A 57,671-nucleotide genomic window follows, 5' to 3' on the forward strand; every position below is an offset into this window, starting at 1 on the left:
CGCGTTTGAGCGCGAGGTATGCCAGCAGCTCGGCGGCCTTGGCCCGAAAGTGCGGCGCGTCGTCGTCCAGGCCGAGTACGCGCACCGCACCCAACACCGTTACCTGCGCCTTCACCTCTGGCGTCGAGTTATCCGCAGGGTTTTCAAGATCTGTGGACAGGCGCTGGTCGTCTGCTCCGGATGGGCGGGGCGCGGGGTGGGCGGGGTCGCCGGTGTGGGTCTCGTGCAGCATCCGCAGCGCGTCGAGGGTGTTGTCGGCGCTGAGGGTGGCCATGGTGCGGGTCGCGGCTTCGAGCTCGCCTGCGAGCTGTGCGGCGCCGTCGGCTTCTACGTGCCAGGTCTTGGCGGTCGGCCACTGGCCGAGCAGCAGTGCCGTGGTGTCGAGGGTCGCCGCGACGGTGATCAGCGGGGTGAGCAGCCTGCCTTCACGGGAGTCGGGCGATGGGGCGTCGAGTAGGAGCAGCAGCGGTGGCACCGGTTCGGCGCTGGGGTGTTCGGCGTGTAGTGCCTGCAGGTCGGCGGCGTCGTAGTCGTAGAGGGCGCGGTTGCGGGCTAGGAGCATGGCCTGCACGGTGCTGCTGGCCTCGTACAGGTCGGCGGCGATGACCAGTCGCGGGCTGGCGGTGACGTCGAGGGCTTCGGTGCCGAGCAGGCTGGCCAGGGTGGTGGCGGTGGTGACGGTGACGGTCTGCTCGTCGGCTTCGACGCCGGCGGTCAGGGCTGTGATCAGTGCGGCGCGGGCTGCGCCGTGCGCGCCGGGTCCGCTCAGCGCGGTGCCGCCGGGACTCGTCGTGGGGTCGTCGGCATCCTGCACCTCGTCTACCCCGGCAGGTTGGGCGTCGATGCTGGTGTCGGTGTCGCGGCCGGTGCGGCGGGCCAGCCATGCCTTGATCTCGGTGATCAGTGACGGCAGGGGTGCCAGGTCGGCGTCGGGGCGGGCGGTGTGGGCGGGGTTGTGCAGGCCGGGTTCGTAGCGGCGCCTGCGGCGCATCAGCAGCAGTGCAGCAGCGGCGAGCAGCCCGAGTGCGGTCGCGGCGGGCAGGATCGATCCGTCGGGCAGGTGGATCCCGTCGAACACCGAGCCCTGCGCAGTCTGGTCGGCGCCGGCCGGCGCGGACGGCGACTGCGCTGTCGGTTCTGTCTGCTCGTCGATGACGCCGTCGGGGTCTTCGGGCAGGGCTGTGCCGGTCGGCTGTGGCATCGGGGTCTTCGCCTGGCTCGGTGCCGCCGGTGCCGGCGCGGCTGGCCCGGACATCGCTGGCGGGCTCGGTGTGATGCTGGGCGACGTCGGAGCGGGAGTCCTGGGTGCGGCGGTCGGTGGGGCTTCGGCAGGGCCGGGTGCCCGGGGGCTCGGCTCGGGCTGGCTGGGCGGTGGTGGCTGCTGGGCGGGCCGGCTGGCTGGGCGCGGCTGGGCGCCGGTCGGTGGTTTGGCGTCGTCGGGCAGTCGCAGGTCCCACCGTGGGTAGATCAGGTCGCAGTCACGCAAGGTACCGCCGACGCGCGGGAAGTGGCGGTGCCAGTTGAGTTTGCAGATCTCCGGCCAGCGGTCCGAGTCGCCGAGCCACTGCTTTGCGATCTTGGATAGCGTGTCGCCCTTGCGGACGATGACGGAATAGGTGTCGCCTTTGACGACGAAGCGGATCGTGTGGTCGCGGCCGGATGCCGCAACGGTGTGCGGCGAGGGCTGGGCAGGAGCTTGCTGCTGCGCCACCGGGGCCACCGCGACCTGCTCACCGACGCCGGACACGGCCGCCCGCACCGGAGTTCCGGAGGTGATGGCCGGTGCGGCTGCGGCGGGCGCGGCCGTCGCCGCGCCGGTGGGCCATGCCAGTACGCCGGCGACCAGGAGCGTGGCGAGTGTCCGCAGCGGCCCACCGCCCAGCGCGGGGCGGGGAGTGGAGCTGCGGCTGTAGGCGGCCTCGAGTACGACATGGGCTGTGAACCAGACCCAGGCCGCCCAGCCCGCCAGCGCAGCGGCGTCGAGGTGAACGTGGTCCGGGAGCGGCCCGGACAGTGTGTCGCCGAGCTCGGTGAGGGTGGGGACGTGGTCGGGAAGGGGCCATCCTGCCGTGGTCGCCAGCAGCCACGGGACGCCGGCGAGCAGCGCTGCCAAGGCGGTGATGCAACCGATGCGGGTCAGTGCCCGGGTGATGGTGGTCGGCATGGTTGGTCCTCCTTCAGGGCGCTGCCGTGAACGGGCTGGCGGAGGCGGTTTCGGTGATCGTCACGGAGCCGACCCCGAGGGTCGCCAGCAGTGGGATCCGCTGCCGGGTGGTCGCGGACACGGTGGCGGTGGCGGTGGCCGGGTCGATGCTGATGTCGCCGGTGGCGCCGGCCGAGGCGAGGTGGGCGCGGGCCGCGGCGGTGGCTGTCGCGGGTGCCAGGCGCAGCTGGCCGGTGTCGCGGTAGGTGGGCTCGTCGATGTGCTGCACGGCGGCGCGGGCGGCTTCGGAGGCGACCGCGTGCGTGGTGGCGCGGGCGGCCTGGACCTGGGCGATCGCGACGAGGGCGAGAGCGAGGATCGTGGCGAGGGTGCACATCAGGGCGGTCCACGCCGATACCGCGCCGCGGTCACTGGCTCCCGATCGTCTGGGGCGTTTCATGTTCGGCTGCGCAGGGTGTCGATGGGACTGGTGGCCGAGCTGTGGCTGGTGACGCTGCCGGGCAGCGTCACCGCGGCGAGGGTGCGGATGCTGACGGTGCAGGTCAGGCTCACGGTGACGGAACCCCCGGGTCGGAAGTCGGCGGTGTCGACCGTGACGGTGGCGCTGTCGCAGACGCTGCCGAGGTGGGCGCGTGCTGTCTGTTCTGCGGCTGCGGCTGCTGCTACGGTTGTTCGTTGCGCGGAGGCGGCGCGGGCTGCCGCGCCTGCGGCGGAGGTGACGTCGATGTGGACGGCACCGGCCCGGTAGGACACGAGCATCAGCAGCAGGCCGAGCAGAAGAATCGGCACGGCGAGGGCTAGTTCGACGGCGGTCGCGCCGTGATCTGGCCGGCTTGGCCGGTGACGCACGATTTGCCTCCTTCGGTTTCGTTGCGAGTCGCCTGACCATTTCGGTGTGCTGGCGCGCCTACGGGGACCAGCGCTCGGTGGGGGCGACGGCAGTGAAGCTGACCGGCAGTGACCCGAACGGCGTGCTGATCGTGGTGGTCACCGTCGCTGTCGTGGTCTGCTGACCGCGGTCGACGACGACCTGTACCTGCGCGGTGCCGGAGCGTTCGCGCATGGTCTGCGTGGCTGTGGCCTGGGCGGTGGCCGGGTCACCGTTGACGACCCGTGCGCTGTTCACCGCCTGCTGGGCAGCCGATCTGGCGGCATAAGACGCGTTCGCCCACGCGAATCCGTAGATGAGCGCGATCAACAGCAGGACCAGGATCGGCGCCGCGAGGGCAAACTCGGTCGACACCGCGCCCCGGTCGGCCGCCAGCTGCCGCCGTGTGGTCATCAGAAGAAGTCCCAGCTGTTGACGACTTCCATGACCTTCTGCCGGTAGATGGCCATGATGACCAGGACGAGGGCCGCGGCCAGGCCGACGCCGATGGCGTACTCCGTGGAGAACGCACCCTCGTCGGGGGCGCGTCGGATGTGGCGCAGTGTGGCACGCAGTCGGCGGATGGCGCGGTGGGTCATGGCGGTTGCCTCCTTATAGGGCGGTGAGGTTGGCCAGGGCCGCGCCGGCCAGGAACACGGCCAGCAGCGCGGCGAGGATCATCAGCGGGCCGGACATCTTCTCGGTGTCAGCCGCGGCCCGGGCCTCCAGGTCTGCGGCTTGCCGGGTGGACAGCGCGTCGGCGCGTACGGCGATGGCGTCGCGGATGCGGGTTCCTTCGTCGGCGGCCAGGCGCAGGCTGGTGGCAAGTTGTCGCAGCTCGATGACGCCGAGTTGGGTGCCGAGGTCGTCCAGGGGCTGCCATAGGGGCAGGTAGCCGAGCCGGGCGCGGTGCAGGGCGTCGCGGATGCGGTCGGCGGCCCAGCCCTGGGCGATGCCCGCGCCGTCGCGCATCGCCTGCTCGACGCCCGCGCCGGCGGCCAGCGCCGGGCCGATCAGGTCTAGGAGCGCGGTGAGGGTGTGGGTCATCTCCTCCCGGCGCTGACGGGCCAGGCCGCGTACGCGCCAGGTCGGGATCATGAACGCGATCAGCGCGCAGGCGGCGCACAGCCAGGCCGGCAGCAGCCAGCCGAGGCCGCCGCCGGTGGCGTTGAGCGCCATCGCCAGCGCGGCCGGCGTTGCCAGACCGGCCAGCGCGCAAGTGAGCTGGCGGGCCACGTGGCCGGTGGGGTCGATGCCACACACCCGCAGGTCGTCGAGCAGTTTCGGGGTGGGCCAGCCGCGCGCTTGCAGGCGGTCGAGAAGCATGTCCCGGCGGTTGCGCAGGCCGTCGTCGCGGCGGGCGAGGACGTGGGCCAGGGGCCGGGCGGGCGGGAACACGCCCCAGGCGATGACTGCCAGCCCGAGGCCGATCCCTGCGCCGATGCCGATGCCGGGGTTCACCGCGGGCCTCCTACCAAAATTCTGGGGAGATCGGGGGTGCGGGCCAGCCGATGCAGCCAGGCCAGACAGGCCCCGTATCCGACGCCGAGCGCGGCGAGCGCGGCCTGGCCGGTCGGGGTGCGGTAGGGGGCGAGGAAGTCACCTGCGAGCAGGGCGGCGCCTGCGGTGACAGTGATGACGACGGCGGTGACCAGCCGGGCGGCGGTCTTGTTGCGGGCGCGGGACGCGGCGATGCGGGCGCGGGCCGCGGCCTGGCGGCGGGCGACGGCCGCCACGGCCGACAGACTCGCGGCGACGTCGCGGGCACCGTGGTCGGCGGTGAACAGCAACACCGCCACCACCAGGTCCGCGGTCGGATCGGCGGTCTGGTCGGCGAATGTGCGCAGCGCCGTCGGCAGCGGCGTGCCGTGGCGCAGGTCGGCGGCCAGGGTCTGTAGCGGTGCGGCCAGTACGGTCGGGGCGGCAATAGCGGTCTGGGTGATGGCCTGCTCGACGCCGCGGGCGGCGCGCATCGTGCCGGCCAGGTCCTCAGCCCACGCCGCGACCGCCTCGATCCGGGCCACGGTCGTGGTGTGCTGCCGGTCGGGGCCAAGCACGCGCGGCAGGGTGACAGCACCGATGGCGGTGAGCAGCCCGGCGACCGGCCAGCCGGTCACCGCGGCCGCGACCAGCCCGCAGCCAGCCGCCAGCAGCAGCGTGGTCAGCGACAGCCCCAGCTGCGGCAGCCGCCGGCGCAGCCGCTCCAGCAGGCTAGGTCCTGGTCTGGTCGCGGATCCGCGGCCGCGTAGTGCCCCGGCCAGCAGCATCAGCCCTGTGCTGAGCGTGATCGCCCACAGGACCACGAGCGGTTCGATGGCGCGCATCGTCGTCACCGATCTTGTGGTCGCAGCACGGCCGGGTCGAGGCCTGCGGCGATGAGGTCGTCGAGCATGTCGGCGCGGATCGGCGCCGCCGGGCGGGCGAGCTTGTCCGGGCCGGGTTCGTAGACCTCGTTGGACACCACGTCGCGGCCTTGGGCGTGCAGGACTTGGCGGATGCTGGACACCACCCGGCGGTCGCCGGGCAGTTTGCTCAGCTGCACGACGAAGTCCAGGGCGTTGCCGACCAGCATCGCGGTGGCGTCGAAGTCCAGCCTCTCGGCGGACTGAGCTGCGTAGGTGAGCAGGCGGCCGAATGCAATCTGGGAGCTGGAGGCGTGCACGGTGGCCAGGCTGCCGTCGGTGCCCTGAGACATGGCGTTGAGCAGCGGGACGACTTCACCGCCGCGGGCCTCGCCGACGATGACCCTGTCCGGGGACATGCGCAGCGCCCACCGGACCAGCTCGGCCTGGTCGATGCTGCCGGAGCCTTCGACGTTGGGTTCGCGGACCTGCATCGCGATGCAGTCAGGATGATCGGGATCGGTGTCCAAACCCAGCTCATACGTGTCCTCGATCGTGATGATCTTCTCGCTGGCGGGGATGGCCTTGGCCATCGCCCGCAGCAACGTCGTCTTGCCCGTGTCGGTCCCGCCGGTGATCAGCACGTTCTTGCGCGCCTTCACCATCGCGGTCAGCAGCAGCGCGATCGGCTCGGTCATGGTGTGGGTGCCGATGAGGTCGTCGAGGGTGGCGTGCATGAGCCGGTGCCGGCGCACCGACACCGTCGGGCGCTCGGTGACCGCCATCGTCGCGAACAATCGCGATCCGTCGGGCAGCTGCATCGACAGCCGCGGCACGCCGTGGTCGAAGCGGCGTTCTTCTCCCCCGTCACGGGCCGCGGCCAGTAGCCGCAGCATCGCCACGAGGTCGGCGTCGGAGTCGGCCACCGCGGGCATCTGGCGTTTGGTGCCGTCGGCGTAGCGGACCCACACCCGGTCGCAGCCGATGATGGAGATGTTGGTGATCTCGGGGTCTGCCAGCAGTGGCTGCAGCCCCTGCAGTTCGGTCAGTGACCGCACCGCCAACTCCTGGGCCTGCAGCAGCAGGTCCGGGTCGGTGGGTCCGCGGCGGGCCACCAGGTCAAAACGCAGCACCCCGTCGGCGGCGGCCCGTACATGCAGACGGATCTGCTCCAGGCGCGGCCTGCCGCCGGCGGTGTTGGTGTCGGCGGCGATCGCGGCCAGGGTCTGCTCGCGCAGGTGGCCGGCCAGGACCTGGACGCTGCTGCGGTCAGGCTCGCTCATGAGACTTCTCCTTCTCCGCTCTCGGCGGTGGCCGGTGGGCTGCTGTTGTCGGTGCTGCTGGCCTCGTGCAGGCGCCGGGCGAGCACAGCGGCATGGGCGGGCAGCCGCAGCCGCCGCCACAGCCACGTCCACATCCGGCCGCTGACCACCGACGCGCCCCACCGGTCTTTGGGCAGGTGGCCCAGGTGCGGCAGGTCGAGACTGGCCAGGACCTCGGGGCTGCTGTAGCGGCGCTTGCGGGTCGTGGCCAGCCACACCGTCGCGTCCGTCGACTGGCGCAGGCTCGGGGTCCGGGCATGGACGGCGGCCAGGTCGACCTCGGTACAGCGGCTGACGATGACCACGTGGTCGGCCGCGGACAGGAAACCTGCGGCCGGGCCGTGCCGGTCCAGGCGCCCGATGTCGACGATCACGATGTCGTCGGCGGGGGTTCGGGCGGCGGCTTCGGCGACGATCGCCACCGATTTCGGGTCTTCTCCGGCGGGGCAGGCGACCACGTCGAGGTCCAGGCCCAGGCGCATGGCGTGCTCGCGGGGCCGCCACGCCTCGGCGCGGTTGACGTCGGCCGCCAGCGACCACAGGCCGGGGAACTCGGTGAAGTGCCACCAGGCGCCGATCACCCCACCAGCGGGGTCGGCCTCGATGAGCAGCGGCCGCGGTCCGAGCCTCGGCCAGGTCGCCGCCAACGCCAGCGCCAGGCTGGTCGCCCCGGGTGAGCTGCGGTAGCTACCTACGACGATCAGCATCAGCCGGCCTCCACCACGATCGACACCTCGCCGCCGGTCGCGGCGATCACCCGGGACGCGTCGGCGCTGTCGCACAGCACGGACACCACCCAGCCGGACATGTCCGGCGCCGGCGACACGGCCACCACCACTGCCCGCACCGGTCCGCCGTCGCCGGGCACCCCGGACGCTGCCGGGGCCGGGGACGGCTGGGTTTGCTGACCGGCGGCGGGTGCGGGGTGGATGGTGACGGTGGCGCCGGCGGTGACGTCGGCGGGCATCCGCCCGGCGGGAACGCCGACGGCCAACCGCACCTTGCCGGCAGGCGGCCAGCCGCTGTCGCCTAGCTGCGCCGCCGACAGCAACGAACCTGCCTTCAGCGGCACCGCCGCCGGCCTGCCCACCACCTGCGGCATCCGCTCTACCGGCACCAGGTCCAGCCCGGCGTCGGCAGTCACCCGCGCCTGGGACAGATCCGCGGCGGAAAGGACCTGGCCAGCGGCCACATCACGAGTCAGCGCGAGGACGGCGGTGCGATCGTCGAGCCGGCCGATGACCTGCACCGCGGTCATCACGCTGACCGCTACCAGCAGCAGCCCGGCGACCAGGTGCGCCACCGGCAGCCGCCGCCCACGCGCAGTCGGCCGCGGGACGGCCGTCGGGCTCATGGGCGGGTCCCGGTGTTGAGGCCCTGCACCTCGGCGACCCGCACCGCGATCGTCGTCGTGGTTGTCAGGGTGCCTGCGGTGCCGGACATGCCCGACCCGGCCCAGGTCACGTTCCAGGTCACCGTCGCCGACAGCGGCATACTGCCGCCCGGGGCGTTGACCGACGCCCGCTGGTAGGTGTGCTGGCAGGCCGGTGACCCCAGCGGGGTGTCGGCGCCGGTCCAGGCGGTGCCGGGCCCGTCGCAGACCAGGCGGGTGCCATCGCCGGGCAGCCAAGTGACTCGCACCGGGGTGGCCGTCGCTGTGATCGACAGGCCGCCGGCCGACGCGGTCGCCGACCGCGGCTGCCAGCTGACCGGCTCGACCCACAGCCAAGTCGGCACCCCGACCAGGGCCTGTACCGGCGGACGTGGGCTCAGGCCCACCACTGGGGCCGGTGGCCGCAGCCGGGCCAGTGCCCGGTCGATGACAGGGCCGATGACCGGGGCGTCGCGGTCGGCGTGCCAGGTTCGGCTGACGCCCATCGCGCCGCCGAAGAAGGGGCAGGTGCGCTGGTACCAGGCCCCCGGCTGTGGTGCGCCGGGCGGCGGGTCGGCGGAGGTCTGGCGGATGTAGCGACATCCGTCGGAGTTCAGCCACCCGAACCCCGGCAGGTAGCAGGGCACCTGCACGCCGTCGTCCCAGCAGCGCATCTGCCCGCCGCCGGTGTTGTCATCGTCGTCACCGTCGATGACGACCACGACGATCACTTGGCATTCGGGCGGCTGGGGACGCACGTTGCACGACACTCCCGAGCCGATGTCCGCGCCTGCGGGCGCAGCGAGCGCGGCCGCGGCGGCCACTGCCGCACACAGCAGCAGGGTTGCGCGGCGAACTCGGCTCAGCATGTGCCCACCTGCCCGAGGCCGAACGAGACCACCTTCCAGCCGCCGTCTACCAGCCGCACGGTGGCGACCATCTTGCGGCGCCCGCCGGGGCTGTCGGTGTACTTCGACCCATCGACCTTGACCAGGCGGGTCCCGGAGGTGTCCATGCAGTCGTCGACCCGCACCTCGGCTGGCACGTCGACGCCTCTGACCTCGGTCGCACGTGGCGCCAGCACCGAGGTGCCCTGCGCGCGCAGCCCGTCTTTGACGATCTTTTGCACCGCACGGTTGATCAGGTCCAGGGCGTCGCCGGTGGCGTACCGGGCCGCCTGCGTGCCGCTGGTGTCACCGGCCGCGGCGGCAGTCTCGTACGCCCGCCACATCCCGACGTAGGCCACGACGGCGTCACGTTGCGCCGACGCCCGGTCGGTTGCGGGGGACGCGACGGCCGGTGGGCTGCCGGATGCCTGTGGCGGTGCCGAGGGCGGCTTGTCGCGGGGCGAGCACGCCGCCAACGCCGCTGCGGCAAGGACGGGCACGGCGAGGAAACGTAGTCGCATCGGTGGCTCCGAAGGCTCCGAGAAGTGGGGTAACCCAGCAACCGGGTAGGCAACCCCCGGTCGGCTGTGGCCACGACGGGCCGGCGGCCCGCCGCGCTCTCCCGGAGCCCGCCACTCAGGGAAGCGACCTCCCGATACTCCCCAATATGGATCCATAATGTCAATACGTTTTGGTCATCTTTCGCTGCTGCGGGCGCGCCGGAAAGGTCCCGGCCACCACGCCCCGCGACACAAGAGCGCTAAGCGCGAGCCACTTGACCTCTATCGATAGCCGAGCGCCCATGGACGCTGCGCCCTGACGACCTAGGGAGGAATGCATGCCTGGCATGCCCCACGACAAGTACTACGCCGACGCTAACGCGCTGCTGGCGCTGCACCGCCCCGCACCGGGCGCCAACACCTGCGACCAGCGGCGATGCAGCGGCGAGCAATGGCCCTGCTCGGCCGTCCAGGTGGCCGAGAAGGTCATCGCGATGTATGACGAAACGCCGACACCGACGTCGACGCCGCCTGCGCCATGCGCCACGTCGCCGGTTCCCGCGCCTGCGGCCGCCCTGGCGGTGCCCGCACCGCCCTGGTCCGGCGAGGTGGCGATCCCGCATGCCCCACTGAGACCAGCGGCACAGGTCCCGGCGCCAGCTGCGTTGACGCCGTGGGTGACGGCCGAGGTCGTGCCCGCGTCGGGCTGGCAGTTGACGGCCCTGGGCCATTCGCTCCCGTCGACGCTGCCGATGGCCCGCGACGTCGGCAACGTCATGGACCTGATCTTCCGGCTGGGATTCGCCACGATCAAGCAGCTCGCGGTCCGGCTGGGCCGCTCACAGCAGGAGATCTCGCCGAGCCTGGCTGCGTTGCGGGAGGTGGGCTGGATCGCCCACACCGGGGGTTGAGCCGAGCCCAGCACCCGCCGACAGTTGTCGCGAGTAGGCGTGGCATCAGGTCGGTCGGTGAATCGGTCACTCGCCGTCCGCGCCCGGTCAGTCCGCGGCCATCATGACGCTCTTCGCACGCAAGGGCCCTGGTGTTGCAATCGCTGTAGCGCCAGGGCCCGGCTCATGCAGGTCGCGGAGGTGCTCAACGTGCTGCCAGGCCAGAGCTCTCCTTTCTGGGTCGGCCACGGACGCCACACCAAGAGCGTTTTTCGTAAGACGTTCCGGTAACGTTGAGGGTCACTCCCCCCCGATTGCCAGCCGATGTCTGGATGCACCGACATAGCGGCAGCTTGGTGATATCAACGCAGTTCATGGGCGCGAGGTGGGCGAGAAGATGGTGGGCCGGAGGTTTGTTCCGGCGCGTCGCCACCCCTACTATTACCCGAAACCGAAACTCGTCACAGTAAGTGCGTAATACGGCTCGGGGGAGATCATGGCGCGAGCACGCGCGAGCGGGAAGTACAGCCAGCCCCATGAGATCAAGTCGGTCGACGACGTGTCGCGCCAGCCAGGGCGCGGCCCGGTCACCGAGCAGGAGGCCCTGTTCTTCCACCGCGAGCTCAAGCGTCGCCAGCTGGAAAGGACCGGCGACACCCCGGTGGGCGACGACCAGCTGCCGACCGAGCTGCCCGCCGGCGATGCGACGAAGATCGTCATCTCGCAACGTGTCTCCGAGCGTCAGCGTGCCTACCTGGAGGCGCTGGCACACATCCAAGGCACCACCGCAGCCCGGATCATCGACGTGATGATTTACGAGGCGATGCTGGGCGAACCGCAGTCGCCGGCCGAGTTCGACGCGCGCCGTCGCGAACTCGAAAGGTCGGTGCGTGGACGTGATCGCGTCACCGACCTCCGCCGAGACCGAGCCAAGCAGCAGCGCATAGCGCGGTTGCGCGCCGAGCTCGCCGAGCTCGAGGGCGAAGGACCGCGCTAGGTTCTGGCTCGCGGTCCGTGAATCTGGCACCGGCACGGTAGGCAAAGGTCGGCTCTGATCCGCGGTCACGGAACTGTTCGGCCGCCGTAGGGACGCTGAGTCCATGTCGACGACCGGCCCGCATCCAGGTGCCGCCATACATCGATCACCATGGATATATTTGTGTAACTGGTGGTTTGTTCCCTTGATCGCGCTGGCGGACCAGGCTTGTGAGTCGAGCGCGGATGTGTGCAGCACACACGTCCTGGGTCCGCTGCCGCATCTGGCAGGCGGTGTCGAACGGGGAGCATCGTGCATCACGAGATACGGGCGCAAAAAGGCCAGCCTGGCGAGCCTCACGGCGAGGCGACCATCCGTTCTCGGTACGATGAGTCGGCCTCCCCGCCACCACGGGCCTACGGCAACCAGACCGCACCGGACAGCCACGGCCGGCGTGAAGGCGCAACTGGTCAGTCTGATCAACCGGCGTGGCGGCTGTTGGCGACCTGGTGGCCTCACGATGAACCACTGGTCGTCGCGCTACTGGATCACGACAACGTTGACCACCTCACCGGGTTCCTCAGCGATGTGTGCCGCGAATGGAACCTGGAAGCATGGGATGGGGACGGAACGACGTTTGGCGCCGTGACCGCGGTGCACGTCGCGGTCACCCACGACACGATCGCGCTGACCACATCACAGCGGGCTGTCGCTCAGGTCCGAAGGCCGGCCGCCTGGCAGCCTGCAGGTCGTTGCCAACTGCTTGTCATGGCGGCCCTGCCCTCAGATATCGACCCGGTTCAGGCGCTGCTGGACCGGACCTACGATGGTCTCGCATACCTCGGCGACCTGGCCGTCACATTCCTGGCCTAGCGCAGCACCCAACCCATGGGGTCACGGGTTCATCGCCCCTCGGGAAGGATCGCAAAGAGTTGCACCCCGGGGTTTGCTGTGAGCTCCAGCGAGATGTGGTGCACACTGACCGGCTGATCGATACCTGCGACGATCATCTGCCGAATGGCATGTCCTGGGTGAACCCGCACCTGCGGGAGTTCATCCCATGCCGCCTGCAGATCGGGCCTCGCGGACAGCACTGCCGCCAGCACCGCTCGAACTTCCGCGTCATTCGGACGTTCTGCCAGCGCGGCCCGAAGCTGCGCCAGTGCCGGCACCGCCCATCCGTCCCGCCAGTCCAGCAGCTGTTGCCGCGCTGAAGGCGATGTGCAGACCCACAGCGGGAAGTTGGGCTGCTGCATTTCCACAAGAGTGGGCAACCATCGTCCAGTCGCCGTGTTGGCGGCGCGGATGTCGCCGGCTGCGGTCATGCACCATGCAGGCGTTGGCACCTGCTCGACGAACCGTGCGGTCGAATCATCGACGGTCGGCAGTCGCTGCAGCGCTCGCGGCGCTGGATTTCGGCCCGCGGCAAGCCGGTACAGCACGATCCGCTCGTGGTAGTTGAGCCGCAGCACGACTGACACGCGGTCGAGAAAGGCGTCTGAATAGCCGGGATCACGCTGGCCTCGTTCGAGCCGGGCATACCAGACCGCCGAGTAGCCGACAAGTTCAGCGGCTTCCGACTGTCTGACGGTCTGTCGCGCGCCGACGCGCGCCGGAAGGCCAGCACGTCGCCTGTTGAGGCGTAGGCGCCAGGCGCGGGTGAGGTTGCTGAGTTCGGCTGACGGACTCGGCAGGCTGTTGCCAGCCGTCCGACTGAGCCCTGCTGCTCGCGCTTGGCTGGTCATCGTTCATCCCGTACATGGTCCAGCGGACCTGCTTGTCCCCCGGCCGCAGCGCTTCATCGCCTCCACCGAAGATCGCATAGAGCCAATGCTATACGTCGACGTCCGAAGGACGTAACTCGCTACCGCTGGAAGCCGTCCGCCCGGGGGCGACATCTGTTGCCGGGGCCTGCAGCGGCGTGCTAGCGCAAAAGGGCGAGGTTTCAAATACGACCGTCGTCAGCGGCGCGATGTGAAGGTCCTCCAGGACTATGCCTGGAGGACCGGCCGGCGATCCTGGGGAGGGTGGCCGGCCGCGTCCAGTCTACCGGGGGCCGTCTATCTCTTGAACATGGCGTGGTCGGTAGCTGTGCGGCAATCGGGTCAGGCAGCGGTCAGCCATGCTGCCGCGTGCTACGGGCTAGCGAAAGTCGCGGCTGGCTGGCCTAGTGGCGATGCGTAGCGGCGTGACCCTGTCCGCGACGAGGTTGAGCACACCTGAGGCTGACTCCAGTTGGCCGCGCACGACCAGCGCGTTGTGGCGGGTCAAGATCGGCCGGAAGCGCGCGTACATGCCCGGCGAGCAGACCACATTGAGCATTCCGGTCTCGTCCTCGAGGTTGAGAAACGTGACGCCCTGCGCGGTCGCGGGCCGCTGCCGGTGGGTAACCAGCCCACCCACCAGTACCCGGGTCCTGTCCGGAACACTGCGCAGCCGCTCGATGGGCACGGCGCCGTCGGCGTCCAGGTCCGCGCGGACAAGTTTGATCGGGTGGTTGTCCGGTGACAGACCGGTGGCCCACACGTCCGCGACGAGCAGATCGGCCTCGTCCATGCCGGGCAGCGGCGGGGCGTGCAGGCCGGCGATGGTGCCGGCGAGCTTGTCCGGGGTGTCCTGCGCGGCCGCACCGGCAGACCAGAGCGCGGCGCGGCGGTCCAGGCCGAAGCACGCGAACGCGTCCGCGGTCGCCAGGGCCTCCAGGTGAGCCGTGGACAGCCCGGCCCTCCGCGCGAGGTCAGCCATGTCCAGGTAGGGGCCGCCCGTGTCGCGTTCGGCGACGATTCGGGTGGCGACGTCGCTGCTGAGGGTGCGAACCTGGTCCAGGCCGAGCCGCACCTCAGGGCCGCCGATCCCCCAGCGGCTGGGCAGCTCCCCGGGTTCGGAGCCCCACCTGGTCGCCGGGCCGTGTTCGAGGGTGGCTTTGACTCCGCTGCGGTTGATGTCGGGACGGTGGACGCTCACGCCGTGGCGGCGAGCGTCGTCGACCAGGCTCTGCGGGGAGTAAAAGCCCATCGGTTGGGCACCGAGCAGCGCGGCGCAGAACGCCGCCGGGTGGTGGCGCTTGAGCCACGCCGAGGCGTACACCAGGAACGCGAAGCTAATCGAGTGCGACTCCGGGAAGCCGTAGCTGGAGAAGGCCTCCAGCTTTGCGTAGACGTCGTCGGCGACCGGGCCGGTGATGCCGCGCTCAGCCATGCCGTCATACAGCCTGCCTTTGATCTTGGCCATCTTCTCCATCGAGCGTTTCGAGCCCATCGCTCGGCGCAGCTGATCCGCCTCGGCGGGGGTGAACCCGGCGACGTCGATGGCCAGCTGCATCATCTGCTCCTGGAACAGCGGCACCCCGAGCGTCTTTTCGAGAGCGTTGCGCATCAACGGGTGCCCGTACTGCGGTTCTTCCAGTCCGTTGCGGCGGCGGATGTACGGGTGGACCGAACCGCCCTGGATCGGTCCGGGCCGGATCAGCGCGACCTCGACCACCAGGTCGTAGAACTCGCGCGGCTTGAGCCGCGGCAGCGTCGACATCTGCGCCCGGGACTCGACCTGGAACACGCCCACGGAGTCCGCGCGGCACAGCATCTCGTACACCTCGGGGTCGTCGCAGCGCAGCTCGCCGAGATCGAGGTCGTCGCCCAGGAACTGGTGGGCGTAGCGCAGCGCCGACAGCATCCCGAGGCCGAGCAGGTCGAACTTGACCAAGCCGGCGGCGGCGCAGTCGTCCTTGTCCCACTGCAGCACGCTGCGGCCGGGCATCCGCGCCCACTCGACCGGGCAGACCTCAGTGACCGGCCGGTCGCAGATCACCATGCCGCCGGAGTGGATGCCCAGATGCCGGGGCGCCGACAGCAGCTCGGTGGCGAAGGTGACGACGTGGTCGGGGATGCCCGCGGCGGCCTCAGGGTTGATGTCGTGCCACCGGTCCAGGCTCTTGCTCCAGGCGTCCTGCTGGCCGGGCGAGAATCCGAAGGCTTTCGCAACGTCGCGCACAGCCGACCGTGGCCGGTAGGTGATCACGTTGGCGACCTGGGCGGTGTGCCGTCGACCGTGCTTGGTGTAGACGTGCTGGATCACCTCCTCACGCCGGTCGGACTCGATGTCGATATCGATGTCCGGCGGCCCGTCGCGCTCCGGGGCAAGGAACCGCTCGAACAGCAGCCGGTGGTGGATCGGATCGGCGTTGGTGATCCGTAGCGCGTAGCAGACCGCCGAGTTCGCCGCCGACCCCCGCCCCTGGCAGTAGATCTTCTCTTTGCGGCAGAAGTCGACGATGTCGTACACCACCAGGAAGTACCCGGCGAACCCGAGTTCGGCGATGATCTTCAGTTCCCTGTCGATCTGCGCGTACGCCTCCGGATGGGCCGACGGCGGCCCGTATCGGCGTGCGGCACCTTCGTACGCCAGGTGCCGCAGCCACGTGTCTTCGTCGTGGCCGGCCGGCACCGGGTACGGCGGCAGGTTCGGCGCAATCAGCTGCAGATCGAAGGCACAGCGTTTCGCGAGTTCGACCGAGTACGGCACCGCGGTCGGATAGGCCTGCATCCGGTGCGCCATCTCCGCGCCGGTGCGCAGGTACGCGCTGGGGGTGGGCAGCCAGGGCGCGATGTCGTCGAGGCTGCGGTTGGCCCGTACGGCGGCCATGATGTCGGCCAGCCGCCGGCGCTTGGGGGCGTGGTAGTGGGCCGCGTTGGTGGCCAGGACCGGCAGTCGCGCCGTCGCGGCAAGGTGGGCCAGCAGGTCGTTGTGTTCGCCGTCGAGCGGGTTGCCATGGTCGGTGAGCTCGACCACGACATGGTCATGGCCGAACATGTCGATGAGCTGCTGCAGCGCGTCCGTGGCATTTGCGACGTCGCCTGCGGTGATCGCCTGTCGGACCGGGCCCTTGCGGCAGCCGGTCAGGGCGACCACGTGGCCCCTCAGCCGCTCGGCGGCCTCGACGAGGTCGTAGGCGGGTCGGCCTTTCTCCCCGCCGGCTAGGTGTGCGTCACCGATCACGCCGGCCAGCCGGTGGTAGCCCTCCTGACCCTCGGCCAGCAGTAGCACATGCTCGCCTGGCGGGTCCGGCATCCCGGTGCGGCCGCCGCGGCCCAGTGACAACTCGACGCCGAACACCGTCGCGAGCCCGTGCTCGCGGGCGGCCTCCGCGAAGCGGACCACGCCATACATCCCGTCGTGGTCGGTGATCGCCAGGGCTGATAGCCCGAGCCGGACCGCCTCCTCGACCATCTCTTCCGGGTCGCTCGCCCCGTCGAGGAAGCTGAAGTTGGTGTGGCAGTGCAGCTCAGCGTACGGAACGGCTGCCACCGGCCGCTCGATCGGCGGCGGGACGTAGACCGGCCGGTGGCGAGAAAACGCAGGACTGTCGCCGCCGTCAGCGTCGGCCAGCACATCGACGACCGGCTCGCCGGTGAGCCGTTTGTGCAGGTCCGCCCACGGAAGATCATTAGCACCGTGCCACTTCATCGAACTAGTGTACGAAACACGCCCACTGGGCAGGCCGTATACCCGCAACCTCGATTTTTGTGCCCCCAGCCCTGGTTGGCCACTCCCTGGGCTAGTTGGCCACATCATCTTCAGCTCACCTGGCGGACGGACGGTCGGCGGTTGCGGATGCGGCCGTGGCAACGGCAGGCTGGTGCGTCGTGGACGCATCTATCGCCAGTGTGATTGCCATTTGCGGAACGCTGCTCGGATCGGTGATCACCTACATGTTTCAGCGCCGCGGTGCTGAACGTGCCGAACGATTCGCCCGCTCCGAACGCCTCCACCACGAGCGCCTAGCCGCTTACAGCGCGTTCGCAGGGGCGTTGACCGAACTGCGCCGAGCTGTGACCAGCCTTTGGTTTCGGCGACAGAGCGACCCCAGCGGCGGCGATGCCGTCACAGCCGCGCAGATGGAGGCCGATCGTCTGGGGGCAGTTGCCGAGCAGGCGCGGTTTCGAGTGCAACTGCTTGCGGTGGATCCTGACCTAGTCGATCTCGCTGACGCTGCCTTCAAGTCGATAGGAGCAATTCGTCGAGCGGTAGATCGGACGGAGTTGGTTGAGCAGGAAGAACGGTTCCACGAGGCGGTGACGGCGTTCATCACCGGGGCGAGCGCCCGGGTGCGGTAGGCGAGCCTGAGCTAGTTCGGGGAGCGGATGTCCTGGAACGCGTTCTCAAAGAGAGGGGCCGCCACGCCGCCGGGCCTGGGCGCCCGACGGCAGACCGGTGGGCCGCCTCACCCCCGTCGCAGTGAGGCAGCCCGCATCCGGATGCGCGGTGACCTACTGCTGCTCGTACCCCACCTCCCGCAGGCGCGGCCGGTACAAGCACGGAGTGGTCTCGCCGCAGCCCCACTTTGGACCGCCGAGTGCGTGAGGGGCAACGGTCAGCGCTATGCGCCTGTGGATAACTCGTCGTTGGGGAAAACGCCCGCATTCTTTATTGATCTGCTATGGACAGCGTGGCCAACTCGGCCGCCGTGGAGGCGACGCGCGGCACCGGCAATATGCCCGTCCGGACATCTGTGTAAGCAGGCGCGCTTACTCGATCTTGTCGGCGGGAGTGGCGATCGGCTGGCGACCCGGCGGCTGGCCTCGGTGCCGCTGGCGGAGTTCCGCAAGCAGGGCTCCTTGGCAAGGACGCACGCTGCCAAGCTGCCCGATCCGGCGGACGCGCATATGCTGACCGTCCAGCCCAAGATCAAACCGTGTGACCTGGTGGCGTGGACAGTGAGGCCTCCGGAACGTGACGAACGAAGCGCCCCCAGTTACAACATCAAAGCTGCGTGACAGGGCAATAGGCGTAGTATCTATTCTGCCGTCGATGCTCCACGCCCTGGAGATCTGCATGGATTCGTCGAGACTGCCCATAGAAGAAGTGCGGTCCACCTATGAGTCGCTCCGGCCGACCTATAGACGCTATGCAGACATGCTGCGATCTCTGACGCGTCAAGTATGCGAGAGCCACGGAGTCAGTGTAGAGAGCATTGAGGCTAGAGCTAAGGAAGTTAATAGCTTGTGCGCGAAGTGGGGCCGCCACGCCGAGTACCGAGAACTCGAGGACGTAACCGATCTTTGCGGCGTGCGAATAATTACTTTGTACGCCAATGATGTCGAACGCGCACGGGATATGCTGCGCACAGAGTTTGATGTTCTGGAGGAGAAGAGCCGTGGCTCAGAGATCCCAGAGGCATTCGGGTACCGCAGCCTTCACATGCTGGTTCGTGTGAGTACTGTGCGTTGTACACTGAGCGAATGGAAAGACTTTGGCGGACTAGTAGCTGAGTTTCAATTGCGAACCGTATTGCAGCATGCGTGGGCAGTCATAAGCCATAGGCTTGACTACAAGACCTCGGAAGAAGTGCCAGCGAAGAGTCGACGGAAGCTATTCAGGGTAGCGGCTCTTCTTGAGACTGGGGACGAATTGTTCGCCGACTTCCGCGACGAAGTTTCGAACGTTCGGGAGGAGTACCAGAAAGTTGCCACGGCTGAGGCATGGCGTGACTTGGCTTTGGATCTGGACTCTGTGATAGCGGCTTGGAACCGGTTACCACTCGATATCGTTAAACAAACGGCATTGAGCGCCGGGTTTAGCGAAGGAACGCAGCATATCGGTGAAGCACCTATGCGACGCGCTATTGGCAATCTGGTAACCGTGGCGGCCCATGCAGGGATTGGGACCGTGGGGAGCTTGGCTGACTATATGAGCCGCGCTGCTCAGTATTTCTCGGCCCTGGAGCGGTTCGCTTCGGAAGCAACGACCAGAGGCTTTCGGCCCGTTGCTGACACACCTGATGTCTTAACTATTTGCCTCGTGCTTGACGATTCCAGGCTTCGGGTAATCGGAGCGCTGCCATTTAGGCCGGAAATCGAGAAGGCTCTTGACGTCGTTCAACGCGAACTTCAAAACTCCGCTTCAGTTGCGGCCCATGGGCAGCAGGGTTATTCGACAGCAAACCAGCATGCGAGAAGTTATGGCACAGGTGCGTCCCATGACTGACTCGGATGGTCATGAGCGGGTCGATGGTGTAGTTGAGGATCTCTCCACTCAGGTCGCTCGCCTGCAAGAGGAACTCGCCCTGGTGCGGCGCAAGTTGAGTGAGAGCCCAGGATTCATACGGCTCACGGAGACCAACGAGCGGCTGGTGGCCACGCTCAAGGAGGCGCGCGCCCAGATCGTGTCGCTCAAGGAGGAAGTCGACCGACTTGGCGAGCCGCCCAGCGGCTATGGCATCTTTCTGGCGAGGAATGACGACGGCAGCATCGATGTGTTCACGGGCGGGCGCGTGCTCCGTGTCGCACTAGGCGTTCAGATCGACGAGCTGCGAAGCGGTCAGACGGTTCTGCTCAACGATGCGCTCAACGTAGTCGACGCACTCGCGTTTGAACGGACTGGCGAAGTCGTCACGCTCAAGGAGATTTTAGACGGAGGAGACCGGGCTTTAGTCGTCTCTCACGCGGATGAGGAGCGAGTCGTCCAGCTCGCGGACAAACTCATCGGGGTGCCGCTGCGGTCCGGCGACTCCCTCATGATCGAGCCACGGTCCGCGTACGCCTACGAGCGCATCCCCAAGAGCGAGGTCGAGAATCTAGTCCTCGAAGAGGCGCCCGACGTCGGCTACAGCGACATCGGCGGTCTAGTGCACCAGATCGAGCAGATCCGCAACGCCGTGGAGCTGCCCTTTCTGCATGCGGAGCTGTTCCGCGAGCACCACCTCCGTCCCCCGAAGGGAGTGCTGCTCTACGGTCCTCCCGGCTGCGGCAAGACGCTGATCGCCAAGGCGGTCGCGAACTCGCTGGCCAAGAAGATCGCCTTGCAGCGCGGCGAAGAGAAGAAGACCAGCTACTTCCTCAACATCAAGGGCCCGGAGCTGCTCAACAAGTACGTCGGCGAGACCGAGCGGCACATCCGGCTGATCTTCCAGCGGGCTCGGGAGAAGGCCTCCGAGGGTACGCCGGTGATCGTGTTCTTCGACGAGATGGACTCGATCTTCCGTACCCGCGGCTCCGGCGTCTCCTCAGACGTGGAGAACACCATCGTCCCGCAGCTGCTGAGCGAGATCGACGGCGTGGAGGGTCTGGAAAACGTCATCATCATCGGCGCATCGAACCGCGAGGACATGATCGACCCGGCCATCCTGCGCCCGGGCCGGCTCGACGTGAAGATCAAGATCGAGCGGCCCGACGCCGAGGAGGCCAAGCACATCTTTAGTAAGTACATCACTTCGCGCTTGCCGCTGCATGCGGACGATGTAGCAGCGCACCACGGAGATGATGAGCGCGCTCGGCAAAATATGGTTGAACGCACTGTCGAGTACCTTTACGCGAAAGATGCTTTGAATAAGTTCGTCGAGGTGACATTCGAGAGCGGAAACAAACAGGATATCTACTTTAGCCACTTCATGTCTGGAGCGATCATTCGAAATGTGGTCGACCGGGCGAAGCTGCTCTCGGTCCTACGTTTCCTTGCTGGCGACGCGAAAGGATTGCGGGTGGGAGATCTTATTCAAGCCGCGAGGGAAGAGATGCGATCCGTCGAGGATCTGACGAGCACAACTAACCAGGACGACTGGGCGCGAATAGCAGGCGCTCAGGGTGAACGAATCACCTTCGTTAGAACCGTCAAGGAGTCTGGTGGGACGGATTCAGGAAAAGCCCTAGATATCTCGCGAAGTAACTATGGCTGAGCAACTATTCCCTACGTGTTCTCTTCAGTTTGCCGGAATAGACTCGGAGTCACACCCAACAATTTTGTGGCCTTGTCCGTCCAGTTGCTCATGACCTCTTCGGCATTGGTCGAGTGACCTGGGAAGTCGGGCTTGCCGATCAGGCTTCGAAGATCCGAATGCACTTCATTGATATTGCGGAGCCGTTCGTGTAAGGTTTTAGGCAGAAGGAATCTTACTTTAGCTTCGGCCTCACTGTATTCATCCAGAATGAGCGCGTAGCGCCTCAGGGACTCGGCGATATCCGCAGGTGGCGGATCGAGTGCGAAGAGGTTCGCCTGTGCTAGCGAAGGGCGGCGTGCCATCGAGTTCAGTACTCCGAGCTGTCGTCGACGCTTGCCGGCGGCCGCGACGAATGCTATGGCTGCACTTAGCGCTTCTTCGTCAAGTCTCCGCCTTCGTACACGACTGCCTTCGGTGACGTAACCGATGGCGAAGATCAGTATGGAAACGGCAGCAGCAATAATGGCCGCGACCATGGCGCGCCCCTTTCTTGGCGGACTTTACTGGGCAATGGTCATACTACAGAATCGCCGCGAACCAGATCGGATGCCGCACGTCTTCATACGTCCAATATCGGCCTTTCCTTAAAGTTTGATCAAGGCTCTGATCCACCTAGTTTAAAGCGGTAGGTCATGGGGATAATGCCTGCGATGCACACATCGCAGTCATGATCCGGGTCAGATTGCATGCAGGCGTGCGGCCAGCTCGCAGCAGCAGCCGTTGTCACGCTGTGCTGCCATGGGCTTGGCCGCTGCTGCTGTTGGAGTGTCGCGGTGGTGGACGATTCGGCCGGCGGCGATCGTGGCGTGGATGCTGGCGTGTGGGTAGTCGCGGGGGTGGGTGGTGCGCAGGTCGGTGTCGAGCACGCAGATGTCGGCGGCCATGCCGGGCTGCAGAGTGCCTTTCCACCGTTCGGCGTGGTCCTGCCAGGCCGGGGCGGTGGTGTAGGTGCGCAGTGCCTGCTGCAGGCTGATCCGCTGGTCGCGTCCGGAGAGCTGCCCGTCGGCGCCTACGCGGGTGATCATGTTGGTGAGGCCGTGTAGCCAGTTGGGGTCGGTTACCGGGGCGTCGGAGCCGGTGGATACGCGCACGCGGGCGGCTTGGGCGGTGCGGTAGGGCCAGTGGTAGTCGGTGCGCCAGGTTCCGAGCAGGGGTTCGAGGACGCGGCCGATCATGTATTTGATCTCTGCGTTCATGGTGATTGCGATGTCGTGGCGGCCCATGAGCTGCAGGGCGCGGGCGGTGGCGAAGTCTCCGTGGATGACGTAGTGGCGGCTTGCCTGGTGTGGTCGGCTCCGCTGGGCGGCGAGGTACGCGGCGATAACGGCGTCGACCGTGGCGTCGCCGCAGGCATGGGTGCCGATCTGCGCGCCGGCCCGGTGCGCGGCGTGGATCATCCGGTAGAGGTTGGCGGCCTGCTGCGCGGGGTCGGTTCCGGCGATGGTGAGCCGGCCATTGTTGCCGTCGCTGTAGGGGCGGTGCATCCACGCGGTCCTGGCTTGGGTGGGTACGCCGTCGCCGAACACCTTGACCCCGGCGACCCGGAAGATGCGCGGGTCGGCGGGTCCGCGTGTGTCGGGCAGGGCGGCCAGGGTGTCGCGCATGGTCTGCGGGGAGTCTCCGGCGTGCAGCAGGGCCGTGGTGCGCATGGTGAGGACGCCGTCGGCGGCCAACTGCTGGTAGACGGCGGCCAGGTGTGGGGTGATGCCGGGATCGGTGACGCTGGTGATGCCGCGGCCGTGCAGCGCAGCTACTGCGGCAGTGATGGCGGTGGCCATCTCGGCGTCGGTGTAGGTGGGCACGACGCGGTGCAGCAGATCCTGGGCGCCTTCGCGGAGCAGGCCGGTGGGCTGGCCGTCGGCGTCGCGTTCGATGATCGCCCCGGCGGGTGCGGCGGTGTCGGCGGTGATCCCGGCCAGGCGCAGGGCGGCGGTGTTGGCGACGCAGGCGTGCAATGTGAAGTCGGTGAGCACCGCGGGGTGCTCGCCGGTGACGGGGTCGAGGTCGTGCCGGGTCGGCGGTCTCGGTAGGCGGAGCTCGGACCAGCCTCGTCCGCGGATCCACGCCCCGGGCGGTGCCGTGGCCGCGGCTTCTGCGACTCGGGTGACGAGTTCGGGCAGGGTCGCGGTGTCGACGTCGATGCTCAGCGGCGGGCGGGTCAGGCCGTAGGCGGACAGGTGCAGGTGGGAGTCGTTGATGCCGGGCATGATGGTGCCCGCGCGCGCGTCGAGCAGCTGGGTGCGTGGCCCGGCCAGACGGCGCAGGTCACGGTCGGTCCCAACGGCGATGATGTGCCCGGCGCGCACGGCGACGGCCTGGGTGGTGCGGTCGGCGGGGTCCATGAGCAGCGCCCTGCCGTTGTGAATGATCAGGTCTGCGGGCCGGTCGCCGGCGTGGGCGGGTGCCGCCGGGCCGGTGGCACCGACGGCCGCCGCTGCGGTCGCGAAGGTGGCGGCCTGCAGGGCTTGGCGTCGGGTGAAGGTCGCGGTCACAGGAGTCGGCCTTTCTGCTGGTTGCCCGCGGCGGCCAGCATCGCGGGCTCGGGCTGGTGGTTGAGGCGAAGGCAGGCTGCGGCGGCGCAGAGTGCGGCGGCGATGCAGCAGGCCCACAGCAGGCCGGCGCCGCCGAGGTTGATGAGCAGGGCGGCGATGCCGGGGGCCAGTAGCGCGGAGGCGCCGAGGGTGGCGCCCCAGACGCCGAAGTACGCCCCGCGCAGGTGCGCCGGTGCGAGGTTGGCGACGATGCCAGGAGCGACGGCCAGGACAGCGACCTCGCCGCACACCCACAGCGGGGTGGTGGAAAGGAACCAGGCGGTGGACTGGCCCACGCCAGTGACGGCCAGGCCGACACCGACGGTGGCGATACCTGCCGCGCAGACGACGTATGCGGGACGGCTGGTGAGCTGGCCTTGCAGCAGCAGCTGCGCGACCGCGACGGCCAGGGGGTCGGCGGCCAGGATGATCCCGTACCAGATCGGGGTGACCCCGGCCTGGTTCATGATGATCGGCAGGGTGACCACCGACTGGGTGTGCACGGTGAAGAACACCAGCGTGACGAGCGTGAACACGGCCATGCGCCGGTCAGCGAACACAGTCCGCAGCACTGGCCCGTCGTTGCGGCGCGGTCGGGCGGGTTCGGTGACGGTCCGGGCGACGGCTGCGGCGAAGGCGACGTTGAGCGTGGCGTTGACGATGAACAGGATCCTGAAGTCGTGGCTTGCCATCAGCCCGCCGATCAGGCAGCTGACGAACCGGCTGGCGTTCATCACCCAGTACAGGAGCCCGAGCGCGGTGGCTTGGCGGGTGGGGGTGACGGTGTCGGTCATCAGCGCCTGCACCGCGGGCCGGCCGGCGTCGAACGTGGCCCCGGCGGCGACGGCGGCGGCGCACAGCCACGGCAGGGTGGGTGCCGCGCCGAGCAGCAGGTAGGCGCCTGCGGACAGCAGGCCGGCGGCGATGATCGCGCCTTTGCGTCCGGTGCGGTCGGCCAGCCAGCCGCCGGCGGGCATACCCAGGGTCCAGCCGGCGCCGAAGCAGGTCATGACGACGGCGGCTTGCCCGGCGTTGAGGTTGCGGTCGTTGACGAGCCAGAACGTCATGAACGGGATGACGAAGAATCCGAGGCGGGACAGGCCGGTGCCGGTGAACAGGATCCAGAAGGTGCGGCTCATGCCGCCGAAGCGGTGGGCCCACCACCCCGGCGTGACGGCCGGGGTGGTGGGCGTTGCGGCGGTGGTGGTCACGGGGTGTCCGTGGGGTCGACGGTGACGGCGTACAGGCCGGCGATGTCGTCGATCGCTGCGGTCATGGCCTCGACGTCGTCGGTGCACAGTTGGGCGACGCCGGCCAGGCCCGCCCACAGGCCGGTGCTGGTCGGCCCGCCGTACATACCTGCGGTCGCGGCGACGCTGGCGTCGATGACCGCGGGGTGGGCGCGGACCTGCTCGCGGGTGGCGACCCCCGTGACGCGGCCTTCGGGGACGGCGACTCCGGCCCAGCCGAACACCCCGGGCCGGTTTTCGAGGGTGACGTCGACGGGCTGCTCGCAGGCGATCTGCGCCATGATCGATGGCACGTCGAGGCCGTGGGCGTTGCCGATGCAGGCCTGGATTCCGCCGCCGCCGACCCGGGCGGCGATCTCCCCGACGTACCAGTCGCCGTCGCTGCGCATGATCTCGGTGTGGGTGAACCCGGTGGTCATCCCGAGGGCGCGGGCGGCGGCCTCGGCGAGTTCGACCACGCGGGCGGCTTCGCGGCTGTCCGGGTCGAGCAGCCACGACCCGAGGGTCTTGCCCATGCCGGACAGCGGCGGGGTGCTGTAGCGGCCGACGACGTGGTACTCGGTGGTGCCGTTCTGCCACAGCGCGTCGGCGTGGTACTCGACCTCGACCTGCAGGTACTGCTCCACCAGGAAACCGCCCTGGTGCTCCAGGCCGTGGAATGCCCTTTCGGAGGCGAACGCGTCGGAGGTGGGCTGGCCGGTGGTGAACACCCCGGCCCGCATCGCCTCGGCGATGTCCTTGGTGCCCCGCAGCACGTGGGTGTTGGTGGACGCGAACCCCGACAGGGGCTTGAGGATGACCGGCCAGCGCCCGACCGCGATCGCGGCCTCGGCGACGTGCTGGATGGAGCGCACCAGCTGGTGGCGAACGACCGGCACACCCGCCGCGGCGAGCTTACGTTTCATGACGGCCTTGTCGGTGAACGCGACGGCCTGGGCGGTGGTCTGGCCGGGCAGACCGAGCAGGTCGCGCAGCAGCCCGGCGGCGACCATCGCGCCTTCCCAGCAGGTCGCCACGTAGCCGATGTCGTGGCGCAGCTGCCGGGCGAGGGTCTGCAGCTCGGTCAGCGACTGCCAGTCCGAGACCGTCAAGATCTCATACCGCAGGCGCCCGGCTGCGGCGCGGCGGGCCGCGTTGGCCTTGGTCATCGCGACGTAGACGTCGTGTCCCGCATCGACGAGGGCGTCTTCGAGCAGCGAGTTGTGGTTGGACAGTACGAGAACGTTGGACATGCGGATCACCTCACGCAGGACGAGACGGGCAGGGTGCCGGCGGCCGCGGACAGTGCGGCCCGGCTTGGCGCGGGCTTTGCCCGCGCGGCCGTGCCGGTGTCGGGCGGGGCGGCCTGGCGTAGCCGGTAGGGGTTGGCGTCGGGGTTCGGTGTGTCGCTGCCGGTCGCGGGTGTGGTCGTCACGGGTTGCTCCAGGGTGTGACGGCCGCCCGCCTGGCCAGGCCGGGCGGGCGGCCTGGGCGGTCAGGGGAACAGGGTGTGGCAGATCGGCATGGTCCAGGACCCGTCGAGGGGTTGGACCTCGAACCGCATGGTCTGGGCCGTCTGCGGCCCGTACACGCCGTCGATCTTGATGCGGTGGTTGCGCTGGACTGCGGTGACGGCGGCCTTGGTCTTCGGGCCGTAGATCCCGTCGACGGCCAGGGGTGCGAAGCCGAGGTTGACGGCGTTGAGGTCGCCGCTGTGGTCGGCGGAGCTGTAGCAGAAGTTCAGCGCCTTCTGCAGGGTGTCGACGCCCCACCAGCGGGTGTGGCCGGTGTTCATGGTGCACATCGCGGTGTTGCCGGCCGACGGGGTCTCGACGTAGTAGTCGAACGGGCCGGCGTTGGGGCGGACTTTGCGGATGCCCGCATCGCCGTTGTAGTCGTGGTAGGTCCAGTCGTTGGTGCCGTTGCACTTGGGTGTGGCGGCGTGCGCGGCTCCGGCGGGACCGAGCAGCGTCGCGGCGAGTGCGATGAGCAGGGCCGCGGCGGCCAGCAGCGGGTGCCGGAGCGTGGGGTTTGTGATGTCGCTGTGCATGGCTTCTCCTCGAGCTGATGCCTGTTCGTGGGCACCCCGACGTGAGGCCTGTCGCGGCCTGCGGGGTGGCGGTTTGCGCCGCGGCAGCGGCACGGGTTTCAGATGGGTGCGGCGGGGTGTTACTGGTAGCCGCAGAGGTTCAGCTGCACGGTCACGTGCATGATCGTCACGGCGGTGTCGGGGCCGTAGACGCCGTCCTGGTCGTCCATGCGCTCGGTGCGCTGCGCGGTGCGGACGGCTGCCTTGGTCAGGGGCCCGTACTGGCCGTCGACCTGCAGGCGCTGCTTGTAGCAGCGGTTGAGCGAGGTCTGCAGCTGCTTGACGCTGGTGCCGCGGGTGCCGATGGTCATCAGGCAGAACACGGTGCTGTTCTTGCCGACGTAGGCGGGCACGCGCAGCCCGCTGGACTGCAGGGTGCCGTTGCAGTGAGGTGTGGCCGCGGCGTTGGCAGGCGACGACACCAGGGTCAAGACGCTGATGAGCATCAGCGTGAAGGTGGCCGCTGCGGAGGCGGCGTTCTTGCGCCCCGTCATGGGGTGTTCCTTCCTGTGCAGGGCCGCCCGAATCTCGGTGCGGCCGTGGGATGGCGTGCCCTCCCGCCAGGGCACGTGGTGCAGGTCTGGGTGCAGGTCAGCGAAAACGAACTCGGTGCCGGCGCAGCCATGCGTCGATCTCGACCACGTTCTGCAGCCGGGCGGCGGTGGCCGCATCCGGTCGGTGTTGATATTCGGCGAGCAGCCGCCGGACCTTGGTACGGTCGAACAGCCGCAGCGCAGGGGCTGCTGTGCTGCACAGCAACTGCTGTGCCCGCTTGATCACGACCTGGGCCTGTCCCCTGCTCAGGGTCGACAGGTGGGGTTGGTGGCGGCGGCCAAGCACCGGCCGCGGCAGCAGGTCCGCAACCGTGCGGCGGAGGATGGCCTGGTCCGCGCCGTCGGCGGTGCGGATCTCCCAGGGGATGTTCCACGCGTAGGTGACCAGGTCGTCGTCGAGGTAGGGCAGACACATCTGCACGCCGGCCGCCGACGCCTGGGCGTGCAGCCGCGTCAACTGGCGAGGTAGGAAGTGAGTGTGGGTCAGCCAGGAGATCTCCCGGAATCGCCGCGCCGGTCCGGTCTCGCCCGGCAGGTGGGCGACGGTGTCCAAGGCGGTGTGGTACGCCTCGTACGCATGTCGTCCGGGCTGCGCCTGCGCCACGACCGAGGCCTTGAGCAGGTCGACCAGCGCGGGCTGGTGGCGCATCCAGGGGAACCCGGCCCGGCGGTCGTAATCGGTGCGCAGCCAGCGGTGCCCGCCGAACACGGTCGCTGCGCCGGTCCCACACAGCACGTCGGCCGTCACGGTGTGTGCGTGGCGCAGTAGCGCCAGCTGCGCGGTGGCGTCCGCACCCGCCGGCAGATCGGCAGCGCTACCAGCCGCCCGGCGCAGATCCGACTCCTCCAGCGCGGACCGCGGCGCCGCGACCTTGTGGTGGATGGTCTTGGCGTGCTCGGCGACCATCACCGCATATCGGTGGTCGCGTTCGTGCGCGCCGCGACCGTCGTCGGGGAAGGTGAACGTGGCCAGGTCCAGGCCGCGTTCACGCATCCGGGGGGCGGCAAGCACGGCGAGCGCGGATGATCCGATGCCGCCGGAGCACAGCGCGCCGAGCGCGGATTCGGCCGCCAGCTGCCGGCCGACCGCTGCGGACAGCAGTTCACGAGACCGGATCGTCGTATCGGGCAGATTGTCTTCGTGGGGTTGGCTGCAAAGCCGCCAGTAGCTGTGCACGCCCAGGCCGCCGCGGTGCGCACGCACCAGCGACGCCGGGCGGACCTCGCACACCCCGCGCAGTAGCGCCGTGCCCGGCGTCGGGGCTGCGGGCATGGCCACCAGTTCGGCGATGCCGGTCTCGTCGAGTTCGGCCACGACCTCCGGGTGGGCCAGCAGCGTCGGCATGCGGCTGGCAAACACCAGGCCGTGCCTGGTGGCGGTGTAGTACAGCGGAACCGCGCCCAACCGGTCGCGTGCCAGCAGCAACTGCTGCTCCTTGCTGTCCCACACCGCGAGTGCGAAGTGCCCCGACAGGCGGCGCACGGCATCGGAGCCCCAGTGCACGTAGGCGTGGGCGACCAGGTCCGCGTCGGTGCGGGTTCGCAGGCGACGCCCGTGGCCAAGGAGGTAGTCGCGCAGGTCGTCGCGGTTGTGTAGCCTGCCGCTGAACACGACCGCGACCGTGAGGCCCGGCTCGTGCACGGTCACCGGCTGGAGCACCCCGGCGGGTTCGTGCAGTACTCGAGCGTGGCCTAGGGCTACGTGGGGGCCGATCCATGTATGGGCGCCGGCCTGCCCGCATGGCGATTGTTCGCCGTTGAGCCTCGCGATCACCTGCGGCTCGTCCTCGATCCAGCGGGTCCAGTCCACGTAACCGGCGATGGCGCCCACAGCCGACTCCTGTCGTCACGGACCACGCACCTGCGGCGAGCGGTCGTCTACAGCTCCAGAACCGGCACAGTAACGTAATACGTTTTGACAAGGAAGCCCCATTCTCGCGACCATCTCCCGCACAACGGAGCCGAGGTTGTCTCACGACTACCGCGAGCTGGGCAGACGCAGAACCAGCCGCAGTGAACGTAATACACGGAGACCACTCAGTAGGAGCCACCGCCAAGGGCGGCCGCCGCTGGACGCGGCATGAGACGCTCTCCCTGCCCTGTGCAGCAAAGTGCCGACGATGCGACGCGCCGACCAACACCCCGGCCGCACATCTTCAATTCGTATTGACATTCTGTTAGACGTGGCAGAGTATCGATGAGCCGGATCGATGTAGGCGCCCCTCGAGGGGTCGACTTGCCCGTGCCGGCGCGAGGGGGGTAGAGGCCGGCGGCCGCCCCAGGCCTCCCCGACGGGGCCGGCCGCCGGCCAAGGAGCTGGGGCGGAGTTCGGCATCCCGCCATGCCGAACTCCGCCCCGTCGTACGGCCGCCGCCCACGGGGCGCCGCCAGGCAGCCGGCGACGGCCCGGCCTGGGCAGCCCTCATGCGCGGGTCATCGGCGTAAGATTCCGCAACCGCCTCCGCGGACCGCCTGAGGCCGGCACGGCGCACGACAAAGGAGATCCCCATGGCACGTCGCTCCATAGTCGTCACCACGGACGACATCGACGGCTCCGATACCGACATCCGCAACACCCGCTTTAGCTACGAGGGCAACGGCTACCAAATCGACCTCAGTGCCGCCAACCACGACGCACTCGCCGCGGCGCTCGCGCCGTTCATTGCGGCCGCGCGCAGGAGCCTCGACCGCTCTGGTCGCGGCGCGCTGCCCGGCTCGCCGGCCGTTCGCTCCGACCAGGCTGGATTCAACCGGCGCGTGCGGGATTGGTCAGCAGATCAGGGCCAGCCCGTAGCCGAACGCGGGCGCATCCCGCAGGCCATCGTGGACGCCTATCTAGCCGCCGGGGTGCACTGAACCAGCCATCCGTGACGGCCCTTGCCATTATGACCAACCGACATCCATAATCGATGTAGTTGACTGGGGTGCGAGCCCTCGGGGCGGGGTGGGAGTGACAATCAGATGTCGCTCCCACCCCGCACTGCGCCAAATGCCAGACACAGGTCACGCATCATGCTGCGTGGACTGCGAGGCAAGCAACCTGGCGCGCGCACAGGTGGCAGAGGCGACCTCAGCGGACGGGCTAGATGTCGCCTCGTCTCAGCGCATCGCCGTCGCGGTTTCCTCGCAAGGCCGGTGCGTTGCCGGCCATCACACGTTGCTCGTCAGGGGCGCGGCGGCAGCGCGCGGGCGCGGGCTGCGCCGGCTCCCGTCTTGTCGCGGGTTCCACCTCACTGCCGGCGACCCCTGCGACTGGCTCTTCGCCTGACCATGGCGAGCCGACGATCGCCATTGACACGGCGGACGGTCACGACCGGGGGTCCATCCTCATCTGCGTTGCTCGCGGTACGTTGATGGTTGAGAATTCGTATCTGTTCGATGGGTATACGGAATCGGGACGTCGGACGCGATGGGTCAAGCCCCAAAGGAACTCGAGCCAGGCAGGTCCGTGCTGCACTTCTTCGGCGCGGAGGTCCGCCGCCTGCGTCAGGAACGCGGCATGTCCGCAGCCGATCTGGGCCAGGCCGTCTTCATGCACAGAGACCTGGTTCGCAAGGTCGAGACCGCCGAACGGATGCCGTCGGAGGAGCTGGTCGAACGCTGCGACGCGGTCCTCGACGCGCAGGGTGCACTGAGCGGCCTGCTGCCCCTGCTCAAGCGCGAGCGTGCCTTGCGATCGGCGCGCGACCAGGCCACCGGCCCGAGCGCGTTCTGTTCCGAAGCGACCGATCGTCCGGTGCTGGACTGGCTATTGTCGGCGCGAGAAGGATCCACAGCCCGACGGGCCGACAACTCGATCGGCGCGGACGCAGCCGCGATGCTTCACCAACTTCGTGGGGCCGACCACGTCAACGGCGCCGGTGCAACCTACCCCAAGGTGGCCGGCATGCTCGGCCACGACCTCGACACGTTGATCGACGTGGCGCCGCAGGTGGCAACCGGCTATCTCGAACTGGCCGGATACGAAGCTGTCGACCTCGGTGTCGACGGCCTGGCACAGCAGCATTACCTGCGGGCCTTGGACGTCGTGACCAGGTCCGGTGACAGGTTGTACGGCGGATACCTCATCGCGGTGAGCCTGGCCCATCTCGCGCTGCACTGCGGCGATGCGGAGCAGGCGGCCCGTCTGGCCCAGGCCGCGTTGCACGGCACCGAGCGCGTGGCCAGCCCGGCCGTGCGTGCGGCGTTCCGCACGGTCCTCGCGCGCGCGTACGCCCGGCGCGGCGACCAGGCCGCCTGCGCTGCCGCCCTGCTGCAGGTCGAAGCTGACCTTGCCCGGAGCGACCCTGCTGACGAACCGTCTTGGATCGCCTACTTCGGCCCGGCGGACTTCGCCGACGAGAAGGCGCACTGCTTCTTCGATCTTGGCCTGAACGAACTGGCCCAGCGTGAGATTGTTGAGGCCACGGGCCTGCTGGAGCCGAGCCGTGTGCGGCGCCTTGCCATCGACACCGCACTGTATGCCGCTTCGCTGGCCCGCTCACGGCAGGTCGAGCACGCCTGCGCGATGGCGCACCGCGCTGTCGATTACGCGGCGAAGGTCGCCTCGTTCCGCAGCGCCCACCGGATCGTGATGATGGTCGCCGAGCTGCAGCCCTATGCCGCACTGCCCGAAGTGCGGGACCTGATCGAGGATGTCCGGACGCGGCTGCCGTCGCTGGTCAGCCTTGCGCCGGGCCAGCGGCCTTGAGCACCGCAGCGTAGGCGGTGAGCTCGGCTTCCAGCGCCTCGGCCAGAGCGGTCGGGTTGGACAGGTAGTGCCCAGCGTCCTCGATCTCCAGCAGACGGACCAGCAGCTTTCGATCATCCAGGTCTGCCGCCAGCTTCAGCACGTCATCGATTGGTGCGACGTGGTCCCGGTCTCCGTGGATCAGCAATACGGGCCGTTGCACTCGCTCCGCACGCACCTCGGCGACGTCATGGGCCAAGATCGCCGCATGCGGTTGCTGGAAGCGTGGCGCGGTCGTCGTCCACCGTTTCGGGTCCACGATCGCGGACCGGGCCACCGCGAGCGAGAACGGACCGTCTTCACATACGGCTCGCAATGCGGTGTAGCCGCCGGCACTGGCGCCGGAGATGAACACCGCCCCAGGTCGCGCATGACCGCTGGCCAGCAGGTACTCGGCGACGTTGCGGCAGTCCTCGACGTCAAGTCGGCCCCAGTGACCGTCCAGAGCCTTGCGGTACGCGCGGCCGTAGCCGGTGCTTCCCCGGTAGTCGACGTCGGCGACGGCGAACCCGCGGCTAGTGAAGAACTGCACCTCCCAGTCCAACCTGAGATCGCTGTGGTACGTCGGCCCGGCGTGCGGCCTGACGATCAATGGCGCGTGGCCTGCTCCCCCGGCCGGCGGGTAGAACAGCACATGGACGTCGGCCCCACCGGACCTGACCTTCATGATCTCAGGTACTGAAAGCTCGGTCGTTGCTTTAATCTGGCCGGAGCTTCGGCGGATCACCTCGAGGTCGTCGGAGCCGTCCGTGGCGACCACCGCTATCTCCTGCGAGCGTGTCGGCGAGGCGCCGATCAGCGCGATCCGGTCACCGAGAGCTGCCAGGTATGGCTTGATCGTGGTGTACGGCAACTCGATCGACCTGATCGCACGATCGGCTTCGAGGACGACGAGCCGGTGCACAGGTCCGTGCTGAACGGTCATCCCGATCCGGCCTGCGGGCAGCAGCACGTAGTTGGCATAGCCGGATTCCCACGGCGCCGTCGCGCACTCGGCGTCCATCGGCGCAACAGCCTCGGTGCCACCGTCATGCCACCGGTAGAGGTTCCACCATCCCGTCCGGTCGGACAGGAAGTACAGCGAACCGTCCACTCCCCACCGCGGCTGTACCGCAGACTCGTCAGGCGAACCCGCGACGTGGACGGGCAGACCAAGGTGCCCATCACAGCCGTGGTCGGCGACCCAGACGTTGCACGAGTCCCACGGCATCACATCCTTGTCCCACTGCGTCCATGCCAGGCGGCCCGCGTTCGCAGTCGGCGAGGCGAGAAAACCGTCCGTCGACCGGACGACTCTCAGGTCGCCGGTTGCGGGATCGACGTTGACCACCTCGTCTCCGCTGCCGTCCTCCCGAACGCACCACAGCCGGCTGTCAGACCACGCGAGATCGCCATAGCTGTGCGCGGTGGCCGTCGACACAGCGCCGGCCACGATCTGGCCTGCGGATGCGTTCACCAACGCGATCTCAGACTCGGCAAGCACCGCGTAAGGCATGCCGCCGTACGCGTGCAGGCTACTTCCCACACCTTCACCGGCCAGGTGACAACTCCGAGTGGCTGCTGACGGATCCCAGCTCATCACCGCCTGGGCCACCTCCGGCGACGACTCCACCCAGTACAGCAGGCCATCGAAGCTGGTGAGCCAGTCATACGAGGTTCCGGCCTGTGCCACTTCATGGGCAGTCGGCACCGACGTGCCAGTGCCGTTCTCGAGCATTCGGCGATCACCCCTCTAACTCACCCACGCTGATCACAACACACCTCGGGCGGCGAGCGCGACTATGCACCGACCCACGTCACGCAAGTACCAACCCAACTGAGGGATCGGGATGGTTCCGATGGCAGATTGCACCCGGTGAGTGCCCGGTGCTCGATGCTGATGCTGATGCTGATGCTGATGCTGATGCTGATGCTGATGCAGACAAACGCCCGGTCTGCACGGCAGGTATCGACCTTGGCGCTGCGGTCCCCGTCAATGGGTGTGAGGCCCTGCCCCGTCTGAAGTCGCCTGCCGGGGTTGGGTCGGTGGGCGGGCAACCGTGCCCGCCCACCATCCAATTGTCGTCTGGCGGGGAGAACCGAACATGACTGGCCTGATGGTGGGCACCGGCTGGTACGGCATGGTGCGCCGCCGCATACTCGACTCCGTCGCGATCTTCGCGGTGCGCCGTGACTGGCCGGACTGGCGCACTCACGAGTTCGTGTCGCCGCGGTTGACTGCGGCGGATGCGCTGCGGGCGGCGGCCGCCGACTACGCGTACTGGCGGCGCAGCCCGCTACGGCCGCGGGTGAGTGTCGTGCGGATGAGCGCGAACGACTTCCGCATCCACCGTGACCGACGCGATTGCGCGGCTCCGGACTGTGCAGTCGCCACGCCGGTGGCGAGTGACGGAGCGGTGCGATGACGCGCGCGACGTTGGCGCAGGGCAAGCTTGGCCCGGTCGGTCTGTGGATCATGGCTGTGGTGGCGTCGTCGCCGTTGACGGTCCAGGTCGGTGGTATCCCGACGATGTACGCCGCCACCGGGGTCGCGGGAGTGCCGCTGGCGTTCATCCTGGTGGCTTTCGTGCTGTACGTGATCGCTGTCGGTTACGCGGGCGCGGCCGGGCACATCCGGCATGCCGCGCCGCTGTACGCACTGATGGGACGCGGCCTGTCGCCGGTGGCCGGGATCGCCGCCGGTTTGTGCGCGCTGGTCGGCTACCTGGCGATCGGGACGTCGTTGTACGGGCTGTTGGGCCGGACGCTGGTCGGGCTGGCCCAGGCCGGGCCGTGGTGGGCGTGGTCCGCTGGCGCGCTGGCGATCGTCGCGGCGCTGGGGCTGCTGGGCGGGGTGAACAGCACCAGGTTTCTCGGCGCGCTGCTGGCGATCGAGCTCGCCGTGATCGTCTTCTACGTCGCCGCGGCGCTCGCGCAGCGCTCCGGACCGCTCACGCTGGCGCCGCTGGCGCCGTCAGCTCTGCTGGTGCCGGGTATGGCGGGCACGATCGCGTTCGCAATGGCGGCGTTCGTCGGGGTGGAAACGGTCCCGGCATACGCGGAGGAGGCCCGTGGGGGTGCGCCGAGCGTACGCCGGGCGATGCTCGCGGCGGTCGTCTTCGCCGTGGCGTTCTACGCGCTCGGTGCGTGGGCGATGGCGGTCAACGCCGGACCCGACCGGCTGTCGCAGATCGGTGCCGACGCCGCTGAGGGGCCCTTGCAGACGCTGAGCCGGGTGTTCGGGCCGGGCGTCGGGCTGCTGGCGACGATCCTGCTGATCACGAGCGTGATCGCCGCGATGTCGAGCTTCCACCAGGCGGGCGCGCGGTACCTGTTCGCGATGGCCCGGGAAGGCGTCTTGCCGGGCTACCTGGCCACGACGAGCAGGTCCGGTGACGCCGGCACTCCGGTGGCGGCGTCACTGACCCAGACCGGGCTGGCAGGGCTGGTCATCGCCGGGTTCGCGATCAGCGGCGCGGATCCGCTCGCAGTGATGTTCACTTGGCTGTCCACGCTGGGGGCGGTGCTGCTGCTGGCGCTGCTGGTAGTGGCCGCCGCGGCGGCGCACCGGTTCTTCGCCACCGGCCAGGGCACCAACGACAGCGTCATGGTACGGCAGGTCGCCCCGGTCACCGGCTGCGTGTTCGGTGTCGTGCTCATGGTGATGATGCTGGCCAACCTCGGCTCCCTGCTCGGGCTGCCGCCCGGCTCGCGCCGCTGGCTGACGCTGCCAGCGCTGGCGGTGGCGGCGATGCTGGCCGGACTGGTGTGGGGCGGTCTCGTGCGCCTGGTCCGGCCAGCCGCGCTGGCCGACGTCGGGCGGGTGGTCGCCGATCCGGTCAGCTCCCCGGTCCGGCGGCTCAGCAAGCTGGTGATGTGAGACATGACCACCAGCCACTCCTACAGCGGCCGGCAACCGACCCGCGAACCTGACCGCCACGACGAGCAGGCCCGCGATCAGCAGGCACGCCCGCCAGCCGAGCTGGACGACCTCACGCGGTACACCGACGCGCGGGTGCAGGCCATCGAGAGAGTCCGCCGCATGATCTCTCTATTCACCATCAACGTCTGGGAGCAGCGGTTCGCCGACCCCCTCGCTCCGCACGCCCTGGCCTACCTGTACCTGCAGCACGACCAGCGCCGCAAAGGCTACTTCCAAATCACGGCAGCCTGGCAGCTGTGGCTGGAACACCCCGAGGTGCGGGTGCTGCCGCGGCTGCTGTTCGAGCTGCACCACCAGCTCGCGCCCCGCGCGGCGGGGCCCGGTTTCGACGTCCGTGACGAGCTGTCGGTCGGCCGCGACGCTCACATGGCATCCGGGGCGGCCGGGGTGTACGCAGGCCTGGCGGTGATCAGCCTCGACACCGCCGCCGGTTCGGGGGAGAAGTCGCAGAAGACGGCGAAGTCCGCGCTCGACCTGCCCGCAGTGGCCAGGATCGTGCTGACCGACGGCGCGCTGATGGCCTGCCATCACGGCGGCCGGCAGGACTTCAACTCCTTCACCGTGGAGGCCACCTGCACCCTGTCGCACGGCACCGTGCGGGCGCTGTGCGACTGGAGCTTCATCGATCCAGACACGCTGCGACGACGCGAGACCGACCGCGAAGTTCTGCGCTGGGCAGGCGAGCTGTCCGACACGCTCGCCCAGGCCGACAACGGCCGCATCGCCGCCCTGCAGCAGGCCGAACACGGCACCAACCGCACCAGAGGGCGAGGGCGGGCATGACCGACATCGCTCCGCGTGACCTGCGCCCGCTGTGGGAGCAACTCAAGGCCGAGGCGGCCCAGGACACACGCACGAACATCGGCTTCCCCGGCGCCACCGACATCACCCACGAGCAACTGGCCGACCTGATGACCGGCGTGCTGCTGAACAACATCGGCAGCCCGTATGACCGCGGGCACGGCCGCAACCACACCAAGGACCTCGAGATCGAGGTCGTGAACCTCATCGCCGACCTATTCGCCGCCCCCGCCAGCCGCTGGGGGTACGTGACCGGCGGCGCCACCGAGGGCACCGAGCACGCGCTGCTGGACGCCCGCCGCCGCTACCCCGACGCCGTGGTCTACACCTCGGCCGCGGCGCACTACAAGATCGGCGATCTGGCGGACAAGTTGCTGATGCCCCTCGTGGTGATCGGCACCGACGACGGCGGGCGCATCGACGTGACCGACCTGACCGGCGAGCTCGCCCGGCGCCGGGACCGGCCCGCGGTGATCGTCGCAATCGCCGGCACGACGATGACCGAGGCCGTCGACGACGTGCCCGCCATCGCCGCGGCATGCGACCGGCTGTCGATCCGGCGGCGGCGGATCCACGTCGACGCAGCGCTGTCCGGGCTGCCACTGGCGCTGCTGCCCGTCGACGGCGTCCCGCGGTTCGATTTCAACGTCCGCGCCGTGACGTCGATCGTGGTCAGCGGGCACAAGTTCCTCTCGACCCTGACACCCAGCGGGGTGCTGGTGTACCGCGACCCACCCCAGGCGGCGCTGTCCGCCGCCGTGTCGTACACCGGCACCGCCAACGTGACGATCCCGGGCAGCCGTTCCGGGCACACGACCCTGCTGCTTTATGCGGCGCTGGCAGGTCTGGGCACCGAAGCGCACCGGGCCCGTGTACGTCGCTGCCGGGACACCGCACAGTACGCCTGCGCGCAGCTGTGCCGCATCGGCGTGGACGCCCGACGCCACCCCCACGCGTTCACGGTGTACTTCCCACCACCACCGGCCCACCTGACCCAGCGGTGGGTGATTCCCGCCGACGACCGGCACGGCCACCTCATCTGCATGCCGCAAGTCGGCAGGCAGGACGTCGATGCGCTGATCGCAGACTGGAAGCTGCCGATGCAACCGACCCCGGCCCAGCGCGGCAGGCTTTCGCGCCTACTGGCGGCCGGCGCAACGAGGGCTCAGCCATGAGCCCCGTACGCACAAGGCAGGGCTCAGGGACGGGACCGCCGATCAGGCATCACCGAGCGCACCGAGTCTGCATGCACGGCGGCGCCGACGCCGTTGACCGCCATTGTCGGCCGGCGCGGAAAACCGCGCCGAATGTCTCCGTCGCCGGCAGGGGGCGACGGACAGCCCGGACGAGAGGTGCCGGGCGGCGGCCAAGACCTGCCTACACCTGTGGCCGGGTGGGGAGATCTCTCCATCACCGCGGGCACGGTGCCGGTCCAAGGTCTGGGCCGCCATTCCCCCGACGACTCCGGCAGCTACCGGGCACGCCTCCACGTCGCCCCGCGGTTGAGGTCCGGCCACCCGCCGCGAACCTGCCGGGACCGGGGCAGGGCGAGCCTGACGCCTCCCACTCGCCCTGCCCCGCGCCAAGACCGAGAGGAGATGAAATGACCAGCGTGCGTCCAGCCACGACGGGACAGCCCACCCGCCAACCCGTCTCGTTCCAGCAGTTGCTGCACTGCGCATGGTGCAGCGGCCCGATGGCGGCCATGCACGCGGCCGATGGAACACGGGGCTACCAGTGCCCGCCACGCTGCAGCCGCAAGAACCCCGTCAACGCCGACTGGCTCGAACGGCAGGTCCTCGACGCGCTGCACCACCGGGTCCCGCTCGCCGACACCCCGAGCGTGCTGCAGGCGATCACCGTCGGTGCCGTGCAGCCCGGGCAGATCCGGCTGACCTGGCGTGTGCCCCACCTGACGATCGTCCAGCCACAGGACCGGCCGACCGTGCGTTTCGTCCCCGCCCGCAACCCGCAACGGAGCACACCATGACCATCACCGATCCACGCCCGAACCGCACCGACCTGATACGGGCGCTGACCAGGGTCAAACGTGTCTTCGTCATCCCTGTCAGCGTCGACGGGCACATACTGCTCCTGCGCCACGAGATCCAACGCCACGCGTACTGGACCTTCCCCACGATGGCCCGCCCGCTCCCCCGCAGCCATCTGAAGCCCCTGGCACACTTGCTCACCCGGGAGGCGCTGGGCATCGAGCCGTCGCAGCTACGCCTGGTCGCGATCTTCGAACCGACCCGCGCGCACGGGCGCGCGGCCGTATACACCGCGGCGCTGCCCGCCACCGGCGCGCAGATCATCACCAACCACGCTGGCGGCCCCGCCCGCCGGCACCCGCTGCAGGCGATGACGTTCACCGCCGACACCATCAACGCGCTCGACATCCGCCCGGCTGAGGTCACCGCCCTGCTGTCGACCGGCGGAGATCCTGCCCGCAACGCATCGCAGCTGCCCGACCTCGTCGACGCCGCAACCACCAGCCACCACAACCGATAGGACCTACGTGGACACTATCGACCTGCCCGTGCCCCACGACCGCACCGCACAACGGCTCGGCTGGGTCCAGCTGACAGCCGACCTGCGCGAATCGCTCAGCGCCAGTCTCGACTCCCCGGCGAGCCGCGCCGACGAGAAGTACAGCAGGTTCAGCCCCGGCCTCGCCGCCGTCGTGCACACCGCCGACACCGCGCCCACTTCGTCAAAGCCATCCACACCACCTCACCCCTGGCGGGCTGGTACCGCACCGAGGCCGCAGTCCCCTTCAGCACCGAACTCCCGCCAGCCGTACCCGTCCGGCCATGCCGGTATGGCCATGCCGGTCTGGCGGCGGGCGGAATGAGGGTGCGTTTCGCTCGACTGTCAGCTAGAGGAACGATGAGCGGACAGGTGGGATCAGCGTTGCTTCGCGACGCTGATCATTGACGGTGCATGAGTGGGCCCCGACACCGAAGAAGCAGATCAGCTCTCTGCGCTGACCTTGTAAAAGGCGCCTCCTTGGTCATCAATGGCGGTTGGCCTCAACCGGCTTTTGCCGCGTGTGCGATGGATGTCCCGGGCCTCTGGCCAACCTCGATCGCCTTTGCCTGACTGGCTGATCCAGCGCTCTCACTTGGCCAGCTAGATTGGCATGCCGTTACGGACACAACACACCTCGTTCGGCCAACAAACGCGTTCAACCTCGGGAGAACAAGTGAGTGAGTGGGCTGCGGTTGCCTCGGCCTTGATCGCCAGCATCGGTCTGGTGTTCGCAGGGTGGCAACTGATGATCATGAACCGGGCGGCTGCGCTAGAACGCCGAGTGGCCCGCGATGGCGTGGTCGTCTCCTGGCGCCCGGTCGAGGCTCCGCGCGGACCTGCGCCCGACGGGACTGCCGTTTGGCTCTACGAGGTCCAAGTGCACAATCCAGGTCGTCTTCCCGTTGACGACGTCCGGGTGGACTGGCACTTCCAATGCCCGGTACAGCGGAGACGCTCTGGTGCTCTTGACCCAGCAACCGCGCGCCTTCAGCTCTTTACGCCTGTCCTTCCTGGCGGCGATCAACGCCGTTGGGAACGCCGCCTTGTAATGAACTACGCCGAAGCCGAGACGGCGCTACCGGAAACCTTTGCGGAGGTGCACTTCGTCGACGTCGAAGGCCGACCCCAGACCAACCGCTGGCCGCGGGACAAACGGCGACACGTTAGCTGATATTGGCTGCTCCGCCTTCGCGGCAAATCGATGGCTGGCTAACCCGTTTGATCATGGTGGCCTGACGGAGCGCAGGCGGTCTACTGGCTGCTGGCACTCGGTGGCATCCCCGACCTGCGGGCTGGTGCTAGCTTCTGCCAGTCGGCCCGGACGAGGTTCCCGGCCTGTATCCCGTCCCGTTGGACCTCACCATGTGCCGTGTCGGCGCGGTACAGGACCTCGACGATGAAGCCCTCTCGGATCGCTCGACTTAGGACCGAACATGTCGGGCGCCTGGCGTCCTTACGCCTTTCAGAGGGGCCCGCTGGCCAGATCGTCTGGTGCTGTCCGCTTCAGCGTCGCGCCCTGGGACGGCCTGCTACCTCTCCAGCACGAGTTGGTGACGGCGAGAAACGAGGTGCTCGGCGGGGCCCAACCAGTAACGGCTTCCGACCTCACATGAGCATCGCGTACAACGCCCGGGAACGTAGCGCGCCACCCATCATCGACCTTGTGAGCGAACTCCGCAGCCTCCCGCCCGTGGAGATCGTGGTCACGAGCGTCAATCTGGTGTATCTCCGGCGGGAAGGCCGGGTCTAGAGGTGGCACGCGATCCACAGCGTGGGCCTGGACGGCACCGCGACCAGGCCCATGGTCTAGTCCGGCGGATGCAGACAGCGCCGTTGTCTGCATCCGCACGCTGGAAACCGCACTAGTAGGTGCCCGTCAATGGATCCAGGACATCCTCGCCAACTGGATTCGGAGACAGGCATGCTCAGTTCTGCTATGACCCAAGGCGCAGCGCCCTGGGAACTGGAGTTCGACTGGCACCTGACCAACAAGTGCAACTTCTTCTGCGAGTACTGCCATCCGCAGATTCGTCACGTCCTCAACCGCAAGCATCTCGACGAGCCCCCACCCGAGCTGGTAGTGCGCCGGTTCGAAGAGCTGGGCCGCAGCTGCCTGATCCACATGTCGGGTGGCGAGCCGTTCATGTACCCCGGCTTCGTCGAACTGTGTCACGGACTGACCACTCGAAACTTCATCAGCATCAACACCAACCTTGCCTCCGACGACGTCGAGGACTTCGCGGCTCGGGTTCCGGCAGACCGCGTGGCGAAGATCGTCGCCGCGGTGCACATGCCCGAGCGCGAGCGCCTGGCCCTGGAGTTGGACGCCTACGCCGGGAACTACCTGGCCCTGCGCAGGCGCGGGTTCGATGTCACGGCGCTGTACGTGCTCTACCCGCCGCTGTTGGAGCGCGTCGCCGGCGACATCGCGCGTCTGAAGGAGCTGGGCGTCGACCACGTTCGGGCCAAGGTTTTCAAGGGCGTGTATGAGGGCCGCCGCTACCCCGAGGGCTACACCGAGGCCGAGCGAGCGCTGATCCTGGCCAACTCGGGCGAGTACGTCTTCAACCGGCCCTACCTCGACGGGATGCTCTCCTTCCGCGGCCAACGCTGCACGGCCGGCGTGACGTCCTTCAAGGTCACCGTGACCGGCGAGGTCCGCAGGTGTGCGTCGGTGGCCAGCAGCTACGGCAACCTCTACGACGGCACCTTCCGGCCAGCCCAGGAGTACGACCCGTGTCCGGCGCGGAGGGTGCTGGTGCTCTCGCAGTGTCTCTCGTACCTCGTCAACCCGCCTGCCCACACCGCCGCCGACCGGGACGACGAGGAGTAGCCATGAACATCGTCATCCGCAAGGCGTGCATCGATCCCGACCGCATGCCCTTCGACGCCGCCGAGCGCAAGGGCATCGGGCACCCCGACAGCCTGGCCGACCTGCTCGCCGACGCGTTCTCGATCGGCTACTCGACATGGTGCCGTGACCGCCTGGGCGTCGTGCCGAACCACTGGGTGGACAAGGTCAACCTGGTGGGGGCGGCTGCGGAGGTCCGCTTCGGCGGCTTCGAGGTGGTCAAGCCTGCTGACTGCTACCTGTTCGGGAAGGTCACCGAATCTGTCGGCACCGTGTCGATCCCGATCGAGGCCATCTTCGCGGACGCGATCGAGACCATCCTGCCTGCGGCGCTCGGCGACAAGCGGATCTTGGAGCACCTGCGGCTGCACGTCAACAACACCAGCGGTGTCGCCACCGATCATGACCCGCAGTTCTACCGCCCTTCCGCTTCGGCAGGCGTGGCCTCGGTGCTGTCGACCGAGCGGGTTGCCAACGACACCGTGATATGCACCGGAGCCAGCAGAGTCGGACTTGCAGGCAGGCTCGCGATGAAGCTGGAGAGCTATGTGACCGGGCCCGATTTTCGGTCGGCGTGGCCTGCCGTGGGCACCGACGTGAAGGTGATGGTCGTTCGGGTCGGCACGCAGCTTGACTTCACGGCCGCCGTGCCGTTCCACCCGGAATCGGTGGCGTCCTGGCAGGACTACCGCGATGGTCTCGCCGCCGTCGAAGCGGCCCTGCGCTCGCAGATCGGCCGCCTGTTGGCCGACGACCCCTCGACAACCGCGCCAACATCGTGGTCGCTGCACCTCAATACCAAGGACGTGCCCGGCCGCGGCTACCTTGCTCCGTTCGGCACCTCGCTGGGCAAAGGCGACTGCGGGGTCGTCGGACGCGGCAACCGCTACAGCGGCGTGATCGAACCTTTGCGTCCAGCGAGCTGCGAGGCTGCGGCGGGCAAGAACCCGCTCCATCATGTCGGGAAGATCTACTCCGCGTTGTGTGCAGACGCCGCGTGCCGGATCTGGGAGCAGACCGGCGCGTATGCCGAGGTGCACATCGCGGCGCGCAACGGCCATCCGTTGCAGAGCCCGGCTCATGTCCTGGTGTCGCTCGACGCGGACGTTGATGTTCGGATGACGGCTGCAGTGCACGATGTGCTGCGCATGACGCTTGCCGGTGCTGTGGCGTATGCGGACCGATTCATTACCACGGATTTGATCGCGCGTTTCCGGGGCGGTGACCACGGATGACCACGGCAATCCTGTCGGCGGCGCACAGGGAGCATCTGGCTGATCTCAGGGGTCGGCCTGCGATCATCGACGGTGAAGGACTCATGCTCGGCTCGCAGTACGTCATGTTCTTCGCCGAGGCGGGCCTGATGCGCCGGCACGCAGCCCGCCTGGTCGCAGGTGTCAGTAGCCCGGACGTGCTGGAAATCGGTCTCGGCCTGGGCGTGTTCGCCGAGCAACTCGCGTCGATGGGTCCTGGCACCTACACGGCTGTCGAGCCCCACCCTGGGACGGCGCAGCTGGCCAGGGAGCGCGTGCTTTATCGATACGGCGGCCAGGCGACGGTCATCGCCGAGCCGTGGCAGCTGGTCACCTTTGCCGACGAGTCCTACGACGCGATCATGTACGACACGTGGCCGCCTGACGGGCTTGAAGACTCCGACTTCGCCACGTTCGTCGCCGAGGTCGCCGTGCGCTGCCTGCGGCCCGGAGGCAGGTTCAGCTACTTCCACAGCGGAACCACGCTCAGCCCCACCCGCCGCGACGTCCTCAAGCACCACTTCGCGTCCGTGACCGCTCATCCGTACGAGCTGCCAAAAGGGGAAACACCGGTCGCGTGGACGAAACCCACACGCCAGTTCCTGATCCCCGTCGCCACGAAAGGCCTACCGTGACTCGCCCGCTGCTGCGCGCGGCTGACCGACACAGGTTCGCCGCCGACGGGTATCTCGTGCTTCCGGACGCCGTGCCCCTGGATGTCATCGAAGTGCTCCGGCGAGAGGCCGACGGTGTTCGCGACCGGCTGCTCGCCGGCGTGGGCGGCGCCCACTGCCACGAGGGCCGGATCACCTGGTGGAAGCTCGCCGACGGCAGCGCCTATCTACTCAAGATCAAGCCTGTGCTGGACCGAAGCTCGGCGGCGTCGGAGCTTGCGCATGGCTCCTTGGCGGCGCTGGCCGGTGACCTGCTCGGGACCCGATCGATCTTGATGGAAGACAAATTCATGTACAAGCAGCGCCTTGGGGACATGCCTGCACCGGAGGATCTCCCAGTGCTCGGCGAGGAGATTCGTAAGCACACCGATGCCGCGTACTTTGCTGCCCGCGGCTACGACCGAGTGGTCACCGTCGCAGTGTGCCTGGACGACTGCGAACCGGATTCAGGTCCGCTGAGAGTTTGGCCCGGCTCCCACCGCACCCGATCTACCATGGTCTCGACCCGGCATCAGGGCCCCGTGGTCGCCGACGCCGACGCGCCCGACGCAGCCGCTGAAACCCTCACCGTTCCCGCAGGCACAGTCATCGCCTGGGACGCCGCGCTCGTACACGCAAGCGAGCAGAACCAGTCCGGCAACCCTCGCAGGCTCCTGGTCCTCGGGTACGCAGCCGCTTCAACGGTCGGTGCCGCATGACCATACAGCCTTATAGCCAGCCGGTGCCCTTCCACAGCCAATGGGGAGAGGACCGATGGCTGGCCGACCATCGTATCGTCCCGGCAGCGGGATGGTTCGTCGACGTCGGCGCCGGGGATGGCACCACAGGCAGCAACACCCTCTACTTCGAAGGCATCGGCTGGCACGGCGTGTGCATCGACCCCGATCCCCGCAACGCGGCCGGACTTGCACGCCGCACCTGCGGCATCGAGACCGTCGCGATCTCCGCCGAAGCCGGACTGCAGGTCTTCAGCATGTACCGGCCGAAGCCATCCTGGTCCGGCCTGGGCCGACGCGGGGCCGGCTACGACGTGGTCACCATGACCTGCACGCCTCTTGAAACACTGCTGGCCGGATATGCCATCGACCTGATCGACCTGCTGAGCATCGACGTGGAAGGCAACGAACTCGACGTCTGGCAGTCCTTCGATCCCGACCGACACCTCCCCTCCATCGTGATCATCGAGTACGACGACAAGCTCCACGAACGAAGCACCGCCGCCATCCACCAGCAGCTGGGCCGGGAGGCCTACGGTCTCGTACACAGGACACCGGCGAACCTGATCTTCCAGAACCGGCATCGCCCCTGGCAGCGGCGCTCATGACTACATCGTCCACCTGGGCTACCGACCAGCTCCCCCACGGCCGGATCATCGTGCTGTGCGGCCGCGCCGACGACGCTCAAGCTTGGAGCGATGCCCTCGGCGCCGACCGCTGCCTGGCCGTGGCACTGGACCCGCTCGCACTGACCGCAGTAGGCCACACGGCCGCACCAAGCGGCGCCCGGCTGGCGTGGCACCACGAACAGCTAGGCAACCTGGACACCGCATCAGCCCTCGCCCGGGCGGCCGACAGTCATGATCCGCTTGGCAACGCGTTCGTGATAACGCCCGATCCGCTTGACCCGCCCCACGTCGGTCGGCGGCGGCACATCGGCGCCCGAAGACGGCACTGGCGCGCGTTCGAGGACAAGAGCCTGGTCGACGCGCTCTGGGATGTCATGTCCATTCCACGGCCGCCCAGCATCAGCACGTCCATGGTTACCGACCTGCAGGCGCTGTCCGGACTGCTCGGCATCAGCACAGGCGTTGTTTGCGGCCTGCAACAGGTGGGTGCCGCACCCACTGGCGGGGCGCAGGGCATCTGGTGGTGGCATGCCCAGCCGCCGCCAAGCCTCACCGCACATCCCTTGACCGGCTACCGTGCGCGGCTCATGCCTTTGATGCACGGCACCGCCGTCCGGCTGCACGGGATGGTCCTGTCCGAAGACGTGGTCGCTTTCCCGCCTATGGAGGTCATCACCCTGCCTCGACCGGGTCACGGCACATTTCTTCCCTGCGGCAGCGCCGCCACCCTGGGGCCGATGCCCGAGCTCAGCGCGCTTACTCGGCGTATCGGTGACAGGTTGCGAGAGACGCTTGCGTACAGAGGTGCGTTCTCCGTCGACGGGATCCTCACCGATGACGGCTTCCTCCCGACGGATCTCAACACCCGGTTGACCTCAGCCATGGAGGCGGCGCCGGCTGCGCTTCGGGTTCAGCTGCAGGCCGCCAACGTACTCACCCGCGAGGGGGCCGACCTCGATGGCAACGCGCTGATGGCAATGGCCGAGCAGGCCTTCGACCGCGGGTACGTGCACACCCTCTATGGCGCTTCCACTGTGGTCGCCGCGCCGCCAGGTGCTTCGATCGGTGTCCGCTGGACGGCGACCGGATTGGCTGAGGTGCCAGTGGCCAACGCCGACGGGCGTCTCGACCTGGCGCCCTCATTACGTGGATGGACCCTCACAGCCCGATTACGCAGCGACCGTCTACCCGGCGGCCGTCCACTCGGTGCACACGCTGTAAAGGTCTTCAGGTATGCCGATGCGCGGTTCGGAACAGATTTCGGCGAGCTGATCCCGCCGTTTGGTCAAGGCGGGACCAGCGTGCCGAGGCCCCGGGTGGCCGGTTAGTCGCCTGCCAGGGCGGCCGCCGCCTTGATGCGCTGCAGGGAACGCTCCCGTCCAAGCACCTCAAGGGACTCGAACAGCGGCAGACCCACGGACCGTCCGGTCACGGCGACGCGTACGGGGGCCTGCGCCTTACCGAGTTTCAGCCCGTGCCTCTCCCCGACCTCGACCAGCGCCGTCTTCAGCGCCTCGGCCTCCCAAGCGGGCAGGACCTCGAACGCCGCGATCACGTCTGGGAGCACGCCCGCGTCCTTGCTGGCCTTAGCCCACGCTGTTTCATCCAGCTCGGGCTGGTCGCAGTACAGAAAGTCGACGTAGCCCACGACCTCGGCCAGCAGGCTGATGCGCGTCTGCGCCAACTCAGCGACGCGGGAGAAGAGCTGCGCGTCGTACTGGTCGGGCTGCCACGGCGGCGCGGCGATCCCGAAACCCGTCTCGGCTCGCTCGGCCTCGCTATTGAACGGCCCCGTCAACCACGGAGCGCAGGCGTCGATGAACTGCTCCACGCTCAACGCACGGATGTACTCCCCGTTGAACGCCGCCAGCTTCTTGATGTCGAAGAACGCCGGCGCCGAGTTGACCTCGTCCAGGCGGAACTCGTCCTCGATCACCGTCCACGGCACGATCTCGCGGTCGCCTGACGGCGCCCAGCCCAGCAACATGAGGTAGTTGCGCATCGCCTCAGGCAGGTAACCCTCGTCGCGGTACATCTCCAACGCGACCTTGTCCCGCCGCTTGGACAGCTTCTGGCGCTTCTCGTTCACCAAAATCGGGGTGTGAGCCCACGTCGGCGGCGTATGCCCGAGGGCCTCCCACAGCAACTGCTGCTTCGGCGTGTTGGGCAGATGCTCCTCCGCACGGATCACATGTGTGATCCCCATGGTCACGTCGTCGACCACGTTAGCCAGCAGAAACACCGCCGAACCGTCGCCCCGCGCGATGACGAAGTCCTCGATCAACTTGTTTTCGAACGTCGGCTCGCCACGCACGAGGTCCTTGATGACGGTGACGCCCTCATCGGGTGTGCGGAAGCGCAACGCTCTGCCGTCGGCTGCGGCCAGGCCGCGATTGCGGCAGTGGCCGTCGTAGCCAGCGTACTGGTTGCCCGTGCGAGCCTGAACATCGTCGCGGGAGCAGTCGCAGTAGTACGCCTTGCCAGCCTGGAAAAGCTGGCGTGCCGCCGCGGTGTGCTCGCCTGCGTACGCAGACTGAAATAGCGGGCCCTCGTATTCATCCGAACCCACCCCCAGCCACGCCATAGCGCGGACGATCCCCTCAGTCCACTCCGGGCGCGATCGGGCCGTGTCGGTGTCTTCAATCCTCAGCACCAACGTCCCGCCCGACTGTCGAGCCACCACCCAGTTCAGCAGCAGCGACCGTGCGTTGCCGACGTGGAACATACCGGTGGGAGACGGGGCGAATCGCACCCTCAGCGCGGAATCAGACACGACCGCCAGCTTACCGGGCTACCCCGGTGCGCTTCGACGACATTCGGTCGCAGTGGCGTTGAACGTGACAAGTTCAAATGTTCAATCGCGTGGAAAGCCAACTGAGGCGGCGCCTGATGTGGCGTTGCTCGGTGCCCGCCACATGCAGAACCGTCGATGCAGCATTCGGGTCTGAGCCTCACAGTTGCATTGAGCCCTGGCATGCTCGAGGCACACGGGTGCTGTGAGTCGTCGCCGCGCTCACGTCCGTAGCTGCCCGCGACGACGATGTTCGCCGGGTTCCGGTTCCCACCGGGGAAATCGCGTCGCGGTGGTATCTGCAGTTCAATCTGTCATACTGCGACGTCGAGGATCTGCTGGTCGAGCGTGGAGTCGAGGTCGACCACGTCACGGTCTACTGGTGAGTGCAGCGGTTCACAACGCTGCTCGGCGACGCGGCACGGTTCTATCGGCACTCGCCGGGTGACTCAACCAGCCGCACACGCTCCTACGTCGAGGGCTCCGGTTAGACATCCGGGCCGACCTCTTCACACCAATCTTGCTGCTGACGGAGCAACGATGTCATCAGCATTATCGCGACTACAGCGTTCCTCGGTGTCAGGTGCTTCACAACCGGCTGATGCACCACAGCATGACGAGACAACTGTTCGGGAGGTGGTGCACCCTCGGTTTCCCGCCAGGGTGTGAAGAAGCTGGGTATGGGCGCCATGATGATGTCGGTCAGGAACGAATTGACCTGGAACTGGCCACCTTCGTCAAGTTCGAGCCGCGCCCGGCTGTATTTGCTGGTGCGGGCCAGTTTGTTCTGCCACGCGTCACGGGCACCGAACGAGTCGTACGCACGAACCCTGGGCGTGGACGCCCAGACCGCCATGGATTCCGTCATGTTGACCGCGAGGGCGGTCGCTGGCTCCACATGCCCGGCCCGATACGCCGCAATCACGGCACTGGCGAGATGTCTGGACTCGGCCAGCGCCGGCTCATCACATTCCCCGATAACTCGCGCGCAGTCATCCACTATGTCGGCGCCATCGCGTATGAGGATCGCGTCGACATTGTCTCGGTCAGGCGAGGCCACCAGCTCCTTGACGATCTCCACGGAAGGAACCCAGGCCAGCGGAACGCCATATTTACGGGCGAATGCCAGCAGGCGTGGACCTTTAACGGCCGAGCCCCAGCAGTTTCGCGGCCGACCCATCTCCAGTGCCATCATCAACGCCGGCCACGTCGCCGCCTTCGCGAGCACATCCGGATCATCGAGGTGAACTCTCGCCTTCGCGACGTCACCGAAGCGGATTACCCGAGCCCCCATGATCGATTATTGTGCCAGTTGCACGCTTTGCCAGCCAACGTGTTAACCCCTCCGAGTGACACCAGCTCACGATGTCCGACAGAGGAATCGCGGGGTTGACCAGCCTGTGGGGTTTCAAATCCGGTCACGCAGCCTGAGCTGGCCTTCACGCGACGCGTTCGTAGTCGTTGATCCGCCCGCCGAGACCGGCCGCCGTTTGATCCGCTCCAGCGTCCGGTCGGCGCCCAGCTGATTGCGGTGGTAATAGCGCCGGTGGCGCTATGACGAGCCCGGCTGTGTCCGCGGCTCGTTAACCGAGGCGTAGCGGCGGTGCCGGCCCGCAAGCGGCTGACCGGCAGGTTGCGGGCGGCGGCCCGTGTGGCAGCCGCCGATGGCGGACGCGCGGTCGTGCAGGCCGCGCGCGACCACAACGTGTCCCGGCCGGTCGTGTCCGCGGCGTTCATCGCCTATGCCGGTCGCACGTTCAGCAGTACTTGTCCCCCGGCATCGGCCGGATCCGGCTGCGCGAGCTGCGGACTGGTGACATCCAGCGGCTGTTCGACGCCCTGGGGGTGAAGATGAACCGGTATGACAAGCCGTTGACGCCGGCGACGTTGCAGCGAGTGCGGGCCACGATCCGGCGGGCGCTCCACATTGCGGTGCAGGAGCAGCTGATCGGCAGCAATCCGGCGTTGGGGTTGCGGCCGCCAAGTCCGCGGCGGGTGCGGCCGGTGGTTTGGTCGCATACCCGGGTCGCGGCGTGGCGTGAGACCGGGTGGCGGCCGAAGGTCGCAGTGTAGACGCCGCAGCAGCTCGGCGTGTTCCTGCGCCGGCACGGCGACGACGCGCTGTACGCGCTGTGGTGGCTTGGTGCGGTCACCGGACTGAGGCGCGGCGAGCTGGCGGGGTTGCGGTGGACCGATGTCGACCTTGAGAGCAGCGAGCTGACGGTTGCCAATCAGCGGGTCTCTGTCGGCGGGGAGGTCACCGACGGTGACCCGAAGACTGAGGCGGCCGCGCGGACCATCGCGCTGGACGAGCTGACCGTGGCGGTCCTTCGGGTGCACGCCCAGGCCGGGTGGTCGTCGACCGGCGCGGGCGGTTACGTGTTTTGCTGGCCTGGCGGGCGGCCGTTGCGGCCGGACTGGGTCACACACCGGTTCGCTGAGCTCGTCGCCTCGTCGGGGTTGCCGCCGATCCGGTTGCATGATCTGCGGCATGATTCGGCGACGATTGCCTGGCCACTGGGGTCGATCTTCAGGTGGTGCAGCGGCGGCTGGGGCACACCAGCTATGCGTTCACTGCCGACACCTACGGTGCGATCTTGTCGGAGCAGGAACGTGAAGGTGCGGATGCGACGGTGCGGGTGATGCGGGCGGCGTTGTAGCTCGTGGGCCGGGCATCGTGCGATGCCCGGCCCACCATTGAGAGCTCGTGTGACTGTGTGCGCAGGTGCCGGCTACGTGGCCCGGCGGCGCCGCGGAGCCGCCTTCGAGGGGAGCAGGCGGTACAAGTTTGGGCGGTCGGTGTGCAGCTTTCGTGCAAGGTCCGAGAGGTTGACTTCGGGGATGTCCGGGTGCTGCTGGATTCGGTCGAGGCCCTCCATTCGCACTCGCAATGAGAGTCGCGCCTGGTCCAGCATTGCGGTGGCGGCTTCCCGACGCAGCCAAGCCTCGACTACTTTGGCGACGATCGGGGCTGCAACATCGGTGATGTTCAGCGAGCGCGAATCGCGGAACTCTTCTGCTAGCTCGAAGACGGTGGTTCCGTATGTCTCGGACGCCAGCAGGGTGTCCTCGTTGACACGGACGTCGATGATGCCAGAGCGATGGGTGCGGATGGTGTACCAGTGCATGCCGTACACGAGCAATACACAGTCCAGGTCCCAGCCAGTGCCTGCCCGCAGTTCGTCAGATCCGATGGCGTGTGCCAGCAGCATGCGCCGCGCATCCTGGATCGCTTGCTCTTCGTCGGCGTAGTGACCGTATACGCCGATGATCTCGTGGTCCTCGTCAAGTTCCCACGGATTTAGAGAGGTTACGTCGAAGTCGATTCCATAGTCGCGCTTCTTGAGCGCCTCGAGCTCATCGGTTGCCTTCTTCAACGCGTCTGCGGCGGGTCGGTAGCCGAACTCGAGTACCCAGAACTCTCCGAGCAGGTTCACGTGTTGCCAGTATCGGTTCTCGACACGGTAGTACTGCGGCCTCGTGCCGTAGATCGAGTCGGCGGGCGCATCCGTGCTGGCTGCCGAGCCGTTGCGACGATCGGGGACGGTCGCATCGTCGGTTGTCTCCGAGTGCGTTGCTTCCAGTTCGTCCCGTAGTTCGAAGTCTGCGATGACGTTGTCTCGGTCGGAGCCTTCAATCCGCTTGCCGATCAGTTGTGTGAGCTGCCGAAGGTCGTGGAAATTAGCCACCGTAACCTCACCCGATAGTGTGTCAGTGAGACACATGCTACATCGGATCAACACTTCGCGCCGCCCGCGCAATGAGCACGTACGGATCTCGTCACCTCGGGCGACGATGCGGATTCGGACCTGCACCGCCACCCGAGGTGAACTCTTTCGCTGGCCTGCCGCCAACTCCGCAGTCGAGATCCGACGTTTATCCGACCAGCGCGAGGGTCTGGCCGGTGGGCGTCATGCGGCGCTGCCGAGGGACCGGACCGCTGGTAGGGGCAGGCCGGCGGGTGCGGGCGATGACGTCGGCGGCGGCGTTGGCGCTCTTAAGGTCGACTTCGGCGAAGACCTCGGTGTAGGTGTCGGCGGTGATAGTGATCGAGGAGTGACCGAGCTGGGTGGAGATGGACTTGATGTCGGCTCCGGCGGCGTGGGCGATGCTGGCCGCGCCGTGGCGCAGGTCGTGCAGCCGGATCGGAGGCAGGCCGCTTGCGGTGCGCAGCCGGTTGAACAGGTCGGTCACGAAGGCGGGGTGGAGTGGGTTGCCGTCGGTGTCGCAGAAGAGCATGTCGTGGTGGTGCCAGCGGGGTCCGCGTAGCTGTCGCAGGTTGCGTTGGTGGCCGATGTGGGCGCGCAGGACTTCGAGGCTGTAGTCGTCCAGGGCGATGACCCGGTCGCCGGCTCCGGTCTTCGGGGGCTTCTGGACGGGTTCCCAGCCGTGTTGGGCGATCTGGTTGGTGACGATGATCCGCTGGTTGGTCAGGTCGAGGTCGGCGTGGCGCAGGCCGACTGCTTCGCCGCGGCGCAGGCCGCGTAGGGCGATGATGTGGAACAGGGCGTACAGGGGGTCGTCGGCGATGAAGTCGAGGAACGTCCCGGTCTGCTCGGCGGTCCAGACCATCACCGGGCTGGGCATCTCCCCAGTGATCTTCCAGGCGGCGACTCGTTCGGGGGTCCAGACGCGGGCCTTGGGCCGCCCGGCCTTGGGGATCTTGTAGGCCTTGGCGGCGTTGACGGTAGCGAGTTCTTCGCTGATCGCGGCGGTCATCGCGGTGCTGAGTGTGGCGCGGATGCGCCGGTAGGTGGAACGGGTCTGGGTGCGCTGGCCGCGAACGCTTTCGCGTACGTGCGGGTGGGGACTCTGCTTGGCTTCGAGGATGGTCTCGTTGCGTTCTTCGAGGGCTTCGAACATGGCCCGCACGTGCCGCAGCTTGAGCTCGCTGACTTTGATGTCGCCAATGTGCGGGATGAGGTAGAGGTTGACGTGGGAGCGGTAGCCGCGCAGCGTGTTGGGGTCCACGCCGCATCGCCCCAGCCATTGCGGCAGGTATTGGGCCATGGTCGCGCCGCCGTCGAGCGGGGTCCCGGCCGTCGCGCGTCGGCGGACGGTGTCGAGGTCGGGTAGTGGTCCGGCCTTCGCTTCAAGGATCGCTTCGGTGACCTCTGCCGCAGCGGGGCGGTTGTCGCCGGCGACGGCGAGTAGCTGGGTGACGTGGTCGCGGTCGGCTTCGGCGGCTTCGGCGGTGGCGAACCCGCCTCGCCGCAGCTGCTTTCGCGCGCCGCCTGGCAGTGTGGGCAGGGAGCGCTGGTAGCGCCAGCTGCCGTGCTCGGTCCAGGCGCCGTCGTCGCCGCGTAGCTGCGGGCATCCGGCGCCCAGCGTTTTTGCGGTCCGCGGGTCGCGGCATCCGCATCGTTTCGAGATCGTTCCTTGGCTCATTGTGGGGCTCCAAAAGGATCGGTGGAGCCCCATGGACGCTCTGCTCCCCCACGTGATCAAGTGGATCGGCTTGCGCCCGATGCATAGCTGACCAGGCGCGATGTCCACGTTGCCGTCGGCGACCCCGGCCGATGCCGGCTGCGGCGAGCACGGGGCCAGACGTTTGCACTCGACTGGCGGCGCTTAGGCCCGGCAACTAGCGCCTCTACATACATGCGGCAGAGATCATGGCGCGGATGGTCACCGCCTAGATGTGGCGAGATCCCTCTCGCATTCTCGAGGTGGGCGCTATTGGAGTCGTTCGTTCGTGGCGATGGCCAAGACTGAACGGTGTCGGCTGGTGCTGCGTTCGGTTCGAGTTCGCTTGTGAGCGCGGTGAGGAAGTCGGCGTGTCGCAGGTCGGACGTAACGTGGCTGGGTCGGTCTTTGACGATCGCGTCGGCTGTGAGGTGCGGATGTTCATCGCGAATGTCTTTGTCAGATTCTTCCGCTCGTTCAACTATGACTATCTCCGTAAGACGCATGAGCAGGCCAAGCCCCATCCGTGGGACAAGGTCGGCGACGACGAGTTGTTCTACCCGTTTGTGGCGGTGTCGTTGGAGAAGGACATCACCACGGTCGTCGGTGCCAACGAGTCGGGTAAGAGCCAGCTTCTTTCCGCGATCGAGATGGCGCTGAGCGGCGAGGACATCCAACGTGGGCACTTTTGCCGCTACTCGCAGTTCTTCGCGGTCAACGCCGGGACGATGGCTCTGCCTGACTTCGGTCTGGAGTTCAGGGATCTGACCGCGGCCGATCGTGCGGGTCTTGAGGCGGCGTGCAAGATCTCGAAGCTGGACCAACTGCAGTCGTTCGCGGTGTTCAGGTTCAACGGCGGCGAGCCTGTGGTTTACCTCCAGATCGCCGACAGCTGGACAGACCATCAGGTTCGTGACCCTCAGGCCCTTGCAAAGCTGCTGCCCCACACGTTTCGGATCGAGTCGGCCGTTCCGCTGCCCGACAGTGTTCCGCTGGCCTACCTGGCCGCGGGCAAGTGGACCCGCGGTGTGCGTGGCCGCGAGGAGCGGAAAGCGATCATGGAGGTGCTGGAGCAGAACAGCGAGAGCTGGTTCGGCTCTGCAGAGACGCTGACCGCCTCGGCAACCAGCGTGATCAACGCGATCAAGCCTGCGCCCCGGCCTGAGGATCTGCGCAAGCGGTTGAAGCTGGCCGACGATCTGCTGGTGAAGATCGCCGACGTCGACCGGTCTGCGTTCCAGGAACTGCTCGGCGCGGTGCGCGAGGACGCCGAGGGTTTCGCCAACGGCATCGTCAAGCAGATCAACCAGGCCCTAGCCGCCTCGTTGAACTTCCCGAAGTGGTGGTCGCAGGACCTTCACTTCGAGTTGCTGGTGACGCTGCGGGACCAGGATCTGGTGTTCACGATCCGCGACCGCACAGGCACCGAGTACTCCGCGAGCGAGCGCAGCGGCGGGCTGCGGTACTTCCTCAGCTACTTCGTGCAGTACCTCTCCCACGAGGCACCCGCCGACGGCAGGCGGGAAGTCCTGCTCATGGATGAGCCGGACGCGTTCTTGTCGAGCATGGGCCAGCAGGACCTGCTGCGGATATTCGAGGATTTCGCATCGCCCGCCGATCCCGATCGACGATCGGTACAGGTCGTCTATGTCACCCACTCCCCGTTCCTGATCGATAAAAACCATGGGGACCGGATCCGGGTGCTGGAGAAGGGCGAGGGCGACGAGGGCACCCGCGTAGTCAACAACGCCGCTCGCAACCACTACGAGCCGCTGCGCTCGGCGTTCGGCAGCTTCGTCGGCGAGACGACGTTCATCAGCAACTGCAACCTGATGGTCGAGGGGATGTCCGACCAGATCCTGCTCGCCGGGATGGCGGCACGGCTGCAGCGGCTGGGCACCGCACGGACGCAGAATCTGGACCTGAACACGATCACGCTGGTGCCGGCGGGTTCGGCGTCGCACATCCCGTACCTGGTGTACCTGGCGCGGGGGCGTGATGTCGACCGGCCCGCGGTGATCGTGCTGCTGGACAGCGACACCGCAGGCGACGTGGCACGCCGCGGCCTGGAGCGGGGCGGGCCGAACAACAAGCAGCTACTCAAGCCCGCCTTCATCCTGCAGGTCGGCAACGTTGACGGGACCGTCGCCTCGAGCCCGCACGGCGTACGCGAAATCGAGGACCTGGTGCCTGCGGAGATCGGCCTGGCCGCTCTGCGGCGATATGTGGCCGACTTCGTGGGCAGCGAGTCGGCCAGCAAGGTCGCTGGCCTGCAGCCGGCCGATCTGGTCTTCGTGGCGGACAAGGGCCTGCACCACAGCCTGGAGAACGCCGCCCAGGCGGTGCTAGACGAGGGGTTCCACCTCGACAAGGTCGGCTTGTCCCGCGCGGTCGCCGACGTGATACGCGACAGCGGCCGGCCCGGCTCTGAATCCCAGCAGGTGATGGACGCCAACTTCCGCGCATTGTTCTTCGAACTGAGCGCCCGGCAGCGTCGGGCCAGCAGGGAGATGGCGACGGAGAAGACCAGCTCCAAGATCAAACGCGTGCGGGGCGGGTTCCTGCAGGACCACCCCCACGGCGCCACCCGCGAACAGGTGACGGTGATGCTGGAGGAGATCGAGGCGCATATCGAGGAGTCGCCCTACACCGAGCAGCTGAAGGCCGACCTACGCGCGATCAGATTCAGGTTCGAGCTGTTGGCCGACCCGGGCTCGCCGGTCGCTGACTTCGACGGACTGTGTGAGGCACTGGGGGCCTTGACGTATGTGGAGGAGCGTGAGTCTCAATCCCCGGCCCGCGCCGGTTAGCGGCCCGCTGTCGGCAGAGGTCTGGCACCGCCCGCTCGGCTCCCGCACCGGCGGGCGGTGAATCGTCGAACCCTATGCACTACGAGCGTCGGTGACGGGTCTGTTGCGTAGAGCCTTGGCGTGGTCGAGGCACACTCGAGCGGTGAATTCGTCGCCCCACGTCCGTCCGGTGTTGCCCGCGAAGACGGCGTTCGCGGGGTTCCTGCTCCCGCCGGAGTTGATCGTGGTCGCCGTGCGCTGGTACCTGCGGTACAACCTTTCGTACCGCGACGTCGAGGAACTGCTGGTCGAGCGTGGAGTCGAGGTCGACCACGTCACCGTGTTCCGGTGGGTGCAGCGATTCACTCCACTACTCGCCGACGCGGCGCGGTTCTGCCGGCACGCGCCGGGTGACAGGTGGTTCGTCGACGAGACCTACGTCAAGGTCAGCGGGGTCTGGCGGTACGTATACCGGGCCGTCGACCAGCACGGGCAGGTCATCGACATGCTCGTGTCCGCCCGCCGCGACGCCGCCGCGGCCCGCAGGTTCTTCCGCCGGGCTCTGTCGATATTGAAGGTGACACCGACTGAGGTCGTGACTGATGCCGCAGCGGTGTACCCGGCTGTTCTGGATGAGCTGGTTCCGCAGGCGTGGCATCACGTCGAACGCTATGCGATCAACCCGATCGAGGCCGATCACAGCCAAATCAAACACCGGTTGAGACCGATGCGCGGGCTGTAGACCGACGGGACTGCGCAAGTGATCACCGCTGGGCATGCGTTCATGTAGAACCTGCGCCGCGGACACTACGAGATCGCGATCGACATCCCGCTGGCGCAGCGGGTCGCCGCGGCGTTCGCCGAACTCGCCAAGGCGATCTGACCCGGTGTTGAACCGGAACTTCACCATGCCTGGCGATCCGCAAATGCAACAACGCCCGTCGCCGCCCACTGGGGCCATACGCCAAACACCGCGGTGTAAGCACGAAAGAGGTGCAGCGCCCGAATGGGGGGAAGGACGCTGCACCTCGAACCGGGACGGCTAGTCGTCCAGCCGGTCAAGCCCCGACTCCGGCCCGCGACCGCTGTCGGCGCGGGAAGCCCACCAGGCCGCGTACGACGCGGCCACCTTCATCTGTTTA

At 68.0% G+C, this 57,671-nt stretch carries 50 protein-coding genes and 1 pseudogene (1 of these 51 cut by a window edge); 24 read left to right on the top strand and 27 right to left on the bottom strand.

The window, feature by feature from the left end; all coding sequences use genetic code 11:
- The 12 genes in view from F9C41_RS16365 to F9C41_RS16415 are tightly spaced (at most 59 nt apart) and all read right to left on the bottom strand, a layout consistent with a single transcriptional unit that may run on beyond the window.
- Positions 1-2,164 carry the 5' portion of a BTAD domain-containing putative transcriptional regulator gene (locus tag F9C41_RS16365; protein WP_155387668.1) on the bottom strand. It extends 626 nt beyond the left edge of the window, so only the first 2,164 of its 2,790 coding nucleotides appear in the window; the start codon lies at positions 2,162-2,164; the stop codon falls past the left edge of the window.
- Between the two features lie 13 nt (positions 2,165-2,177).
- Complete coding sequence (locus F9C41_RS16370) at positions 2,178-2,540, bottom strand: hypothetical protein (protein WP_155387669.1); 363 nt, start codon at positions 2,538-2,540, stop codon at positions 2,178-2,180.
- A gap of 59 nt (positions 2,541-2,599) precedes the next feature.
- Positions 2,600-3,013: a TadE/TadG family type IV pilus assembly protein gene (locus tag F9C41_RS16375; RefSeq protein WP_155387670.1), complete on the bottom strand. Its 414-nt coding sequence runs from the start codon at positions 3,011-3,013 to the stop codon at positions 2,600-2,602.
- 58 nt (positions 3,014-3,071) lie between these two features.
- Positions 3,072-3,446: a TadE/TadG family type IV pilus assembly protein gene (locus F9C41_RS16380; protein ID WP_155387671.1), complete on the bottom strand. Its 375-nt coding sequence runs from the start codon at positions 3,444-3,446 to the stop codon at positions 3,072-3,074.
- Positions 3,446-3,631, bottom strand: a complete 186-nt coding sequence (locus tag F9C41_RS16385; protein ID WP_155387672.1) for a hypothetical protein — start codon at positions 3,629-3,631, stop codon at positions 3,446-3,448. The genes F9C41_RS16380 and F9C41_RS16385 overlap by 1 nt, the downstream gene beginning before the upstream one ends.
- 13 nt (positions 3,632-3,644) lie before the next feature.
- A complete protein-coding gene (locus F9C41_RS16390) occupies positions 3,645-4,493 on the bottom strand; it encodes a type II secretion system F family protein (RefSeq protein ID WP_155387673.1) in 849 nt (282 codons plus the stop codon).
- Positions 4,490-5,356 carry a type II secretion system F family protein gene (locus tag F9C41_RS16395; RefSeq protein ID WP_155387674.1) on the bottom strand — a complete coding sequence of 289 codons (867 nt, stop codon included), beginning with the start codon at positions 5,354-5,356 and terminating at the stop codon, positions 4,490-4,492. Before F9C41_RS16395 ends, F9C41_RS16390 begins: the two co-directional genes overlap by 4 nt.
- A gap of 5 nt (positions 5,357-5,361) precedes the next feature.
- Complete coding sequence (locus F9C41_RS16400) at positions 5,362-6,657, bottom strand: CpaF family protein (RefSeq protein WP_155387675.1); 1,296 nt, start codon at positions 6,655-6,657, stop codon at positions 5,362-5,364.
- On the bottom strand, positions 6,654-7,403 hold the full coding sequence (locus F9C41_RS16405) for a CpaE-like family protein (RefSeq protein WP_155387676.1): 750 nt from the start codon (positions 7,401-7,403) through the stop codon (positions 6,654-6,656). The genes F9C41_RS16400 and F9C41_RS16405 overlap by 4 nt, the downstream gene beginning before the upstream one ends.
- Entirely contained in the window at positions 7,403-8,050 is a 648-nt protein-coding gene (locus F9C41_RS40700) for an SAF domain-containing protein (protein ID WP_196279801.1), read from the bottom strand. Before F9C41_RS40700 ends, F9C41_RS16405 begins: the two co-directional genes overlap by 1 nt.
- Positions 8,047-8,937 (bottom strand): hypothetical protein, encoded by an 891-nt coding sequence (locus F9C41_RS40705; protein ID WP_196279802.1) that lies wholly within the window; start codon positions 8,935-8,937, stop codon positions 8,047-8,049. The genes F9C41_RS40700 and F9C41_RS40705 overlap by 4 nt, the downstream gene beginning before the upstream one ends.
- Positions 8,931-9,476, bottom strand: coding sequence for a hypothetical protein (locus F9C41_RS16415; protein WP_155387678.1), 546 nt, complete (start codon positions 9,474-9,476; stop codon positions 8,931-8,933). The genes F9C41_RS40705 and F9C41_RS16415 overlap by 7 nt, the downstream gene beginning before the upstream one ends.
- A 326-nt stretch (positions 9,477-9,802) precedes the next feature.
- Between F9C41_RS16415 and F9C41_RS16420 the strand changes: the two genes are divergently transcribed.
- From F9C41_RS16420 to F9C41_RS16430, 3 genes are all read left to right on the top strand, one after another.
- Positions 9,803-10,366: a hypothetical protein gene (locus F9C41_RS16420; RefSeq protein WP_155387679.1), complete on the top strand. Its 564-nt coding sequence runs from the start codon at positions 9,803-9,805 to the stop codon at positions 10,364-10,366.
- A 475-nt stretch (positions 10,367-10,841) separates the two neighbouring features.
- Positions 10,842-11,342, top strand: coding sequence for a hypothetical protein (locus F9C41_RS16425; protein WP_155387680.1), 501 nt, complete (start codon positions 10,842-10,844; stop codon positions 11,340-11,342).
- A 291-nt stretch (positions 11,343-11,633) separates the two neighbouring features.
- Positions 11,634-12,194, top strand: a complete 561-nt coding sequence (locus F9C41_RS16430; RefSeq protein ID WP_155387681.1) for a hypothetical protein — start codon at positions 11,634-11,636, stop codon at positions 12,192-12,194.
- A gap of 29 nt (positions 12,195-12,223) precedes the next feature.
- Here F9C41_RS16430 and F9C41_RS16435 read toward each other — a convergent pair whose 3' ends face one another.
- Together F9C41_RS16435 and F9C41_RS16440 are read right to left on the bottom strand one after the other, a co-directional pair.
- Entirely contained in the window at positions 12,224-13,066 is an 843-nt protein-coding gene (locus tag F9C41_RS16435) for a helix-turn-helix domain-containing protein (protein ID WP_155387682.1), read from the bottom strand.
- Positions 13,067-13,463: 397 nt separating this feature from the next.
- Positions 13,464-16,784, bottom strand: coding sequence for an error-prone DNA polymerase (locus F9C41_RS16440; RefSeq protein WP_155387683.1), 3,321 nt, complete (start codon positions 16,782-16,784; stop codon positions 13,464-13,466).
- Between the two features lie 179 nt (positions 16,785-16,963).
- Between F9C41_RS16440 and F9C41_RS16445 the strand changes: the two genes are divergently transcribed.
- The 3 genes from F9C41_RS16445 (at position 16,964) to arc (ending at position 20,991) form a co-directional block, all read left to right on the top strand.
- Positions 16,964-17,434, top strand: coding sequence for a hypothetical protein (locus F9C41_RS16445; protein ID WP_155387684.1), 471 nt, complete (start codon positions 16,964-16,966; stop codon positions 17,432-17,434).
- A 799-nt stretch (positions 17,435-18,233) separates the two neighbouring features.
- Positions 18,234-19,304, top strand: a complete 1,071-nt coding sequence (locus F9C41_RS16450) for a GTP pyrophosphokinase (protein ID WP_230689708.1) — start codon at positions 18,234-18,236, stop codon at positions 19,302-19,304.
- Positions 19,297-20,991 (top strand): proteasome ATPase, encoded by a 1,695-nt coding sequence (gene arc / locus F9C41_RS16455; protein WP_155387686.1) that lies wholly within the window; start codon positions 19,297-19,299, stop codon positions 20,989-20,991. Before F9C41_RS16450 ends, arc begins: the two co-directional genes overlap by 8 nt.
- An 11-nt stretch (positions 20,992-21,002) precedes the next feature.
- On the opposite strand, the gene F9C41_RS16460 is transcribed toward arc, so the two are convergent.
- The 8 genes from F9C41_RS16460 to F9C41_RS16495 form a co-directional block, all read right to left on the bottom strand.
- Positions 21,003-21,509, bottom strand: a complete 507-nt coding sequence (locus tag F9C41_RS16460) for a hypothetical protein (RefSeq protein WP_155387687.1) — start codon at positions 21,507-21,509, stop codon at positions 21,003-21,005.
- A gap of 201 nt (positions 21,510-21,710) precedes the next feature.
- Positions 21,711-23,525, bottom strand: coding sequence for an amidohydrolase (locus F9C41_RS16465; protein WP_155387688.1), 1,815 nt, complete (start codon positions 23,523-23,525; stop codon positions 21,711-21,713).
- Entirely contained in the window at positions 23,522-24,775 is a 1,254-nt protein-coding gene (locus tag F9C41_RS16470; RefSeq protein WP_155387689.1) for an MFS transporter, read from the bottom strand. The genes F9C41_RS16465 and F9C41_RS16470 overlap by 4 nt, the downstream gene beginning before the upstream one ends.
- Complete coding sequence (locus F9C41_RS16475; RefSeq protein ID WP_155387690.1) at positions 24,772-26,046, bottom strand: ATP-grasp domain-containing protein; 1,275 nt, start codon at positions 26,044-26,046, stop codon at positions 24,772-24,774. The genes F9C41_RS16470 and F9C41_RS16475 overlap by 4 nt, the downstream gene beginning before the upstream one ends.
- Before the next feature lie 5 nt (positions 26,047-26,051).
- Entirely contained in the window at positions 26,052-26,228 is a 177-nt protein-coding gene (locus F9C41_RS16480) for a hypothetical protein (RefSeq protein ID WP_155387691.1), read from the bottom strand.
- A gap of 60 nt (positions 26,229-26,288) precedes the next feature.
- Positions 26,289-26,843: a peptidoglycan-binding domain-containing protein gene (locus F9C41_RS16485; protein ID WP_155387692.1), complete on the bottom strand. Its 555-nt coding sequence runs from the start codon at positions 26,841-26,843 to the stop codon at positions 26,289-26,291.
- A 119-nt stretch (positions 26,844-26,962) separates the two neighbouring features.
- A complete protein-coding gene (locus tag F9C41_RS16490) occupies positions 26,963-27,376 on the bottom strand; it encodes a peptidoglycan-binding domain-containing protein (RefSeq protein ID WP_196279803.1) in 414 nt (137 codons plus the stop codon).
- Positions 27,377-27,473: 97 nt separating this feature from the next.
- Positions 27,474-29,267, bottom strand: coding sequence for an asparagine synthetase B family protein (locus tag F9C41_RS16495; RefSeq protein ID WP_155387694.1), 1,794 nt, complete (start codon positions 29,265-29,267; stop codon positions 27,474-27,476).
- Between the two features lie 677 nt (positions 29,268-29,944).
- Here F9C41_RS16495 and F9C41_RS16500 point away from each other — a divergent pair.
- Both F9C41_RS16500 and F9C41_RS16505 read left to right on the top strand, forming a co-directional pair.
- Positions 29,945-30,292, top strand: coding sequence for an Lsr2 dimerization domain-containing protein (locus tag F9C41_RS16500; RefSeq protein WP_155387695.1), 348 nt, complete (start codon positions 29,945-29,947; stop codon positions 30,290-30,292).
- A gap of 592 nt (positions 30,293-30,884) precedes the next feature.
- Positions 30,885-32,126: a helix-turn-helix domain-containing protein gene (locus F9C41_RS16505; RefSeq protein WP_196279804.1), complete on the top strand. Its 1,242-nt coding sequence runs from the start codon at positions 30,885-30,887 to the stop codon at positions 32,124-32,126.
- Here the strand turns inward: F9C41_RS16505 and F9C41_RS41285 are convergent.
- Positions 32,098-33,882 (bottom strand): alpha/beta hydrolase family protein, encoded by a 1,785-nt coding sequence (locus F9C41_RS41285; protein ID WP_230689663.1) that lies wholly within the window; start codon positions 33,880-33,882, stop codon positions 32,098-32,100. The genes F9C41_RS16505 and F9C41_RS41285 overlap by 29 nt on opposite strands.
- 367 nt (positions 33,883-34,249) lie before the next feature.
- Between F9C41_RS41285 and F9C41_RS16515 the strand changes: the two genes are divergently transcribed.
- The 12 genes from F9C41_RS16515 (at position 34,250) to F9C41_RS16570 (ending at position 46,871) form a co-directional block, all read left to right on the top strand.
- Positions 34,250-34,570 carry a hypothetical protein gene (locus tag F9C41_RS16515; RefSeq protein ID WP_155387697.1) on the top strand — a complete coding sequence of 107 codons (321 nt, stop codon included), beginning with the start codon at positions 34,250-34,252 and terminating at the stop codon, positions 34,568-34,570.
- A complete protein-coding gene (locus tag F9C41_RS16520) occupies positions 34,567-36,024 on the top strand; it encodes an APC family permease (protein WP_155387698.1) in 1,458 nt (485 codons plus the stop codon). The genes F9C41_RS16515 and F9C41_RS16520 overlap by 4 nt, the downstream gene beginning before the upstream one ends.
- A gap of 3 nt (positions 36,025-36,027) precedes the next feature.
- Positions 36,028-36,870, top strand: a complete 843-nt coding sequence (locus tag F9C41_RS16525; protein ID WP_155387699.1) for a hypothetical protein — start codon at positions 36,028-36,030, stop codon at positions 36,868-36,870.
- The gene (locus tag F9C41_RS16530) at positions 36,867-38,063 is read left to right on the top strand and encodes a pyridoxal-dependent decarboxylase (RefSeq protein ID WP_155387700.1); all 1,197 of its coding nucleotides are present in this window, start codon (positions 36,867-36,869) and stop codon (positions 38,061-38,063) included. Before F9C41_RS16525 ends, F9C41_RS16530 begins: the two co-directional genes overlap by 4 nt.
- A 428-nt stretch (positions 38,064-38,491) precedes the next feature.
- Complete coding sequence (locus F9C41_RS16535; RefSeq protein ID WP_155387701.1) at positions 38,492-38,878, top strand: recombinase zinc ribbon domain-containing protein; 387 nt, start codon at positions 38,492-38,494, stop codon at positions 38,876-38,878.
- Positions 38,875-39,399 (top strand): hypothetical protein, encoded by a 525-nt coding sequence (locus F9C41_RS16540; RefSeq protein ID WP_155387702.1) that lies wholly within the window; start codon positions 38,875-38,877, stop codon positions 39,397-39,399. Before F9C41_RS16535 ends, F9C41_RS16540 begins: the two co-directional genes overlap by 4 nt.
- 1,957 nt (positions 39,400-41,356) lie before the next feature.
- Positions 41,357-42,253 carry a radical SAM protein gene (locus F9C41_RS16545; protein WP_155387703.1) on the top strand — a complete coding sequence of 299 codons (897 nt, stop codon included), beginning with the start codon at positions 41,357-41,359 and terminating at the stop codon, positions 42,251-42,253.
- A gap of 2 nt (positions 42,254-42,255) precedes the next feature.
- Positions 42,256-43,506: a methionine adenosyltransferase gene (locus F9C41_RS16550; protein WP_155387704.1), complete on the top strand. Its 1,251-nt coding sequence runs from the start codon at positions 42,256-42,258 to the stop codon at positions 43,504-43,506.
- Positions 43,503-44,159 (top strand): class I SAM-dependent methyltransferase, encoded by a 657-nt coding sequence (locus F9C41_RS16555; RefSeq protein ID WP_155387705.1) that lies wholly within the window; start codon positions 43,503-43,505, stop codon positions 44,157-44,159. The genes F9C41_RS16550 and F9C41_RS16555 overlap by 4 nt, the downstream gene beginning before the upstream one ends.
- A complete protein-coding gene (locus tag F9C41_RS16560) occupies positions 44,156-44,896 on the top strand; it encodes a phytanoyl-CoA dioxygenase family protein (RefSeq protein WP_155387706.1) in 741 nt (246 codons plus the stop codon). The genes F9C41_RS16555 and F9C41_RS16560 overlap by 4 nt, the downstream gene beginning before the upstream one ends.
- On the top strand, positions 44,893-45,522 hold the full coding sequence (locus F9C41_RS16565) for an FkbM family methyltransferase (RefSeq protein WP_230689664.1): 630 nt from the start codon (positions 44,893-44,895) through the stop codon (positions 45,520-45,522). Before F9C41_RS16560 ends, F9C41_RS16565 begins: the two co-directional genes overlap by 4 nt.
- Complete coding sequence (locus F9C41_RS16570) at positions 45,519-46,871, top strand: hypothetical protein (protein ID WP_155387707.1); 1,353 nt, start codon at positions 45,519-45,521, stop codon at positions 46,869-46,871. Before F9C41_RS16565 ends, F9C41_RS16570 begins: the two co-directional genes overlap by 4 nt.
- On the opposite strand, the gene gltX is transcribed toward F9C41_RS16570, so the two are convergent.
- Positions 46,868-48,295 (bottom strand): glutamate--tRNA ligase, encoded by a 1,428-nt coding sequence (gltX, locus tag F9C41_RS16575; RefSeq protein ID WP_155387979.1) that lies wholly within the window; start codon positions 48,293-48,295, stop codon positions 46,868-46,870. The two genes, F9C41_RS16570 and gltX, sit on opposite strands and share 4 nt — an antisense overlap.
- 526 nt (positions 48,296-48,821) lie before the next feature.
- Positions 48,822-49,628: a hypothetical protein gene (locus tag F9C41_RS16580; RefSeq protein ID WP_155387708.1), complete on the bottom strand. Its 807-nt coding sequence runs from the start codon at positions 49,626-49,628 to the stop codon at positions 48,822-48,824.
- Positions 49,629-50,101: 473 nt separating this feature from the next.
- Here F9C41_RS16580 and F9C41_RS16585 point away from each other — a divergent pair, with 473 nt between their 5' ends.
- Positions 50,102-50,407 (top strand): hypothetical protein, encoded by a 306-nt coding sequence (locus F9C41_RS16585; RefSeq protein ID WP_155387709.1) that lies wholly within the window; start codon positions 50,102-50,104, stop codon positions 50,405-50,407.
- Between the two features lie 18 nt (positions 50,408-50,425).
- Positions 50,426-50,977 carry a site-specific integrase gene (locus tag F9C41_RS16590; protein ID WP_155387710.1) on the top strand — a complete coding sequence of 184 codons (552 nt, stop codon included), beginning with the start codon at positions 50,426-50,428 and terminating at the stop codon, positions 50,975-50,977.
- 89 nt (positions 50,978-51,066) lie between these two features.
- Here F9C41_RS16590 and F9C41_RS16595 read toward each other — a convergent pair whose 3' ends face one another.
- Positions 51,067-52,023 carry a hypothetical protein gene (locus F9C41_RS16595; protein ID WP_155387711.1) on the bottom strand — a complete coding sequence of 319 codons (957 nt, stop codon included), beginning with the start codon at positions 52,021-52,023 and terminating at the stop codon, positions 51,067-51,069.
- Positions 52,024-52,210: 187 nt separating this feature from the next.
- Positions 52,211-53,722, bottom strand: a complete 1,512-nt coding sequence (locus F9C41_RS16600; protein ID WP_155387712.1) for a tyrosine-type recombinase/integrase — start codon at positions 53,720-53,722, stop codon at positions 52,211-52,213.
- 389 nt (positions 53,723-54,111) lie between these two features.
- Between F9C41_RS16600 and F9C41_RS16605 the strand changes: the two genes are divergently transcribed.
- Together F9C41_RS16605 and F9C41_RS16610 are read left to right on the top strand one after the other, a co-directional pair.
- The gene (locus F9C41_RS16605) at positions 54,112-56,550 is read left to right on the top strand and encodes an AAA family ATPase (protein ID WP_196279805.1); all 2,439 of its coding nucleotides are present in this window, start codon (positions 54,112-54,114) and stop codon (positions 56,548-56,550) included.
- Positions 56,551-56,722: 172 nt separating this feature from the next.
- A pseudogene (locus tag F9C41_RS16610) lies at positions 56,723-57,412 on the top strand (IS6 family transposase).
- Positions 57,413-57,671: the final 259 nt, after the last annotated feature.

Source organism: Catellatospora paridis, from assembly GCF_009720365.1.
GTDB classification, from domain to species: domain Bacteria; phylum Actinomycetota; class Actinomycetes; order Mycobacteriales; family Micromonosporaceae; genus Catellatospora; species Catellatospora paridis.

Coding starts and splice junctions, on each gene's coding strand:
- F9C41_RS16370 (WP_155387669.1), bottom strand. CDS start 2,540: ATGTGCACCCTCGCCACGATCCTCGCTCTCGCCCTCGTCGCGATCGCC.
- F9C41_RS16380 (WP_155387671.1), bottom strand. CDS start 3,446: ATGACCACACGGCGGCAGCTGGCGGCCGACCGGGGCGCGGTGTCGACC.
- F9C41_RS16385 (WP_155387672.1), bottom strand. CDS start 3,631: ATGACCCACCGCGCCATCCGCCGACTGCGTGCCACACTGCGCCACATC.
- F9C41_RS16395 (WP_155387674.1), bottom strand. CDS start 5,356: ATGCGCGCCATCGAACCGCTCGTGGTCCTGTGGGCGATCACGCTCAGC.
- F9C41_RS16400 (WP_155387675.1), bottom strand. CDS start 6,657: ATGAGCGAGCCTGACCGCAGCAGCGTCCAGGTCCTGGCCGGCCACCTG.
- F9C41_RS16405 (WP_155387676.1), bottom strand. CDS start 7,403: ATGCTGATCGTCGTAGGTAGCTACCGCAGCTCACCCGGGGCGACCAGC.
- F9C41_RS40700 (WP_196279801.1), bottom strand. CDS start 8,050: ATGAGCCCGACGGCCGTCCCGCGGCCGACTGCGCGTGGGCGGCGGCTG.
- F9C41_RS40705 (WP_196279802.1), bottom strand. CDS start 8,937: ATGCTGAGCCGAGTTCGCCGCGCAACCCTGCTGCTGTGTGCGGCAGTG.
- F9C41_RS16415 (WP_155387678.1), bottom strand. CDS start 9,476: ATGCGACTACGTTTCCTCGCCGTGCCCGTCCTTGCCGCAGCGGCGTTG.
- F9C41_RS16420 (WP_155387679.1), top strand. CDS start 9,803: ATGCCCCACGACAAGTACTACGCCGACGCTAACGCGCTGCTGGCGCTG.
- F9C41_RS16425 (WP_155387680.1), top strand. CDS start 10,842: ATGGCGCGAGCACGCGCGAGCGGGAAGTACAGCCAGCCCCATGAGATC.
- F9C41_RS16435 (WP_155387682.1), bottom strand. CDS start 13,066: ATGACCAGCCAAGCGCGAGCAGCAGGGCTCAGTCGGACGGCTGGCAAC.
- F9C41_RS16440 (WP_155387683.1), bottom strand. CDS start 16,784: ATGAAGTGGCACGGTGCTAATGATCTTCCGTGGGCGGACCTGCACAAA.
- F9C41_RS16450 (WP_230689708.1), top strand. CDS start 18,234: ATGCTGCGATCTCTGACGCGTCAAGTATGCGAGAGCCACGGAGTCAGT.
- arc (WP_155387686.1), top strand. CDS start 19,297: ATGACTGACTCGGATGGTCATGAGCGGGTCGATGGTGTAGTTGAGGAT.
- F9C41_RS16460 (WP_155387687.1), bottom strand. CDS start 21,509: ATGGTCGCGGCCATTATTGCTGCTGCCGTTTCCATACTGATCTTCGCC.
- F9C41_RS16475 (WP_155387690.1), bottom strand. CDS start 26,046: ATGTCCAACGTTCTCGTACTGTCCAACCACAACTCGCTGCTCGAAGAC.
- F9C41_RS16485 (WP_155387692.1), bottom strand. CDS start 26,843: ATGCACAGCGACATCACAAACCCCACGCTCCGGCACCCGCTGCTGGCC.
- F9C41_RS16490 (WP_196279803.1), bottom strand. CDS start 27,376: ATGACGGGGCGCAAGAACGCCGCCTCCGCAGCGGCCACCTTCACGCTG.
- F9C41_RS16500 (WP_155387695.1), top strand. CDS start 29,945: ATGGCACGTCGCTCCATAGTCGTCACCACGGACGACATCGACGGCTCC.
- F9C41_RS41285 (WP_230689663.1), bottom strand. CDS start 33,882: ATGCTCGAGAACGGCACTGGCACGTCGGTGCCGACTGCCCATGAAGTG.
- F9C41_RS16515 (WP_155387697.1), top strand. CDS start 34,250: ATGACTGGCCTGATGGTGGGCACCGGCTGGTACGGCATGGTGCGCCGC.
- F9C41_RS16520 (WP_155387698.1), top strand. CDS start 34,567: ATGACGCGCGCGACGTTGGCGCAGGGCAAGCTTGGCCCGGTCGGTCTG.
- F9C41_RS16525 (WP_155387699.1), top strand. CDS start 36,028: ATGACCACCAGCCACTCCTACAGCGGCCGGCAACCGACCCGCGAACCT.
- F9C41_RS16530 (WP_155387700.1), top strand. CDS start 36,867: ATGACCGACATCGCTCCGCGTGACCTGCGCCCGCTGTGGGAGCAACTC.
- F9C41_RS16535 (WP_155387701.1), top strand. CDS start 38,492: ATGACCAGCGTGCGTCCAGCCACGACGGGACAGCCCACCCGCCAACCC.
- F9C41_RS16540 (WP_155387702.1), top strand. CDS start 38,875: ATGACCATCACCGATCCACGCCCGAACCGCACCGACCTGATACGGGCG.
- F9C41_RS16545 (WP_155387703.1), top strand. CDS start 41,357: ATGACCCAAGGCGCAGCGCCCTGGGAACTGGAGTTCGACTGGCACCTG.
- F9C41_RS16550 (WP_155387704.1), top strand. CDS start 42,256: ATGAACATCGTCATCCGCAAGGCGTGCATCGATCCCGACCGCATGCCC.
- F9C41_RS16555 (WP_155387705.1), top strand. CDS start 43,503: ATGACCACGGCAATCCTGTCGGCGGCGCACAGGGAGCATCTGGCTGAT.
- F9C41_RS16565 (WP_230689664.1), top strand. CDS start 44,893: ATGACCATACAGCCTTATAGCCAGCCGGTGCCCTTCCACAGCCAATGG.
- F9C41_RS16570 (WP_155387707.1), top strand. CDS start 45,519: ATGACTACATCGTCCACCTGGGCTACCGACCAGCTCCCCCACGGCCGG.
- F9C41_RS16580 (WP_155387708.1), bottom strand. CDS start 49,628: ATGGGGGCTCGGGTAATCCGCTTCGGTGACGTCGCGAAGGCGAGAGTT.
- F9C41_RS16600 (WP_155387712.1), bottom strand. CDS start 53,722: ATGAGCCAAGGAACGATCTCGAAACGATGCGGATGCCGCGACCCGCGG.